General features: G+C 70.2%; 48 protein-coding genes and 2 pseudogenes. 24 read left to right on the forward strand and 26 right to left on the reverse strand.

Annotation, left to right across the window (positions count from 1 at the left end):
• The 4 genes and pseudogenes from D466_RS24065 to D466_RS0114975 all read right to left on the reverse strand — a co-directional run.
• Positions 1–161 (reverse strand): annotated as a pseudogene (locus D466_RS24065) (IS5/IS1182 family transposase); the annotation flags it as partial.
• A 181-nt stretch (positions 162–342) separates the two neighbouring features.
• A complete protein-coding gene (locus D466_RS0114960; protein WP_018914519.1) occupies positions 343–1,275 on the reverse strand; it encodes a hypothetical protein in 933 nt (310 codons plus the stop codon).
• Positions 1,276–1,661: 386 nt separating this feature from the next.
• A complete protein-coding gene (locus D466_RS24070) occupies positions 1,662–2,144 on the reverse strand; it encodes a hypothetical protein (protein ID WP_156004346.1) in 483 nt (160 codons plus the stop codon).
• 117 nt (positions 2,145–2,261) lie between these two features.
• Complete coding sequence (locus tag D466_RS0114975) at positions 2,262–2,795, reverse strand: tyrosine-type recombinase/integrase (RefSeq protein WP_196803495.1); 534 nt, start codon at positions 2,793–2,795, stop codon at positions 2,262–2,264.
• 414 nt (positions 2,796–3,209) lie between these two features.
• Between D466_RS0114975 and D466_RS23445 the strand changes: the two are divergent.
• A pseudogene (locus tag D466_RS23445) lies at positions 3,210–3,341 on the forward strand (cyclic pyranopterin monophosphate synthase MoaC); the annotation flags it as partial.
• Between the two features lie 28 nt (positions 3,342–3,369).
• Here D466_RS23445 and D466_RS0114985 read toward each other — a convergent pair.
• From D466_RS0114985 to D466_RS24845, 10 genes are all read right to left on the reverse strand, one after another.
• Positions 3,370–3,750 (reverse strand): type II toxin-antitoxin system VapC family toxin, encoded by a 381-nt coding sequence (locus D466_RS0114985; protein ID WP_018914524.1) that lies wholly within the window; start codon positions 3,748–3,750, stop codon positions 3,370–3,372.
• Positions 3,747–3,947 (reverse strand): type II toxin-antitoxin system VapB family antitoxin, encoded by a 201-nt coding sequence (locus tag D466_RS0114990; protein WP_018914525.1) that lies wholly within the window; start codon positions 3,945–3,947, stop codon positions 3,747–3,749. The genes D466_RS0114985 and D466_RS0114990 overlap by 4 nt, the downstream gene beginning before the upstream one ends.
• Before the next feature lie 133 nt (positions 3,948–4,080).
• Positions 4,081–4,401: a S8 family serine peptidase gene (locus D466_RS0114995; RefSeq protein WP_018914526.1), complete on the reverse strand. Its 321-nt coding sequence runs from the start codon at positions 4,399–4,401 to the stop codon at positions 4,081–4,083.
• Positions 4,402–4,615: 214 nt separating this feature from the next.
• Positions 4,616–5,017 (reverse strand): hypothetical protein, encoded by a 402-nt coding sequence (locus D466_RS0115000; RefSeq protein ID WP_018914527.1) that lies wholly within the window; start codon positions 5,015–5,017, stop codon positions 4,616–4,618.
• Positions 5,002–5,664: a hypothetical protein gene (locus D466_RS21940; protein WP_196803496.1), complete on the reverse strand. Its 663-nt coding sequence runs from the start codon at positions 5,662–5,664 to the stop codon at positions 5,002–5,004. The genes D466_RS0115000 and D466_RS21940 overlap by 16 nt, the downstream gene beginning before the upstream one ends.
• A gap of 90 nt (positions 5,665–5,754) precedes the next feature.
• Positions 5,755–6,138 (reverse strand): PAAR domain-containing protein, encoded by a 384-nt coding sequence (locus D466_RS23450; protein ID WP_081629976.1) that lies wholly within the window; start codon positions 6,136–6,138, stop codon positions 5,755–5,757.
• Between the two features lie 234 nt (positions 6,139–6,372).
• Complete coding sequence (locus tag D466_RS0115015; protein ID WP_018914530.1) at positions 6,373–6,756, reverse strand: hypothetical protein; 384 nt, start codon at positions 6,754–6,756, stop codon at positions 6,373–6,375.
• Entirely contained in the window at positions 6,741–7,556 is an 816-nt protein-coding gene (locus D466_RS0115020) for a hypothetical protein (protein ID WP_018914531.1), read from the reverse strand. Before D466_RS0115020 ends, D466_RS0115015 begins: the two co-directional genes overlap by 16 nt.
• Entirely contained in the window at positions 7,553–8,191 is a 639-nt protein-coding gene (locus D466_RS24840; RefSeq protein ID WP_018914532.1) for a PAAR domain-containing protein, read from the reverse strand. Before D466_RS24840 ends, D466_RS0115020 begins: the two co-directional genes overlap by 4 nt.
• Positions 8,192–8,367: 176 nt before the next feature.
• Positions 8,368–8,565: a DUF2191 domain-containing protein gene (locus D466_RS24845; RefSeq protein WP_081629977.1), complete on the reverse strand. Its 198-nt coding sequence runs from the start codon at positions 8,563–8,565 to the stop codon at positions 8,368–8,370.
• A gap of 173 nt (positions 8,566–8,738) precedes the next feature.
• Here D466_RS24845 and tldD point away from each other — a divergent pair, with 173 nt between their 5' ends.
• The 4 genes from tldD to D466_RS0115045 all read left to right on the forward strand — a co-directional run bounded on the left by tldD (position 8,739) and on the right by D466_RS0115045 (position 13,216).
• Positions 8,739–10,202: a metalloprotease TldD gene (gene tldD / locus D466_RS0115030; RefSeq protein ID WP_018914533.1), complete on the forward strand. Its 1,464-nt coding sequence runs from the start codon at positions 8,739–8,741 to the stop codon at positions 10,200–10,202.
• Between the two features lie 51 nt (positions 10,203–10,253).
• Positions 10,254–10,799, forward strand: coding sequence for a cytochrome b (locus D466_RS0115035; protein WP_018914534.1), 546 nt, complete (start codon positions 10,254–10,256; stop codon positions 10,797–10,799).
• A 261-nt stretch (positions 10,800–11,060) separates the two neighbouring features.
• A complete protein-coding gene (locus tag D466_RS0115040) occupies positions 11,061–12,236 on the forward strand; it encodes a 3-deoxy-7-phosphoheptulonate synthase (protein ID WP_018914535.1) in 1,176 nt (391 codons plus the stop codon).
• An 89-nt stretch (positions 12,237–12,325) separates the two neighbouring features.
• Positions 12,326–13,216, forward strand: a complete 891-nt coding sequence (locus D466_RS0115045) for a phosphoribosylaminoimidazolesuccinocarboxamide synthase (RefSeq protein WP_026285327.1) — start codon at positions 12,326–12,328, stop codon at positions 13,214–13,216.
• A 67-nt stretch (positions 13,217–13,283) separates the two neighbouring features.
• Here the strand turns inward: D466_RS0115045 and trxA are convergent, their stop codons facing one another.
• Positions 13,284–14,168, reverse strand: coding sequence for a thioredoxin (gene trxA, locus D466_RS0115050; protein WP_018914537.1), 885 nt, complete (start codon positions 14,166–14,168; stop codon positions 13,284–13,286).
• A 155-nt stretch (positions 14,169–14,323) separates the two neighbouring features.
• On the opposite strand from trxA, the gene purE reads away from it, so the two are divergent.
• From purE to D466_RS0115100, 10 genes are all read left to right on the forward strand, one after another.
• Positions 14,324–14,818, forward strand: coding sequence for a 5-(carboxyamino)imidazole ribonucleotide mutase (gene purE / locus D466_RS0115055; protein ID WP_026285328.1), 495 nt, complete (start codon positions 14,324–14,326; stop codon positions 14,816–14,818).
• The gene (locus tag D466_RS0115060) at positions 14,815–15,990 is read left to right on the forward strand and encodes a 5-(carboxyamino)imidazole ribonucleotide synthase (protein ID WP_018914539.1); all 1,176 of its coding nucleotides are present in this window, start codon (positions 14,815–14,817) and stop codon (positions 15,988–15,990) included. Before purE ends, D466_RS0115060 begins: the two co-directional genes overlap by 4 nt.
• 46 nt (positions 15,991–16,036) lie before the next feature.
• Positions 16,037–17,059: an L-threonylcarbamoyladenylate synthase gene (locus D466_RS0115065; RefSeq protein ID WP_018914540.1), complete on the forward strand. Its 1,023-nt coding sequence runs from the start codon at positions 16,037–16,039 to the stop codon at positions 17,057–17,059.
• Positions 17,060–17,216: 157 nt separating this feature from the next.
• On the forward strand, positions 17,217–18,284 hold the full coding sequence (gene recA, locus D466_RS0115070) for a recombinase RecA (RefSeq protein WP_018914541.1): 1,068 nt from the start codon (positions 17,217–17,219) through the stop codon (positions 18,282–18,284).
• On the forward strand, positions 18,284–18,811 hold the full coding sequence (locus D466_RS21950; protein WP_018914542.1) for a regulatory protein RecX: 528 nt from the start codon (positions 18,284–18,286) through the stop codon (positions 18,809–18,811). Before recA ends, D466_RS21950 begins: the two co-directional genes overlap by 1 nt.
• 233 nt (positions 18,812–19,044) lie before the next feature.
• Entirely contained in the window at positions 19,045–20,205 is a 1,161-nt protein-coding gene (gene sucC / locus D466_RS0115080; RefSeq protein ID WP_018914543.1) for an ADP-forming succinate--CoA ligase subunit beta, read from the forward strand.
• 21 nt (positions 20,206–20,226) lie between these two features.
• Positions 20,227–21,123: a succinate--CoA ligase subunit alpha gene (sucD, locus tag D466_RS0115085; protein WP_018914544.1), complete on the forward strand. Its 897-nt coding sequence runs from the start codon at positions 20,227–20,229 to the stop codon at positions 21,121–21,123.
• A 139-nt stretch (positions 21,124–21,262) separates the two neighbouring features.
• The gene (locus D466_RS21955) at positions 21,263–22,036 is read left to right on the forward strand and encodes a YjbE family putative metal transport protein (RefSeq protein WP_018914545.1); all 774 of its coding nucleotides are present in this window, start codon (positions 21,263–21,265) and stop codon (positions 22,034–22,036) included.
• 7 nt (positions 22,037–22,043) lie between these two features.
• Positions 22,044–22,841, forward strand: a complete 798-nt coding sequence (locus D466_RS0115095; RefSeq protein WP_018914546.1) for a PP2C family serine/threonine-protein phosphatase — start codon at positions 22,044–22,046, stop codon at positions 22,839–22,841.
• Between the two features lie 56 nt (positions 22,842–22,897).
• Positions 22,898–23,593 carry an FHA domain-containing protein gene (locus D466_RS0115100; RefSeq protein ID WP_018914547.1) on the forward strand — a complete coding sequence of 232 codons (696 nt, stop codon included), beginning with the start codon at positions 22,898–22,900 and terminating at the stop codon, positions 23,591–23,593.
• Positions 23,594–23,651: 58 nt separating this feature from the next.
• On the opposite strand, the gene pyk is transcribed toward D466_RS0115100, so the two are convergent.
• The 9 genes from pyk to D466_RS21960 form a co-directional block, all read right to left on the reverse strand.
• Complete coding sequence (pyk, locus tag D466_RS0115105) at positions 23,652–25,082, reverse strand: pyruvate kinase (RefSeq protein ID WP_018914548.1); 1,431 nt, start codon at positions 25,080–25,082, stop codon at positions 23,652–23,654.
• Positions 25,083–25,224: 142 nt separating this feature from the next.
• Positions 25,225–27,072 (reverse strand): PglL family O-oligosaccharyltransferase, encoded by a 1,848-nt coding sequence (locus tag D466_RS0115110; protein WP_018914549.1) that lies wholly within the window; start codon positions 27,070–27,072, stop codon positions 25,225–25,227.
• Complete coding sequence (locus D466_RS0115115; RefSeq protein WP_018914550.1) at positions 27,069–28,667, reverse strand: M48 family metalloprotease; 1,599 nt, start codon at positions 28,665–28,667, stop codon at positions 27,069–27,071. Before D466_RS0115115 ends, D466_RS0115110 begins: the two co-directional genes overlap by 4 nt.
• A gap of 18 nt (positions 28,668–28,685) precedes the next feature.
• Complete coding sequence (ptsP, locus tag D466_RS0115120) at positions 28,686–30,443, reverse strand: phosphoenolpyruvate--protein phosphotransferase (protein ID WP_018914551.1); 1,758 nt, start codon at positions 30,441–30,443, stop codon at positions 28,686–28,688.
• A 62-nt stretch (positions 30,444–30,505) separates the two neighbouring features.
• Positions 30,506–31,711 (reverse strand): HAMP domain-containing sensor histidine kinase, encoded by a 1,206-nt coding sequence (locus D466_RS0115125; RefSeq protein WP_018914552.1) that lies wholly within the window; start codon positions 31,709–31,711, stop codon positions 30,506–30,508.
• A 43-nt stretch (positions 31,712–31,754) separates the two neighbouring features.
• Entirely contained in the window at positions 31,755–32,510 is a 756-nt protein-coding gene (locus D466_RS0115130; RefSeq protein WP_018914553.1) for a response regulator, read from the reverse strand.
• A 130-nt stretch (positions 32,511–32,640) separates the two neighbouring features.
• Entirely contained in the window at positions 32,641–32,910 is a 270-nt protein-coding gene (locus D466_RS0115135; RefSeq protein WP_018914554.1) for an HPr family phosphocarrier protein, read from the reverse strand.
• The gene (locus tag D466_RS0115140) at positions 32,889–33,374 is read right to left on the reverse strand and encodes a PTS sugar transporter subunit IIA (protein ID WP_018914555.1); all 486 of its coding nucleotides are present in this window, start codon (positions 33,372–33,374) and stop codon (positions 32,889–32,891) included. The genes D466_RS0115135 and D466_RS0115140 overlap by 22 nt, the downstream gene beginning before the upstream one ends.
• Positions 33,375–33,468: 94 nt before the next feature.
• Positions 33,469–34,077: a hypothetical protein gene (locus D466_RS21960; protein ID WP_018914556.1), complete on the reverse strand. Its 609-nt coding sequence runs from the start codon at positions 34,075–34,077 to the stop codon at positions 33,469–33,471.
• A gap of 55 nt (positions 34,078–34,132) precedes the next feature.
• Between D466_RS21960 and D466_RS21965 the strand changes: the two genes are divergently transcribed.
• The 6 genes from D466_RS21965 (at position 34,133) to D466_RS0115175 (ending at position 41,314) form a co-directional block, all read left to right on the forward strand.
• Positions 34,133–34,720, forward strand: a complete 588-nt coding sequence (locus tag D466_RS21965) for a thioredoxin fold domain-containing protein (protein WP_018914557.1) — start codon at positions 34,133–34,135, stop codon at positions 34,718–34,720.
• A gap of 145 nt (positions 34,721–34,865) precedes the next feature.
• On the forward strand, positions 34,866–36,242 hold the full coding sequence (locus tag D466_RS0115155) for a TolC family protein (protein WP_018914558.1): 1,377 nt from the start codon (positions 34,866–34,868) through the stop codon (positions 36,240–36,242).
• A gap of 36 nt (positions 36,243–36,278) precedes the next feature.
• Complete coding sequence (locus tag D466_RS0115160; protein WP_018914559.1) at positions 36,279–37,376, forward strand: efflux RND transporter periplasmic adaptor subunit; 1,098 nt, start codon at positions 36,279–36,281, stop codon at positions 37,374–37,376.
• A complete protein-coding gene (locus tag D466_RS0115165) occupies positions 37,369–40,674 on the forward strand; it encodes an efflux RND transporter permease subunit (RefSeq protein ID WP_026285332.1) in 3,306 nt (1,101 codons plus the stop codon). Before D466_RS0115160 ends, D466_RS0115165 begins: the two co-directional genes overlap by 8 nt.
• Before the next feature lie 16 nt (positions 40,675–40,690).
• A complete protein-coding gene (locus tag D466_RS0115170; protein ID WP_018914561.1) occupies positions 40,691–40,912 on the forward strand; it encodes a DUF2892 domain-containing protein in 222 nt (73 codons plus the stop codon).
• A 111-nt stretch (positions 40,913–41,023) separates the two neighbouring features.
• Positions 41,024–41,314: a metal-sensing transcriptional repressor gene (locus D466_RS0115175; protein ID WP_018914562.1), complete on the forward strand. Its 291-nt coding sequence runs from the start codon at positions 41,024–41,026 to the stop codon at positions 41,312–41,314.
• Between the two features lie 23 nt (positions 41,315–41,337).
• Here the strand turns inward: D466_RS0115175 and mnmA are convergent, their stop codons facing one another.
• Both mnmA and D466_RS0115185 read right to left on the reverse strand, forming a co-directional pair.
• A complete protein-coding gene (gene mnmA / locus D466_RS0115180; protein ID WP_038166441.1) occupies positions 41,338–42,420 on the reverse strand; it encodes a tRNA 2-thiouridine(34) synthase MnmA in 1,083 nt (360 codons plus the stop codon).
• Between the two features lie 9 nt (positions 42,421–42,429).
• Positions 42,430–42,909, reverse strand: coding sequence for an NUDIX hydrolase (locus D466_RS0115185; protein ID WP_018914564.1), 480 nt, complete (start codon positions 42,907–42,909; stop codon positions 42,430–42,432).
• Positions 42,910–42,999: 90 nt separating this feature from the next.
• Here D466_RS0115185 and D466_RS0115190 point away from each other — a divergent pair, with 90 nt between their 5' ends.
• Genes D466_RS0115190 through D466_RS0115200 form a run of 3 tightly spaced genes read left to right on the forward strand, consistent with a single transcriptional unit; the run spans position 43,000 to position 45,934 of the window.
• Positions 43,000–44,121 carry a Re/Si-specific NAD(P)(+) transhydrogenase subunit alpha gene (locus D466_RS0115190; RefSeq protein ID WP_018914565.1) on the forward strand — a complete coding sequence of 374 codons (1,122 nt, stop codon included), beginning with the start codon at positions 43,000–43,002 and terminating at the stop codon, positions 44,119–44,121.
• A 26-nt stretch (positions 44,122–44,147) separates the two neighbouring features.
• Positions 44,148–44,462 (forward strand): NAD(P) transhydrogenase subunit alpha, encoded by a 315-nt coding sequence (locus D466_RS0115195; RefSeq protein ID WP_018914566.1) that lies wholly within the window; start codon positions 44,148–44,150, stop codon positions 44,460–44,462.
• 32 nt (positions 44,463–44,494) lie between these two features.
• Positions 44,495–45,934: an NAD(P)(+) transhydrogenase (Re/Si-specific) subunit beta gene (locus D466_RS0115200; protein ID WP_018914567.1), complete on the forward strand. Its 1,440-nt coding sequence runs from the start codon at positions 44,495–44,497 to the stop codon at positions 45,932–45,934.
• The last annotated feature ends 6 nt before the right edge of the window (positions 45,935–45,940 follow it).

Raw genomic sequence — 45,940 nt, forward strand, 5'->3', positions numbered from 1 at the left:
CCTTTGCCCTTGGGATAGTGCGGCTCGATCACCTCGCACAACTGCGCCCACGGCACGATCTCGTCCATCGTCTGCAGGAACACGTCGCGCTTCGTCGGCTTACGGTATTGCTCAAATCCGGCGGCTTGATCGGCGGCCATGGCAAGGGTCTGTTGCTTCATCTACCTTCAACGCACGAGCCCCCTCGGCGGTGGACCTTCTTCAGCGTTGCCCTAAGTCCTTGAGCCGTCAAGATCCGGCCCTGCCGCCCTGATAACTCACTACTGACAACATTCAACACAACCAGATGAAAGACTCCATGCAGAAGTCCTTCACCTGATCCTCACCACGCCGGCAACGACGTCAAGCAGCCAAGCTCCCAAGCTTGCCACCAGCACGCATCCTCTTCGTCAGCTCCCGGAGCGCCGAGTAGGCCCTGGCGTTCAACTCCGTGTCTGCCAACGTGGCCGCCGAATGCAGCCGCGTGCCTCGGTTCCTCCGTCGCCGGAGCTTGGCTTCACCTATCTGGTCCACATGCTCCACCGCGACCCGCACGAGCGGCGTCAAGATGGGCTTCAACTTTCTGTAGCTGAAGTATGAGGACAGCTCGGTGAAGTTGAACTCCCTCCAGTCCGAGACCAACGCTTCCGGGACACCCTTGCCCGTGAACGTGATCTCCGTCCGTGCCCGGTGTTCCTTCCTGGGCAGCGAGACGGGCAGGCCCTCTCGAATCGTCGTCTCCTTCACGTATAGATGCTGCATCACGTCGGCACCCTTGTCGCCGACATAGACGTTGTATCCCTCATCCAGGTGATGTCGGCGCAGCCGGTGCGAGCGAAGGCTCAGCGTGTCCAGCTTGCCGCGAGACATGCGTCGGTTCTCCGACGCCATGAACGTGGAGAACTTGTAGAACCCGTAGGCCATCTCCACCAGATCATCCCGGCTGTTGAACCGGCTGTAGGCATCCAGGGCGATCTCGATCGCATGCACGGTCACCGGCTCCGCAAGCGGATGGTCATGCGTGAAGCCCGCCAGAGCCTCTTCCACGTCCTGCCAGCTCTCGGGCTCCTGCAGCCTTACCAGGAACTCGGTGGCGGCCCCACCGGGCCCAGGGTTCACCGGCTTGACATGGGGAACGCCGACGCGCTTCCGGGCCGTGTCGAAGTTGCTCGGGCTGGCGGTCACGACGTGCAGCTCGACCCAGTCAACAACCGCACGGAATTTCAGTGCGGCATAGGCATCGCTGCGGTGCGCAGGGGAACGCTTCGGCTTCGTGGAGATCAGCTTCAAGGTCATGGGCGCGGGCTCCTTTCGTGGGGTGGGTCAATCGTGCGAAACCCACCACGGTAGCGAGCGTTCTTAGGCAGTGCAAATAGTCACTGCACACTGAGCTTTCGAGGCCCGCCGACCTTCCGTCACCGGTGACTGAGATCCCGAAGAATTCGATGCCTGAGCCCGCAATTGCGGCTCAGCGTAGGGTGGGTGCAAGCAGCTCACGATAGCCCGTCAGAAGCGCTCCTAGCGGCTCAGGCACTGCTTCATCAGGCACGCCGGCGACTTGAGGTTCGCTGGCGTTGGCGGCTGGGCTATGCGCGTGGCGTGCAGGGCCGCGCAATGAGGCCGGCCTGCTCTGATCACCGCCAGATCACCCCTTCGCAAATCCCGTGGCCAGATGCATGGCTTTAGCGGCCGGGCTGTGCCAGCCTTGCAGCCATGGCGGCGCGATGATCCTCGTGGAGGTGGTCGCGCTGACGGTCATCCGCGCGCAGACCTTCATTCAGTTCATCCCGCACCGCGAACGCGCGTTGCTGCAAACTGTGATTCGCGGAAATGAGATCAGTCAAGGCTTCAAGGCTCCGCGAGGCAAGATTGCCCTCACCTGGGAGGCATCGTTGCAGCGCCTGTATTTCGGCCTCAAGCTCCTTGACCCTTGCTTCCCATACCTGCATCGGGCCACTGCGACCCCAGCCGATTGCGGCCCATACGGCTTGGCGCGAATCTCGCGCTCGCTCAAGCAGACCGGGCAGCGCTAACACCGCAGCCCGCAGCGTCTCGTCGGCGAGTCGCAGCCGCAGGATAGAGTCGTGCTTCTTGAGCGCGACCGTGGCCTTGTAGGTCATCCCCGTATAGATCGCACTTGCTATGGCCGCCAGCGCGGAGATCAAGCTGATCGAGTCTGACGTTCTCCAAGCCATGCCTTCCCCTGTTGATGATCTCTACGATCTGACCAACTGCGGCCGAGACCACGTCAGCGGTTAGCCTGCGCCGACAGGTCTCCCCTGTCAAGCCGCGCCCCGCATCAACTCGACTAGTCGCTCCTGCACCACCGTCAGCGGCTCGCGCACGTCCTCTGCGCTCAACGCCACGTAATGCCTGTGCAGAACGTCAGCCCGTGCCGGCGTGTGGTTGAGGATGCGCCTCAGCACGGCGTCGCTGATCGCCAGCTTTTGCCCGACCGTCGCCAGCATCTTGCGCAGGTCATGCAGCATGAAGCGGGGCGCACCGACCACCATCGCGGCGCGTGCGAGGTGCTCGGCACTGACCCTGGCGAACAGTTCCTGCTCCGGTTCCAGCCCGTCGCAGCGCCGTTCCAGGATCTCGCGCATCAACGGCGTTACGGGCAAGGTGTGCGCCTTACCGTTCTTGGTCATAGGAACGACGAGGACGCCCGTGGCGAGGTCCACGTGCTGGCGCTGTAGTTCCCTGCACTCTGTGCGACGCAAGCCCGTGTAGAGCGCCAGGAGCAGGAAGTCGCGCTGCTTCTCGTTCAACTTTTCGATGGAACCCCGCCACGCTGGCAGGTCGGCTTCCTGCAAGACCCTGGCGCGAGGTTTCGCACGATCGGGAAGCAAGCCAGCCGCCGCCAACCGTGTGAAAGGGGATTCCAGGCTCAGTCCGTGCACGGCGTTCACATACCGAACCAGCGCTCCCACGGCGCCCCGGCAGAACTCGACCACAGCCGCCCCGCAGCTCTGGGAAAGTCTCCTGCAATTACCCCGAATGTCCCCCGAATTCAGAGCTGTGACGGGGACATTCAGGAAGGGGCCGAAGTGCGTCCGCCACATCGAGTCTTAGCGCTTGATGCTCGACGTTGTCGAAGCAGCCGCGAGGTATGCTGTTGTCGGGCATCGCGAAGCTCGTCGCGTTGTCCCAGTTTTGTCCCACTTGGAGGGCCAAAAGCACCCGGAAACGGGCTTTCGGGCTTCGGCTGGATCCTGTGAAATCAAGGACTTAACGTCGGCCTGCTCACCGTCTACGACATGTGCAAGGCCGCCGACCGCGGCATGACCATCACCGACGTGCGCCTGCTGGAAAAGCATGGCGGCAAGTCGGGGGACTGGGTGGCGGGCGACGCGGCGTAGCGGCTTTACCCGATGTCGAGCCCGAGGCTCACCGGCCCGCGGTGTGATGCAGTGCGCCGAATCCTCGTGCCAGCCTCGCGAGGCGGGTGTCCAGGGTCCAGAGCAGGGCCCCGGGCGTGATCAGCGTCGAAGCGAGGAGCGTCATGTCGACAAGGCCGCAGCCCTGGCCGTAGAGGCGTTCGCGTTCCACGAAGGCCCCGACCTCATCCAGGCCGGCAACCCGCGCGGGCCGTAGTGAGGCCAGGGCGGCCAGTGTTCGTGCGCGGTCCGGAGGCGTCCCGCAGCTCAGTTCGCCGAGCACCATCGGATGGACGAGCACTCTGTCGGAATCCAGCAATGCGGCCAGCGTCGCGTTGCCGCGCCGGAAGTGTTCCACCCACACCGAGGTGTCGACGAGCACGTCGCTCATGCGTGCGTTTCCCGGCGGCGAGGGATCTCTTGCATCGACGGCTCCGAGCCTCCGAGGGCGGCAAGGCGCTTCGCCGCCTGGACCCGGATAAAGGTCTGGATCGCCTCGCGAAACAGCTCGGCCTTGCTCATGGACGGGTCGGCAGCTTCAAGCGCGCGTTGGTAGAGCGCATCGTCAATCGTCACGGTGGTGCGCATGCTGTTCGCTCCTTGAGGCATCGTGTTTGATGCAAGTATGCATCATCGGAAGCATCAGTGCGGGTTGGCCCCTGCGCGGGCAGGGCTGCTCGGCGCCAACGACGGGGAACGTTGGCTTCGGGGGCGCGTCGCCTCAGGGCCCGTTCACGGCGGCCAGTGCGTCGAGCACGCCGGGTGGGCAGCGGGCGCCGGCTTCCGTGCAATAGTGGCTTTTCAGCGGGAAGGCCGCGTCCACCAGGCGCTGGCGGCCCATGGCGGGAGTCCATGTGGGATGGTGGCCGAGCACGTACGCTGCCGCGGCGCTGACCAGTACCGTGGCCCCGCTGGTGCCTTGCGTGGCTGCGCCGTAGTAGATGTCGCCGCCGAGCAGCCTGCCGCTTTTCGAGCCCCCCTCCAGGTCTTGCGGATTCTCGACCGTGGCGCCCTGGGCAAGGATGATGGGCAGAGCCGCCATGCGCCGCGGCTCGGTGTCGGCCGCGTCGAAGGGGTCGTCCAGCCCGAAAATGCCCCCGGGCGCCGCGAGGGTCGCGACAGGCCATCGGTTCCTGCAGTGCGGCGAGGCCCTCGTTGAGGTCCACGCCGAGGAAGCCCGACCCCTGCGCGCCGACCAGGGCTCCGTCGAAGCCGGGCGCCCGCGTGTACTGCGCTCCCGCAGCGAATGACAGGAGTCAGCCGTCGGGCGAATGTTCCGCATAGGGGGCTGCCATCTTTTTGCCCAGTTCAGCTTCGATCCGTGCCCAGATTCCACGGAAGTGGATGCGGCAGAAGGCCATCGAGCACCGCATCCTCCACCGCGCCAGCAGGCATCGCCTGCCGCGAGCCTGCATGGCGCGGATGTTCTCGACCAGACGCTGACGATCGAACCCAGCCCATATGGGAGGGATCACCGTCAACAGGTTCTGGCCGCAGTAGGGAGCTACTTCGGTGAAGAAGATCTCCTTCAATTCGGCAACCGGCACTCCGACGATTCGTCGTGCGATGAATTCGTAATGCACTTCGTTGTCGATGAAGGCGTCGGACAGCGCCTCCCATACATCCTCACGGCGCTCGTCGCTCAGCGCAGTTCCCATCGCCGGAATTCCTCCAGTTCGTCGTCGGCCGTCCCCACCCAGGATTCAGCGACAAGGCTGCCGGCCACACTACCCATCAGCACGATGGCGACCGCGCACACGACCGCGCCCGGGCCGCAAAGCGGAGCCGCGAGAACCGCGCCAGCGACGCTACCGCCTACCATTCCGCCGCCGATGAGGACTCCTTGCCGGATCGCCTCCGCGCGCTTGTCGTCCGCCACGGCTACCGCATGTACTGCCAGGATGGCGGTAACGACCAAACCGACCTTTCCGAGAACCCCCAGGCGTCTCGTGGCGGCGCTCACTTTGGAGCGGTCGCGTGACGCCGACTCGATGACGCTGTAGAAAACCTTGCTCTTCTCCCCCTCGGACAGCCCGTCGAACGGGCGCTGGAAGTGCTCGACGGCATAGTTGTCCAGCAGCGCCCTCAGCGACGGCCCATCCTTTTTCATCGACTCCGCATACGCCCGCCCCTGCGCCGAGGAAGCCACCCGCGTCTCTTCCATGATCTGGTTGCGCATGCGCTGGCACAATCTCGCGCCTTCGACGACGCTGACCCGTCCGGCACCGACCTCGCCCAGCAGGTAGTCGACTTGCGTTGCGCTGCGGGCCGCGACGCCGTGCAGGCGCAGGCGGTTGCCCGTCATGCAGGCCGCGTAGGCGTACGACCCGTCGTCGAACAAGACCCGGCATGAAACATCCTCGCAGCTCGCGGTCTCGTCGAGCTGGAAGCCGAGTCATGGCCTGTCGCGCACCGGATCGGAGGCGGAGCAGCCGTCCGTGCCGTGCGGCGCCGTATGCGCCGCCGCTCCAGGCGACATGCCGACGTCGAAACCGTCCAGGGTCTGACCGCTGCCTTGCTGGCTGGCCACCAGTTCGGGCGGCCGCGGGCAGCGGCATGCACAAAGGTCGCCTTCGAGCGCGGTGTTGCGGCCGCAGAAGGTTTCGTGGTGACGTGGCCCTGCGCAGGTGATCACCCCGGTGGATTTGCAGGCACGGCATTCGACCGTGTCGCCCTCAAGCGCTGCAGGCCGGCCCAGGATGGTGACGTTGGAGCTCGCGCTGACCACGACACCGCCCGCGGTCGTCGTGTCGCCGAGGCAGATGTGGTGTCGTCTCACGGGGGCGCGCGTGTGCCGGGGCCGCAAAGCGCACAGGCTATGCCTTTGCGGCGCTCGCCGCTCGCGGCCAAGGCCATTCCCCGATTTCCCGATGTGTTCGTCATGCCATGTGCACGGCCACCGACCGCGGCATGACCATCACCGGCGTGCACCTGCTGGAAAAGCATGGCGGCAAGTCGGGGGACTGGGTGGCAGGGGACGCAACTCCTTGATCTGCACGCGCGGAACGAGGGGTCAGGAGCCTGTGTGCTGGGCCTTTCTGGCCCATTCGAATTCAATTCTTTCCCAGACGCGCCGGAAACGCCGACGGAAAAGCGCAACCGTGATTCGATGCCTGATTCGCGCCCATCGAGATCTGCGATTGTTCTGCAGCATGTCACGGATGCATTTCGCCAGGCTCTCCTTGTCGAATCCTGCCCAGATCGGGGGAATCGTGGCCAGCAAGTTCGGGCCACACTGGGGCGCCACCTCGTTGAAGAAGATCTCCTGTAGCTCAGCTTTCGGGATTCCCGCGATCCGGCGTGCAATGAATTCGTAATGCACTTCGTTGTCGATGAAGGCGTCGGACAGCGCTTCCCAGACGTCCTCCCGTTGCTGCTCGGTCAGCGTAGATTCCATCGCGCGAATTCCTCCAACTCCTCCTCGGCTGTTCGTTCCACCAACTCTGCAGCCAGACCGCCGAGGGTGCTACCCAGCAACACGATCGCGACGGCACAGACCACCGCCCCCGGGCCGCAGATGGGGGTGACGAGCAGGGCTCCTGCAACTCCACCCCCGACCATGCCGCCGCCTATCACGGCACCCTGCCGAATAATCTCCCGGGGCTTGTCATCCGCGATCACGACAGCATGCAACGCCACGATTGCGGTGACGATCAGCCCGACTTTGCCCAGGATGCGGAGCCGGCGGGTTTCCGTCGAAAATTCGAGATTGTCGCGTCCAGAGGACGCGACAATCGAGTAGAAGACCTGGCTCTTCTGGGACTCGGATAGGGAGGAAAAGGGGCGCTTGAAAAGCTCGCTCGCATATTTGTCCAGCAGCGATTCCAATGCCGTTCCGGTCGGCTTTACCTTTTGTGCGTAGGCCCGTCCTTGTGCCGAGGATGCCACGCGCGTCTCTTCCATGACCTGATTGCGCATGCGCTGGCAGAATCTCGCGCCCTCCACGACGCTGACCCTCCCGGCGTCGACCTCGGCCTGGACCTCGCGCGAGATGCGCTGGATGTTGCTCTTGTAGAGTTGGCGCAGCCTGGCGTCCCGGATTGCGTCTGTTGCGAAGCGACTGCCGGCGGCCTCGAATTCATCGCGAGCCAGTTGCAGCGGACTGGGCAGACCGTGCTCCTGGTTGACGGGGAACGGGCCAGTCAGTGGGGGTAGCTGATGGTCGGGCTCGCCGATCGCCGAGGTCGGGGCTCTCACGTGGCGATCCTTTCGAGCAGGAAGGCGATCAGGGATGCCTCGGCACGGACCTCGCCCAGCAGGTAGTCGACTTGCGTCGCGCTGCGGGCCGCGACGCCGTGCAGGCGCAGGCGGTTGCCCGTCATGCAGGCCGCGTAGGCGTGCGACCCGTCGTCGAACAGGACCCGGCATGACACACCCTCGCAGCTCGCGGTCTCGTCGAGTTGGAAGCCAAGCCATGGCCTGTCGTGCACTGGATCGGAGGCGGTGCTGCCGTCGGTGCCGTGTGGCGCCGTAAGCGCCGCCGTATGCGTGGCTGCCCCAGGTGGCATGCCGACGCCGGAACCGCCCACGGTCTGATAGCTGCCCTGCTGGCTGGCCACCAGTTCGGGCGGCTTGCGGCAACGGCAGGCACAAAGGTCGCCTTCGAGCGCGGTGTTGCGGCCGCCGAAGGTTTCGTGGTGACGAGGCCCTGCGCAGGTGATCACCCCGGTGGATTTGCAGGCGCGGCAGTCGACGGTGTCCCCCTCGAGCGCCGCGGGCCGGCCCAGGATGGTGACCGTGGAGCTCGCGCTGACCACGACACCGCCCGCGGTCGTCGCGTCGCCGAGGCAGATGTGGTGTCGTCTCATCAGGTTGAAGGGCGGCAGATCCAAAAAAGTGGACAGGCTATGCCTTTCAGGCGCCGGCCGCCCGCGGTCATGGCAATGCCCCGATTGGCACCTTTTCACGCTAGGGCATTTGCAAGGCCGCCGACCGCGGCATGAGCCTCACCGACGTTCAACTGTCGGAAAGGCATGGCGGCAAGTCGGGGGCTGGGGGGGCGCAGGCCTCACCGGCCTGATCCTTGCTCGGGCATTTCACGGCGCCGCGGGATGTCCCGCATGCCCGGCTGTGCGCCGCCGAGTGCGGCGAGGCGCCTCGCGGTCCGGACCCGGACGAAGGTCCGAACAGCTTGTCGGAACAGATCGGCTGGTTTCATCGATGGATCGGCGACTTCGGGCGCGCGCTTCAGGGCCGGGGTGCCCAAGGCTAGGGCTTCGACCCGCCGGCTGCTGGAGGTTGCGCCAATGCCCCGACGCGGCGTGTGCGGTTGAGGCATAGGGGGCATGGGCGGCAGGGCGCGCGGCAGACTCCACACCCGCGTGCGCAGGGGGGCGTCGTGGTCCGGCGCCCGTTGCCCCCGGCTCCTACAATGGAGCCATGAATACCGCCACCGAACCCGCCCTGCTGCGCCTGCAAGAGGCGCGGCGCCTGTTGCTCGAGCCCTACGGCATCGACGAGTCCACGCTGCAGCGCGCGCTGTCCAGTGCCTTCGAGCACCGGCTGGACGACGCCGACATCTACCTGCAGTACACGCGCTCGGAGGGCTGGAGCCTGGAGGAAGGCCTGGTCAAGAGCGGGAGTTTCGGCATCGAGCAGGGTTTCGGCATCCGTGCCATCGAGGGCGACAAGACCGCCTTCGCCTATTCGGACGACATCTCCGAGTCGCGCCTGATGCAGGCGGCGGGCACCGTGCGCGCCATCGCGCGCCAGGGCCGCGGCCGCGTGCGCGTGGGCGAGACGCTGCGCCACGGCGGCGGACACCAGCTGTACGAGCCCTTCGATCCCTTGCAGGCGCTGGATTCCTCGGCCAAGGTGGCGCTGCTGGCGCGGGCCGACGAAATGGCGCGCGCCGCCGATTCGCGGGTGGTGCAGGTGATGGCCAGCCTGGCCGGCGAATACGACGTGGTGCTGGTCATGCGCGCCAACGGCCTGCTGGCCGCCGACGTGCGCCCGCTGGTGCGCCTGAACGTGAGCGTGATCGCCGAGCAGGGCGGGCGCCGCGAGACCGGATCCTCCGGCGGCGGCGGGCGCTGGGCGCTGGATCGCTTCGACGAGGCCACGCTGCGACACCATGTGGACGAGGCGGTGCGCCAGGCGGTGCTGAACCTGGAGTCGCGCCCGGCCCCGGCCGGCGAGATGAGCGTGGTGCTGGGCTCGGGCTGGCCCGGCATCCTGCTGCACGAGGCCATCGGCCACGGCCTGGAGGGCGACTTCAACCGCAAGGGCTCCAGCGCCTTCGCCGGGCGCATCGGCCAGCAGGTGGCGGCGCGCGGCGTGACCGTGCTCGACGACGGCACGCTGGCCGGGCGCCGGGGTTCGCTGAACATCGACGACGAGGGGCACCCTACCGAGCGCACGGTGCTGATCGACGACGGCGTGCTGGTCGACTACATGCAGGATTCGCTGAACGCGCGCCTGATGAAGCGCAAGCCCACCGGCAACGCCCGGCGCGAAAGCTACGCGCATGTGCCGATGCCCCGCATGACCAACACCTACATGCTGGCCGGCGACCGCGATCCGCAGGAAATCGTCGCCAGCCTGGACCGCGGCCTGTACGCGGTGAACTTCGGCGGCGGGCAGGTGGACATCACCAGCGGCAAGTTCGTGTTCTCCGCCAGCGAGGCCTGGTGGGTGGAAAAGGGCAAGCTGCTCTACCCCGTCAGGGGCGCCACGCTGATCGGCAACGGCCCCGACGTGCTCACCCGCGTGAGCATGATCGGCCGGGACATGCAGCTCGACCCGGGCGTCGGCACCTGCGGCAAGGAAGGCCAGAGCGTTCCGGTGGGCGTGGGGCAGCCCACGCTGCGCATCGACCGCGTCACGGTGGGCGGCACCGCCTGAACTTGAGGCAGGCTAAGTCTGCGCTAAGGCTGTGGTGGCAAACTGTGGCTCATGAACCAAACCGCCCAACCCACCGTCTATAACCCGGTCGCCCGAGCGCTGCACTGGTCGATCTTCTTGTTGATCGCGGCCGAGTTCGGGCTCGCCTGGCTGATGCCCGACGTGCGCCGGGACACCCAGCCGGTGGGCCTGATCGCCTGGCACATCGGCGTGGGCACCAGCATCCTGGGGCTGATGGTGCTGCGCCTGCTGTGGCGTGCCGGCACCGGCGCTCCGGAGCTGCTGCCGGGGCCCACATGGCAGCAGCACCTGGCCAAGCTGGTGCACCTGGTCCTGTATGCGGGTTTTCTGCTGCTGCCGGTGCTGGGCTGGATCAACGCCTCGTCGCGCGGCTGGACTGTGCACCTGGCGGGCCTGGTGGGCCTGCCGGCACTGGCGCCCACGGGCGCCGGCTGGGCGCACGAGATGGGCGACGTGCACCAGCTGGTGGCCTACGTGCTGCTGGGCGCCATCGGCCTGCACGTGGCGGGCGCGCTGTTCCACGCGGTGATCGAGCGCGACGACACGCTGCGCCGCATGTGGCCGCGGCGTTCCTGAACCGGGCGCCGGGCCGCCCCGACGGCCCCGATCCTGGCGGTGCCGTGGCGCCGTGGTTATACTGGGCGCTCAGACCTTCCCCGTCATGCATACCACCGGCTTCTGGTTTTACGGCTTTTTTGGGTTCTCGCACCGCGCCGGCGGAGGGAGAGGGAAGAGTTTGAGCTGAACCCCACGAATTCCTCAAGAAACCGCCGGCCAAGCCCGGCGGTTTTTTTTCGCCGGGCCCGCGCCGCAATCCCCCAGCAGGAGCCCCAGGAGATGTCCGTGCTCGATCCCTCCAGTCCCGAACCCGTTGCCCAGCCCGCAGCGCCGGCAGCGGCGTCCGTGCCCCCCGCCGCGGAGCGCACCTCGGCCACCGACGACGAGCGCGTCGAGGACGTGCGCCCGCTACCCACTCCCGAGCAGCTGATCAAGCGCCTGCCCATCGCCGGCAGCGCGATGGAAACCCTGATCGGCGACACCCGCCGCGCCGTGCACCGTATCGTGCAGGGGCAGGACGACCGCCTGCTGCTGGTCATCGGGCCTTGCTCCATCCACGATCCCCGTGCGGCCCTCGAGTACGCGCAGCGCCTGGCCGAGCAGCGCCGGCGCCACGCCGGCGAGCTCGAGGTGGTGATGCGGGTGTACTTCGAGAAGCCTCGCACCACGGTGGGCTGGAAGGGCCTGATCAACGACCCCTACCTGGACCAGAGCTACCGCATCGAGGACGGCCTGCGCATGGCGCGCGAGCTGCTGATCGACATCAACCGCCTGGGCGTGCCCGCCGGCAGCGAGTTCCTGGACGTGATCTCGCCGCAGTACATCGGCGACCTGATCTCCTGGGGCGCCATCGGCGCGCGCACCACGGAGAGCCAGGTGCACCGCGAACTGGCCTCGGGCCTGTCGGCGCCGATCGGCTTCAAGAACGGCACCGACGGCAACCTGCGCATCGCCATCGACGCCATCCTGGCCTCGCGCCGGCCGCATTCCTTCCTGTCGGTGCACAAGAGCGGGCAGGTCTCCATCGTGCAGACCCGCGGCAACCAGGACACCCACGTGATCCTGCGCGGCGGCCGCAAGCCCAACTACGACGCGCACAGCGTTCGCGCGGCCTGCGAACAGTTGCACGCGGCGGCGCTGGAGTGCCGGCTGATGATCGACTGCTCGCATGCCAACAGCGAGAAGAAGCACGAGCGCCAGCTCGACGTGGCGCGCGACATCGGCGCGCAGCTGCGCGCGGGGGAGCGCTGCATCTTCGGGGTGATGGCCGAGAGCCACCTGGTGGACGGCGCGCAGAAATTCAACCCCGGGCAACACGACCCGGCCGCGCTGCGCTACGGGCAGAGCATCACCGACGCCTGCCTGGGCTGGGAGGATTCGCTGCGCCTGATGGACGAGTTGGCCGAGGCCGTGCTCGCCCGAAGGGCCCGTCCCCAGGCCGGGTCCGCCAGCTGAGCTCGGGTGGGGCGCAGGGCTGCCTACAATGTCGTGATGAAGCCCCTGGCGCGGATGGTCCGTGCGCGGGGCCACGCCGACGCACGCGCATGACTGACACTGAGCTGTTGAACACCACCATCCAATCCCTGCCGCTGGTCGGACGCGGCAAGGTGCGCGACAACTACGCCGTCGGCGACGACCTGATGCTGATGGTCGCCACCGACCGCATCTCGGCCTTCGACGTGATCATGGACCAGGGCATCCCCGGCAAGGGACGCACCCTGACCGAGATCTCCTGCTTCTGGTTCGGCCTGCTGGAGGACGTGATTCCCAATCACCTCACCAGCATCGACCCCGAGTCGGTGGTGGCGCCCGACGAGCGCGACCAGGTGCGCGGCCGCGCGCTGGTGGTGCGGCGCCTGCGCCCGCTGCCCATCGAGGCGGTGGTGCGCGGCTACCTGGCCGGCTCGGGCTGGAAGGACTACCAGGACGGCGGCAAGGTCTGCGACATCGAACTGCCCAAGGGCATGCAGCAGGCGGCGCGCCTGCCGCACCCGATTTTCACGCCGGCCATCAAGGCCGAGCTGGGACAGCACGACGAGAACATCGATTTCGGCCAGATGGTGCGCATGGTCGGCGTGGAGGTCGCGGCGCAGATCCGCGACGTCAGCCTGGAGATCTACGCCCGCGCGGCCGAGCATGCGCAGTCGCGGGGCATCATCCTGGCCGACACCAAGTTCGAGTTCGGGCTGGACGCGCAGGACCGGCTGGTGTGGATGGACGAGGCGCTGACCCCCGATTCCTCGCGCTTCTGGCCGGCCGACCAGTGGCGCGAGGGCATCTCGCCGCCGAGCTTCGACAAGCAGTACCTGCGCGACTGGCTGGAGCAGGTGCCTGGCTGGAACAAGCGCGCCCCGGCGCCCACGCTGCCGCCGGAAGTGATCGAGGCCACCGCGGCGCGCTACCGCGAGGCGCTGCAGCGCCTGGCCGCGAAGTAGGCGCCGGCACGGGCCGCGCCTCGGGCAGAGGCGGGCCTCGCCGCGCCGGACCGGGCCGCTCGAGGCTTCAGCTGAGCACGATCATGCTCAGGCGGCGGCGGTAGCTTTCCACCGTGGGGTCCACCACCGGCGGCTGGCCGTCGGCCGTCTTCTGCGGCGGCGGCGCCATCAGTTCGAGCACCGCCACGTAGGCCTTGCGCGCGGCCTGGTCGCCCCAGGCCTTGTCGCGCATGAGGATTTCCAGCAGTTCGTCCATCGCCGCGGTCCACTGGCGCTGTGCCATCGCGCGTTGCGCCAGCGCGAAGCGGGCCGCGAAGTCGCGCCGGTCGGCGGCGATGCGCGCGCGCAGCGCCTCGTCCGCGGGCGCCTGCGCGGCCGCGTCGATGGCGTCCATCCATTCCTTGAGCGCGCTGGCCAGGGAATCGATCGCCAGCCTGCCCGCCAGGGGCTCGAAGGCGCGGCGGGCGTCGTCCAGGCGCCCGCCCTGCAGCAGCAGTTTCACATACTGGCCGCGCAGCGCGTCGTCCGCCGGGTTGGTGGCCAGCGCCTGCTGCATCTGCTCCAGCGCCGCGTCCGCGTCCAGCGGGGGTTCCTGCTCCTCGGGCAGGTCCTCGGGCTGCTCCGCCGCCGGCGGCACGTGGCGGTCGAGGAACTGGCGGATCTGCCCCTCGGGCAGGGCGCCGACGAAGCCGTCCACCGGCTGCCCGTCCTTGAGCAGCACCACCATCGGGATGCTGCGCACGCCGAAGGCGGCGGCCAGGTCCTGTTCGTCCTCGGTGTTGATCTTCACCAGCTTGAAGCGGCCCTCGTAGGCGGTCTCCAGCTTCTCCAGGATCGGCCCCAGGGTGCGGCAGGGGCCGCACCACGGGGCCCACAGGTCGACCAGCACCGGCAGGCTGCGCGAGGCCTCGACCACCTCGGTCTCGAAATTGGCTAGGTTGGCGTCGATCATGGCGATAGGTTCTCCAAAACCCGGATATGGGGGCGGGCGGCGGCGTTTTCCAGTCCGGGGGGTGCGCAAGCGGCGAGCCAGGCCCCGGATGCCCGAACGCGTGAAGCATACCGGCGCCGGTAAAATGGTGGGCTTTTCACGGTGGGGGACCTGGGATGGGAACGAATACGGCCTTGGTCGGCGTGGTGATGGGCTCGAGTTCCGACTGGGACGTCATGCAGCACGCGGCGCAGATGCTGCAGCGCCTGCAGATCCCCTTCGAGGCGCGCGTGGTGTCGGCGCACCGCATGCCCGACGCGATGTTCGAGTACGCGGCCAGCGCGCGCGCGCGCGGCGTGGCGGCGATCATCGCCGGCGCCGGCGGTGCCGCGCACCTGCCGGGCATGCTGGCGGCCAAGACCACCGTGCCGGTGCTGGGCGTGCCGGTGCCCAGCCGGCACCTGCAGGGGCAGGATTCGCTGCTGTCCATCGTGCAGATGCCCAAGGGCATCCCGGTGGCCACCTTCGCCATCGGCGAGGCCGGCGCGGCCAATGCCGCGCTGTTCGCCGCGGCCATGCTGGCCGCCTCCGACCTGCAGTTGCTGCAGCGCCTGGAGGCCTTCCGCGCCGAGCAGACGGCGCAGGCCAGCGCCATGCGGGTGGGGCTGTGACGCCCTCCGGGCGGGAGTTCATCGCCCCGGGCGCGGTGCTCGGGGTGCTGGGAGGCGGCCAGCTCGGGCGCATGTTCGCGCAATCGGCGCAGGCCGCCGGCTACGAGGTGGTGGTGCTGGAGCCGCAGGCCGGAGCGCCCGCGGCGCAACTGACCACGCGCCACGTGGCCAGCGCCTACGACGACGTGGACGGCCTGCACCAGATGGCGCGCACGGCGCGCGCCGTGACCATCGAGTTCGAGAACGTCCCGGCGGCGGCACTGCAATGGCTGGAGCGCCACGTGCGCCTGGCCCCGCATGCGCCGGCGGTGGCCGTGTGCCAGGACCGGGCGCAGGAAAAGGCCCTGTTCGAGCACCTGGGCGTGCCCTGCGCGCCCCACGCGGTGGTGCACGACGCCGCGAGCTGCGCGCAGGCCGCCACGCGTGAGCTGTTCCCGGGCATCCTGAAGACCGCGCGCATGGGCTACGACGGCAAGGGCCAGGTCACCGTGCACGAGGCCTCCGGCCTGGAGGCCGCGTGGCGCGCGCTGGGCGGCGTGGCCTGCGTGCTGGAGCGCCGGCTGGACCTGGACTTCGAATTGTCGGTGGTGCTGGCGCGCGGGGCCGACGGCCACATGGTGCATTTCGAGCCGCAGCGCAACGTGCATCGCGACGGCATCCTGTTCAGCAGCACCGTCGCGCCCGGGGTGATCCCCGAGGAGCTGGCCGGGCAAGCCGTGCAGGCCGCACGCGGCGTGGCCGAGGGCCTGGACTACGTCGGCGTGCTGTGCGTGGAATTCTTCGTCACCCGCGACGGCCGGCTGGTGGCCAACGAGATGGCGCCGCGGCCGCACAACTCCGGGCATCACACCCTCGATTCCTGCGACGCCTCGCAGTTCGAGCTGCAATGGCGCTGCCTGGTCGGCGCGCCGCTGCCGCAGCCGCGCCGGCACAGCGCCGCGCTGATGCTCAACCTGCTGGGCGAACTGTGGTTCGATGAGCAGGGCGCCCAGCGCGAGCCCGACTGGGCCGGGGTGCTGGCGCTGCCCGGCGCGCACCTGCACCTGTACGGCAAGCACGAGCCGCGCGCCGGGCGCAAGATGGGCCACCTGAGCTTCACCGCGGCCTCGCTCGCCGAGGTCGAGGCGGCCGCGCGCGCCGCGTGCGCGCGGCTCGGGCTGCCGTCCCTGTGAGTCGTGCGCGAGGCGGCCCCGTGAGCGTGGCGAGGAGGATCGTCCCATGAGCAGCCGCGAGACCGCGCAGCCGGACCCGCGCGAGATCCGCGAGGCGGTACGCCTGCTGGAGGCCGGCCGGCTGGTCGGGCTGCCCACGGAGACCGTCTACGGCCTGGCCGCCGACGCCGCCAACGACGCCGCGGTGCGCGCGATCTATGCCGCCAAGGGGCGCCCGGCGGACCACCCGGTGATCGTGCACCTGCACCGCCGGGCCGACCCCCTGCGCTGGGCGGCGAGCCTGCCGCCGGCGGCGCGCGCGCTGATCGAGGCCTTCTGGCCGGGGCCGCTGACCCTGGTGCTGCCGCGCCGGGAAGGCGTGGCGGCGGTGTGCGCGGCGGGGCAGTCCACCATCGCGCTGCGCTGCCCGGACCACGCGGTGGCGCAGGCGGTGCTCGAGCAGTTGCACGGTGGCCAGGGCGGGCTGGCGGCGCCGTCGGCCAACCGTTTCGGGCGCATCAGCCCGACCCGCGCCGAGCATGTGCGCGCCGAACTGGGCGAGGCGGTGGCCATGGTGCTCGACGGGGGCGAATGCGCGATCGGTATCGAGAGCACCATCGTCGACTGCAGCGCCGACAGCCCGCGCATCCTGCGCCCCGGAGGCCTCTCGGCGGCGGATCTGGCAAGGGTGCTGGGCGCGGACCCGCAACTGCTGCAGCCCTCGGCGCGGCCCGCCGACGCCCCCAGGGTGCCCGGCGCGCTGGCCGCGCACTATGCGCCGCGCACCGCGCTGCGCCTGCGCGAAGCCGCGGACATCGACGCCGAGTGGCCGGCCCGGGCGGCCGCCGTCGGGGTGCTGGCGCCGCGCGGCGCGCCGGCCGGCATGCCGCCGCGGGCGCATGCGCACTGGCTGGGCCTGCCGGACGAGCCGCGGGGCTATGCCCATGGGGTCTACGCGGCGCTGCGCGCGCTGGACGCGATGGGCCTGGAGCAGATCTGGGTGCAGCGCCTGCCGGCGCAGCCCGAATGGGACGCCGTGCGCGACCGCCTGCGCCGCGCCGCCCACGGCGCCGGCCCGGGCATGGACTGAGGAGAGCGCCCGGGGCGCGCGCCTGGGCTACAGTGTCCGCGCAGCGGGCACGATGGGCGCAGCGGGCACGGCGGAGCCGCCGCCCTTTTCAAGCTGTATTTTCATACAGTCCTGTGCTACAGTGCCCCGCACCAACAAGACGCGGGCAGGGACCACGATGGCAATCGAACAAGGCAAGACCACGGTGAATGCGGAAAAGGCCAAGGCGCTCGCGGCTGCGCTGGCGCAGATCGAAAAGCAGTTCGGCAAGGGCTCGATCATGCGCCTGGGCGAGGGCGAGGTGGCCGAGGACCTGCAGGTCGTGTCCACCGGCTCGCTGGGCCTGGACATCGCGCTTGGCGTGGGCGGCCTGCCGCGCGGGCGCGTGGTGGAGATCTACGGTCCGGAATCCTCCGGCAAGACCACGCTGACCTTGCAGGTCATCGCGCAGATGCAGAAACTCGGCGGCGTGTGCGCCTTCATCGACGCCGAGCACGCGCTGGATTCGCAGTACGCGCAAAAGCTCGGCGTGGACCTGCAGGACTTGCTGATCTCCCAGCCGGACACCGGCGAGCAGGCACTGGAAATCGCCGATGCGCTGGTGCGCTCGGGTTCGGTGGACCTGATCGTCATCGACTCCGTGGCCGCGCTGACCCCGAAGGCCGAGATCGAGGGCGAGATGGGTGATTCGCTGCCGGGCCTGCAGGCGCGCCTGATGAGCCAGGCGCTGCGCAAGCTCACCGGCACCATCAAGCGCACCAACTGCCTGGTCATTTTCATCAACCAGATCCGCATGAAGATCGGGGTCATGTTCGGCAACCCGGAAACCACCACCGGGGGCAACGCGCTGAAGTTCTACGCCTCGGTGCGCCTGGACATCCGCCGCATCGGCTCGATCAAGAAGGGCGAGGAGGTCATCGGCTCCGAGACCAAGGTGAAGGTGGTGAAGAACAAGGTGGCGCCGCCCTTCAAGCAGGCCGAGTTCGACATCCTGTACGGCGAGGGCATTTCGCGCGAGGGCGAGATCATCGACCTCGGAGTGGCCGCGAAGATCGTCGACAAATCCGGCGCTTGGTACGCCTACAAGGGCGAGAAGATCGGCCAGGGCAAGGACAACGCCCGCGAGTTCCTCAAGGAGAACCCCGAGCTGGCGCTGGAGATCGAGAACCTCGTGCGCACCGAGCTCGGCGTGCGCGCCATGCCCACCGACGGCGTCGCCGCCAAGGCCGAGGCGGCCGAGGGCTGATGGACCCGGACGGCCGCCGGCCGCCCACCCGGGAAGAACTGCGCGCCAGCGCGCTGCGCATGCTGGCGCTGCGCGAGCACGCCCGCGCCGAACTCGAACGCAAGCTGGCGCGCCCCCGCGGCACGCGCGCCGAGCCGCCGCCGGCGCTGCTGGCCCAGGTGCTCGACGAACTGCAGGCGCAGGGCCTGCTCGACGAGGCACGCTTCGCCCAGGCCCTGGCGCGGCGCGTGGCGCGCCGCCACGGCAGCCTGCGCGTGCTGGGCGAGTTGCGCCGCCACGGGCTGGACGAATCCCTGATCGAGCGCGCGGCCGGCGAGGCGCTGGGCGAGCTCGAGCCGGAGGCCGAGCGGGCGTTGCGCCTGTTGCTGCGCCACCATCCGCTGCCGGCGGCCGACGCCGCGCAACGCGCGCGCCAGATGCGTTTCCTGCAAGCGCGCGGCTTCGGCGGTGACGCGATCCGGGCGGCGTTGCGCAAGCGCGGCACCCAGGTCCCGGATTCGGACCCAGGCGGCGACACCGGCGACTGAGGCCCCCGCGGCCCGCCGCGCGGCCTTGGCGGGCTGCTAGACTTGCCTTTTGCGCTGCATCAATTTCCCGTGTCGACCACGTGCTGTTGCGCAGCCCGCGCCTGCCGCGCGCCCAGCGGGCGAGCGGCGGGGGGCTGCGCAACGGCACCACCGCCGCGGCGCCGCCAGGGCCGCACGGGGTCGGGCCGCGAGCCATGGCCCGAGCCAGCGTTTTTCCCATTGGAGAACAGCGAATGAAAATCCACGAGTACCAGGGCAAGCAGATCCTGCGTGAGTTCGGCGTGCCGGTGCCGCGCGGCATCCCGGCCTTCACGGTCGACGAGGCGGTGCACGCCGCCGAGCAACTGGGCGGCCCCGTGTGGGTCGTCAAGGCGCAGATCCACGCTGGCGGCCGCGGCAAGGGCGGCGGGGTCAAGCTGGCGCGCTCGATCGACGAGGTGCGCCAGATCTCCGGGCAGATGCTGGGCATGCAACTGATCACGCACCAGACCGGCCCCGAGGGCCAGACCGTGCGCCGCCTGCTCATCGAGGACGGCGCCGACATCCGCAAGGAGTACTACGCGGGCCTGGTGATCGACCGCGCCGCGCAGAAGGTCGCGCTGATGGCCTCCAGCGAAGGTGGGATGGACGTCGAGGAAGTGGCGGCCAAGACCCCGGAGAAGATCCACAAGGTGTGGGTGGAGCCCGGCCAGGGCCTGCAGGACGCCGACGCGCTGGCGCTGTGCGAGAAGATCGGCCTGCCCGAGGGCAGCCGCAAGCAGGGCGCGCAGGCGCTGCAGAACCTGTACCGCGCGTTCTGGGACAAGGATGCCTCGCTGGCCGAGATCAACCCGCTGGTGGTGCAGGGCGACGGCTCGGTGATCGCGCTGGACGCCAAGTTCAACTTCGACGACAACGCGCTGTTCCGCCACGACGAGCTCACCGCCATGCGCGACCTCGACGAGGAGGATCCCGCCGAGATCGAGGCCTCCAAGTACGGCCTGTCCTATATCCAGCTCGACGGCAACATCGCCTGCCTGGTCAACGGCGCCGGCCTGGCGATGGCCACGATGGACACCATCAAGCTGTTCGGCGGCGAGCCGGCGAACTTCCTGGACGTGGGGGGCGGTGCCACCGCGGAAAAGGTCACGGCGGCGTTCAAGATCATGTTGAACAACCCGCAGGTGAAGGCGATCCTGGTCAACATCTTCGGGGGGATCATGCGTTGCGACGTGATCGCCGAGGGCCTGATCGCGGCAAGCCGCGCGGTGGCGCTGAAGGTGCCGCTGGTGGTGCGCATGAAGGGCACCAACGAGGATCTGGGCAAGCGCATGCTGGCCGATTCGGGGCTGCCCATCCTCAGCGCCGAGACGCTGGCCGAGGCCGCGCAGAAGGTCGTCTCCGCCGCCGCCTGAACCCTTGCCGAGGAACATCCCATGTCCATCCTGATTGACAAGAACACCAAGGTCATCACCCAAGGCATCACCGGCAAGACCGGCCAGTTCCACACCCGCATGTGCCGGGACTACGCCAACGGCAAGGCCTGTTTCGTCGCCGGCGTGAATCCGAAGAAGGCCGGCGAGGACTTCGAGGGCATTCCCATCCACGCCACGGTGGCCGACGCGAAGGCGGCCACCGGCGCCACCGTGTCGGTGATCTACGTGCCGCCGGCGGGCGCCGCCGCGGCGATCTGGGAAGCCGTCGAGGCCGACCTCGACCTGGCCATTTGCATCACCGAGGGCATTCCGGTGCGCGACATGATGGAAGTGCGTGCGCGCATGCGGGCCAAGGAAGCCGCGGGGGGCAAGCGCACCTTGCTGCTGGGGCCGAACTGCCCCGGCCTGATCACCCCCGACGAGATCAAGATCGGCATCATGCCCGGGCACATCCACCGCAAGGGCCGCATCGGCGTGGTCTCGCGCTCGGGCACGCTGACCTACGAGGCGGTGGCACAGGTCACCGAACTCGGCCTGGGGCAGAGCAGCGCCGTGGGCATCGGCGGCGACCCGATCAACGGCCTCAAGCACATCGAGGTGCTCAAGCTGTTCAACGACGATCCCGACACCGACGGCGTGATCATGATCGGCGAGATCGGCGGTCCCGACGAGGCCGAGGCCGCGCGCTGGGCCAAGGACCACATGAAAAAGCCCATCGTCGGTTTCATCGCCGGCGTCACCGCGCCCGCGGGCAAGCGCATGGGCCATGCCGGCGCGCTGATTTCCGGCGGCGCCGACACGGCGGATGCCAAGCTGGAAGTCATGGAGGCCTGTGGCTTCACCGTCACGCGCAATCCCTCCGAAATGGGCCGGCTGATGCGCAAGGCGCTGGGCTAGACATTTTTTTCCCTTCCTGCCCGTGGCGTTCCTGCGGAACGCCACGGGCAGCGTGGTTTTCCGACATCGCAAGGCGCCGGGCGCAAGCCCGGCGCCTTGTTTTTGCGCGGCCCGCGCCGCGGCTGCGGCTATGCTTCGGATGGTGCGCAGCGTGGCCGCCCCAAGGCCGCGCGGCGACGCCGGAGCTCACATCTTGACCCTGGAATCCTTTGCATCGGCGGCGTTCTGGACCGCCAGCGCGCAGATCGTGCTGATCGACCTGCTGCTGGGCGGCGACAACGCCGTGATCATCGCCATGGCCAGCCGCCGCCTGGCCGCTCACCAGCGCCGGCGCGCCATCATGCTGGGCACCGTCGGCGCCGTGGGCATGCGCATCGTGCTCACGTTGTTCGCGGTGAGCCTGCTGGAGTTGCCCGGGCTGAAGCTGGCCGGCGGCCTGCTGCTGGGGTGGATCGGCATGCGCCTGATGCTGCCCGACGCGCACGACGCGAAGGTGAACGAAGCGGACGAACTCTGGAGCGCCGTGCGCATCGTCATCGTCGCCGACCTGATCATGAGCCTGGACAACGTGGTGGCCGTCGCGGCTGCGGCGCGCAACTCCGCCGCCGGGCACGAGTGGATCCTGGTCATCTTCGGCCTGGTCCTGAGCGTGCCGATCATCGTCTGGGGCAGCTCGCTGGTCATCGGGCTCATCACCCGTTTTCCGATGGTGATCGTGCTCGGCGCCATGATGCTGGGCTGGATCGCCGGTGGCCTGTGCGCCACCGATGCGCTGGTGCACGGCTGGCTGATCGCGCGGCCCTGGGGGGGCTCGGCGCACCTGCTGGCCAGCGCCTTCGGGCTGCTGCTGGTGTGGCTGGGCGGCAGCTGGATGCGTCGCCGCCGCATGCCCCCGAATCTGCGCGGATTCTGAGGTGCGCATGCAAGAACGAACCGACAAGGCGCCGGTGTTGCTGCTGGACATGGCCAGCTGCACCGACCGCGGACGCGCCCGCGAGCACAACGAGGACGCGCTGGCCTGCGACGCGCTGGCCGGCGTGGCCGTGCTGGCCGACGGCATGGGCGGCTACGCCGCCGGCGAGGTGGCCAGCGGGGCCGCGGCGGCGCAGATCGCCTCCGATCTGGCGCGCCTGAAGATCGAGTATCCCAGCGTCAGCCCGGCCGACCTCATGCAGGCCATGCACGACTCGATCCGCCGGGTCAACGACCAGATCTACCGCGCCGCGCGCAAGGACCCGCGCTACACCGGAATGGGCACCACCCTGGTCGCCGCCGCCTTCACCGGCCAGGTGGCGGTGATCGCGCATGCAGGCGATTCGCGCGCCTACCTGTTGCGCGACGGACGCCTGCGGCGCATGACCAAGGACCACTCCCTGTTGCAGGAACGCATCGATCTGGGCCTGCTGCAGGCCGACGATCCGTCGGGGGATTCGATGCGCAACCTGATCACCCGTGCGCTCGGCGTGGACCCCTCCCTGGAGCCCGAGATCGGCGTGCACGGCCTGCGCGACGGCGATCTGGTGCTCTTGTGCTCCGACGGGCTGAACGACATGATCGACGATGCGAGCATCGAGCAGACCCTGCGCGAGCACGGGGACGTGCCCGGCCAGGCGGCCCGCCTGCTGGTGGAGCACGCCAACGCCGCCGGGGGACGCGATAATATCTCCGTCATCCTGATCGGACTGCGACTCGGCGAGGCCCCGCGCGGCACGCGCTGATGCCGGTCCCGCCGCCGCCGGCCCGTCCGGCCATCCCATCCACGAGGTAGTCCGCCATGGCCAAGCTGGTCATTTTTCTCGATGACAAGGTGCTCAAGGAAGTGGCCTTGAACAAGGACCGCATCACCCTGGGGCGGCGCCCGCACAACGACGTGGTGATCGACAACCTGGCGGTCAGCGGCGAGCACGCGGTGCTGCTGCGCGAGGGCGACGGCTACGTGGTGCAGGACCTGGGCAGCACCAACGGCTCCTACATCAACGGCAAGCCGGTCAAGCGCGCGCCTTTCCGCGAGGGCGACAGCCTGGACATCGGCAAGTACACACTGCGCCTGCTGTCCGACGCGCGCGCCTCGGCCTTCGCCGGCTCGCGCTTCGCGCCTTCGGGCTACACGCCCTCGGGCTTCACGACCACCGGTTCGCGCGCCGGCGCCGCCACGGCGGCCGCGGACTCCACCGCGCGCGCCACGCAATACCAGGAACCGGGCGGCTCCGCGCTGAAGCTGCGAGTGGTCAACGGCTCCTCGGCCGGTGCCGAACTGGCGCTGGAGAGGTCGCGCACCACCTTCGGCCAGCGCGGCGTGATGGTGGTGGCGATCCAGCGCAACCCGCGCGGCTACGAGCTTTCGCAGATCGAGGGCGAGGAGCGGGTGCGCGTGAACGGCACCGCGCTGGGCGTGGTGCCGGTGGTGCTGAGCGCCGGCGACGTGATCGAGATGGCCGGCGGCACCCGCGTGCAGCTGCTGGGCGCCTGAGGCGCCAGCGGGCGGCGCGTGCCGGGCCCTCCCGGCAGGCGCGCCCCGGCCGGCGGCCTCAGCCGCCCACGCGCATCACCTTGAGCATGTTCGTGCCGCCCGGCGCGCCGATCGGCTCGCCGCAGGTGATGGCGTAGCTGTCGCCGTGGCTGAGCGCGCCGATCTCGCACAGGCGTTGCTCGGCCTGTCGCAGTGCCTCGTCGCGCTCGCTGGAGAACACCATGTGCAGCGCGCGCACGTTGCGGTACAGCGCCATGCGCCGCACCGAGGCCTGGCGCGGCGACAGCGCGATGATCGGCATGCGCACGCGGTGCCGGCTCATCCACAGCGCGGTGGAGCCCGATTCGGTCAGCGCGGCGATGGCGTGGCACCCCAGGTGGTGCGCGGTGAACAGCGCCGCCATGGCGATGGACTGGTCGATGCGGGTGAAGGTCTGGCCGATGAAATCGGCCTCCAGCTTGAGCTCCTCGAAGCTCTCGGCCTCCACGCAGATGCTGGCCATGGCCTCGACCGTCTCGACCGGATAGCGCCCGGCGGCGGATTCGGCCGACAGCATCACCGCGTCGCTGCCGTCGAGCACCGCGTTGGCCACGTCGGACACCTCGGCACGCGTGGGCACGGCGTTGGAGATCATGGACTCCATCATCTGCGTGGCGGTGATGACCAGGCGGTCGAGTTCGCGCGCGCGCCGGATCATTCGCTTCTGCAGCGCCGGCACCGCGGCGTTGCCCACTTCCACGGCCAGGTCGCCGCGGGCGACCATGATGCCGTCGGAGGCCAGCAGGATCTCGTCCAGGTGGGGAATCGCCTCGGCGCGCTCGATCTTGGCGATCAGGCCGGGGCGGTGGCCGTAGGCCTCGCCGGCCACGTTGGTCAGCTGGCGGGCCATCTCCATGTCGGTGGCGCTCTTCGGGAAGGACACCGCCACGTAGTCGGCCTGGAAGGCCATGGCGGTGCGGATGTCGTCCATGTCCTTGGCCGTCAGCGCCGGCGCCGTCAGGCCTCCGCCCTGCTTGTTGATGCCCTTGTTGTTCGACAGCTCGCCGCCCACCACCACGCTGGTGAGGATGCGCGTGCCCTGCACCGCGTCCACCACAAGCACGATCAGGCCGTCGTTGAGCAGCAGGCGGTCGCCGGGGCGCACGTCGCGCGGCAGGTCCTTGTAGTCCAGGCCCACGCATTCCTCGTTGCCCAGTTCGCAGGTGGCGTCGAGGGTGAAGCGCTGGCCGGCCTGCAATTGCACCTTGCCGTTCTCGAAGCGCCCGACGCGGATCTTCGGGCCCTGCAGGTCGGCCATGATCGCCACCTCGCGGCCGCAGCGCGCCGCGGTCTCGCGCACCAGCGCCGCGCGGTCGATGTGGTCCTGCGCCTTGCCGTGGGAGAAGTTCAGGCGCACGACGTCGACCCCGGCGCGCAGCATGCGCTCGAGGATCTCCGGGGAGGAACTGGCGGGTCCGATGGTGGCGACGATCTTGGTGGCTCGGGACATGGCAGGAGGCGGGGTGGAAAGGGGCGGTCGCGCCGCGGCGGATCGCACACGGGCGCGGCCAAGTGTAGGCGTTCGCGGCGTCTCCGCGATGACTCGGTCGTCGCGCTCGCCGAGGGCTTGACGCCGCGCAGCCCGCGCGGGGCTATTTGCGGGGGACCTCGACGCGCCGCAGCACCGGTGCATGGTGCAGCAGCGCGAGGACCCGCGCCACCCCGGGGTTGCCCGCAAGCCCGGCAGCCTCGGCCAGCGGGCCGAAGGCCCTCGCCGTCTGCGGCGCGTACAGCCAGAAGGCGTGTGCGGTGTAGCGGGCCAGGTCCAGGGCTTCCTGTTCACGCCCCAGGCGCAGCAGCACGATCATGCGCCGCGACAGCAGCTGCGGGTCGCCCCAGACATGCGAGGAGCGCTCCAGCAAGGCCAGTTCGTCGAGCAGCCGCGCCTGGTCGTCGCCCGGGGCGGGCAGGACCGCGGCGGCCTCGGGGAACTGCGCCAGCGGCAGGAAGAACCAGTCCTCGCGCATCGCCAGCCGACGCAGCACGACGCCACCGGCGTCGTCGGCGGCGTAGATCATCGAGGTGCGCACGTAATCGATCTGCGCCTTCGCCGTCAGCGCCAGCGCGGCCGCCGCGGCCAGCAGTGCCGGCGCGCGCGCCAAGGGCCGCGCCGGCGCGGCTCCGGCGCGCGCGCCGGCCGCCGGCGGCTGCGCCGCGCCCTCGGCCCAGCCGAGCACAAAGGCGAAATCCAGCAGGAAATAGGCGTACCACAGCGGGTACTCGACCAGGCTGTGCAATCCCAGGAAGGCACAGCCCAGCAGCGGAGCGAGCACCGCGCGCCGCGCATCCGCGCCGCTCGCGCCACGGCGCCAGGCTCCCGACACCCGCCACAGCCAGGCCAGGCCCAGCGCCAGCGGGGGCAGCGTGCCGGCCACGCCGGTCTCGGCCAGCAGTTGCAGCAGCAGGTCGTGCGCGTTGTCGATGTTTTCCAGCGGCAGCGGATGCAGGTGCCCGGCTACCGAGGTCTGCTCCAGGCCCCAGCCGATCTGGCCCCAGCCCCAGCCGCGCAGCGGGTGCATGCGCCACACCTCCCAGGCGTCGCGCCAGATGATGGAGCGCGCGTTCACCGGCTGGTCGATCTGGCGCGACAGCGCGCTCAGGTAGCTGACCCACCCGAGCTCGTTGGCCAGGTGCAGCGCCGCCCACCAGGCCAGATACAGCAGCGGCGCGGCCAGCAGGGCGCCCATGCGCGCGTCCCGCCACGGCCGGGGCCAGGCCAGAAGAACCAGCAAGGCCAGCACCAGCACGTGCACGGTGCCGGTGCGCGAGCCGCTGACCACCAGCGCCCAGGCGAGCGCGGCGCTGGCCAGCCAGGCCAGCAGGGCGCGTCCGCGCGGCGCCAGCACGGCGAGCCCCACGTAGCCCAGCGCCACCGCGGTGGCGTAGTGGTTGGGCTGGCGCAGGTTGCCGTACACGCGTCCGTTGCCCGGGTAGCTGATGAGGTCGAACACCCAGGCCGCGTGCCCGGCCAGCCAGCGGCTTCCCGAGGGCGACTGCCACATGGCGAACTGCGCCAGGCCCAGCACCACCTGCAGCAGGGCCTGCAGCAACAGGGCCCACGCGGCCACCTCGATCCAGCGCGGTTTCGCGGCCAGGCCGCGCGCGAGCGCCGCCACCAGTGCCGCGCCCAGCAGCAGAACCACTGCCAGCCAGCCCTGGCCGGGATAGGCGAGCAGTCCGGAAATCGCCTGCAATCCGATCACCGCGGCCAGCGCCGCGAACATCAGCGTGGCCCAGCCCACGCGCAGGCGCACGCGCAGCCAGGCCGCCCCCAGCGCCAGCAGGCTCCAGGCCCAGGCGGCGACGAACATCGAACCCGTTTTCGCGCTCGGCCCCGGGTCCCAGGGCCAGATCAGGCCCAGGCCCAGCGCCGCCAGCAGCAGCGCGGCGGCCCAGGCGGGAAACTCGTCGGCGAGGGCCGGGGCGGATGGCGGCTTCATTTGGGCAGGAGTTTGTCCAGGGCCTTGTCCTGTTCCAGGCGCTGCTGCAGCGCCCGCAACCGGGCATCGATGATGGACGACTCGAAATAGTCGGCGCCCGGCGTGCGCTGCGCGATGTGCAGTTGCAGCAGCGCCGCTTCCAGGTTGCCGTCGAGCGCGTAGGCCTCCGCGGTGGCCCGGTGCTGCGCCGCGTTCTGCCCGCAGGCAGCGTAGGCCTGGGCCAGCCAGGTCCACATCTGCTCGTCGCGCGGGTGCAACACCGTCTGTTCGCGCAGGAAGTCACGTGCCTGGGTGCGGGTGGACGGGCTGGCCAGCAGCGCGCGCGCCTGCAGGTGCAGCACCGCGCGCGAACCCGGGGCCACCTTGCGCAGGCCCTGCGCGAGCGCCAGTGCGTCGGCTTCGCGGTGGCGCGCCAGCAGCAGCTCGCCTTCCAGCAGGTCCAGCGGCACGCGTTGCGCGGCGTCGAAACCGGCGGCCAGTTGCCGCGCGTGGTCCAGCGAGGCCTCGGCCTGCCCCGTATCTCCGGCGCCCAGCCAGGCCATGGCGGCGCAGTAGGCCCAGGCCGCATGCTGCGCGGGCCAGCGCTCGGGGCGCCCCGGCTGGGGCTGCTGCATGCTGCGCGCCAGCCGGCGCAGGTCCTCCGCGCGGGTGGGCCCGAGGGCGCGCGCGCGGGCGTTCATCAGCCAGAAGCTCAGCGTGGTGTCCGGCGGCAGCGGCTGGTTGCCGCCGCGCGCCTCGGCGTCGCCGATGCGCTCGCTGGTCAGCGGGTGGTCCTGCAGGAAGGCGTAGACGTCGGAATCGTCCAGGCGCGACAGGCTTTGCAGGCGCTCGAGCATGCTGGCCATGGCCTGCGGCGGGTAGCCGCTGGCGCGCAGCACGCTGGTTCCCACGCGGTCGGCGTCACGCTCGTTGTTGCGCGAGAAACGCAGCTCGCGGTCCAGCGCCGCGGCCTGGCCGCCCATCATCAGGCCCTCGGCCGCCTGCCCAGAGCCGCCGATGGCCGCCAGCACGCCCAGCACCAGCGAGCCGATGGACAGGAGCCCGTCGGCACCGGCGCGCGCCAGGCGCTGTTCGACGTGGCGCTGGGTGATGTGCGACATCTCGTGCGCGAACACCGCGGCCACCTGGGCGCGCGCTTGCGCGTCGACCACCAGCCCGGTGTGCACCCCGATGTGCCCGCCGGGCAGCGCAAAGGCGTTGAAGGTGGGGTCGCGCAGCAGAAACACCTCGAAGTGGCGCGGCGCCTCGGGTTCGGCGCTGGCCAGCGCGGCCTTGCGCAGGCTGTCGACGATGTCCTGCAGGTACTCGCGCAGCAGCACGTCGCGCAGGTAGGCGGGATCGCGGCGCAGCTCGCCCATGATGCGTTCGCCCAGGCGCTGTTCGACGGCGGGGCTGAGCAGGCCCTGGCCGGCGTCGCCCAGGGCTGGCAGCTGGCTGATGGGCTCGCCGGCGAGTTCCGCGCGTGCCGCCGGCGGCACCAGCCCCAGCCCGGCGCAGCCCAGGCAGCGCAGCACCGCGCGGCGCGAGGGCGCGTGCCGCGCGCAGGACGGCGAGGCCGTCGTGCCGTCGGGGCCAGGGCGATGGGGCAGTGGCATGCGCTTCGGGGTCGCGGATCAGCCTGCCAGCGCGGCCAACGCGCGCGCCTGGCCCTCGGGTTCGAGCTCGGCCAGCACGGCCTGCGCCAGCGGCGCCAGGCGCGAGCAGTCGGCGCGCAGCACCTCCTGCTTGACCCGCAGGATCTGCGCCGGGTGCATGGAGAAGCTGCGCAGGCCCAGGCCCAGCAGCAGGCGCGTGAGCTGCGGGTCGCCGGCCATCTCCCCGCACACGCTGACGTGCACCGGCCGTCCCTTCCAGCCGTGCGCGGCGTGGGACAGCGAAATGGTCTGCGCCAGCAGTTGCAGCACCGCCGGGTGCAGCGGGTCGTAGAGTTCGGCCACGCTCTCGTCGGCGCGGTCGATGGCCAGCGTGTATTGCACCAGGTCGTTGGTGCCCACGGAAATGAAGTCGAAGTAGCGCAGGAACAGCGGCAGCATGAGCACCGCGCCGGGAACCTCGATCATTACCCCCAACTCGACCGGGCCGGCCTCGACGCCGGCGGCGCGCAGCTCCGCCCGCGCCAGCTCCAGCTGCTCCAGGGTCTGGCGCAGCTCCCGCGCGTGCGCCAGCATGGGCACCAGGATGCGCAGCGGCCCGAAGGCGGCGGCACGCAGCAGCGCGCGCAGCTGCACGCGGAACATCGCCGGGTCGGACAGGCTGTAGCGGATCGCGCGCAGGCCCAGCGCCGGGTTCAGGTGGGTGAATTCCCCGTCGCGGTAGTCCAGGTCGGCGTCCAGGGGCTTGTCGGCGCCGATGTCGATGGTGCGGATGGTCACGGGCTTGCCGCCCATGGACTGCAGGACACGCCGATAGGCCTCGAACTGCTCGTCCTCGCCGGGCAGGTCGCGGCTCCGGTTCATGAACAGGAACTCGGTGCGGAACAGCCCGATGCCGCCGGCGCCGGCCACCAGCGCGGTGTCGCAGTCGTCGGGCAGCTCGATGTTGGCCAGCAGCTCGATGGTCTGGCCGTCCAGCGTGCGCGCCGGGGTGTTGCGCAGGCGCAGCAGGCGCTGGCGCGACAGTTCCGACTCCTGCTTGCGCACGCGGTAATCGTCGACGATGGCCGGGGAGGGGTCGACGATGAGCAGGCCGTTGTCGCCGTCGATGATCACCCAGTCGTCCTGGCGGATCAGCCGGCTGGCCTCGCGCGCGCCCACCACCGCCGGGATGTCCAGGCTGCGCGCGACGATGGCGGTGTGCGAGGTCTTGCCCCCGATGTCGGTGACGAAGCCGCGGAACACCCCCTGCTTGAACTGCATCATGTCGGCCGGCGCGATGTCGTGGGCCACCAGCACCAGGTCGTCGCCGCCGTGCACGCCTCCGGTCAGCCCTTGCGTGCCCTGCAGCGCGCGCAGCAGGCGCTCGACTACCTGTTCGACGTCGGCCTTGCGCTCGCGCAGGTAGCTGTCGTCCATGTCGTCGAAACTGCGGGCGATGACGTCCAGTTGCGCGGTCAGCGCCCATTCGGCGTTGTAGCGCCGGCGCCGGATCCAGCCCGCGGTCTCGCGCCCGATCTGCGGGTCGTCGAGCAGCATCATGTGCACGTCCATGAACGCGGCCAGCTCGGGCGGCGCGTCGGGCGGCAGCTCGGCCTGCAGGGTCTGCAGTTCCGCGCGCACGGCGCTGCGCGCCGCGCGCAGGCGGTTCACCTCGGCTTCCTCCTGGCCGGGGTCGACGAAGTAGTGCGCCACGTCCAGCCGGGCCGAGGAAATGAGCACGGCGCGTCCTACGGCGACGCCGCGCGATACGGGGATACCGAACATCTGCAGGGCCATGCGCGCAATGGTACGTGGCCTCGCGGCGGATGGGCGACGCTGCTCGCGGCGCCCTGCCCGGGCTATTGCGGGAAGTCCCCCGCGGCCGGCGCCTCGCCCAGTTCGGCCAGGTCCAGCACGAAGCAGGCGCCGCCGCCGGGGTTGGCCTCGTAGTGGGCGTCGCCCCCGTGCAGGCGAGCGATGCGGCGCACCAGCGCCAGGCCCAGGCCGCTGCCCTCGGTGCTGGCGCCGAGCCGGATGAAGGGCTCGAAAATGCGTTCGGCCTGCGCCAGCGGCACGCCGGGGCCCTGGTCGCGCACGAGGATGCGCGCGCCGCGGCGGCTGCGCTGCACTTCCAGCTGCGCGCCGTCCACGCCGGCGTGCTTGCGCGCGTTGCTGAGCAGGTTGCGGATGGCGTGGCGCACCAGGCGCTCGTCGGCGCGCATGCGCACCCAGTCCCCGTGCGCCTCGATGTCCTCGCGCGAGGCCTCCTCGGCGGCCACCGCCAGCACGTCGACCTCCTCGAGTTGCAGCGCATGCGTGGTGTCCGAGTCGAGCCGGCTGAACAACAGGATGGAGCCGATCAGGCGGTCGAGTTCGGCGAGGTCGCGCCGGGCCTCGGCCAGCGCACCGGCGCGCTGAGCCGCCGCCGCGCCCCCCGGTGCCTGGCGCTCCAGCGCCTCCAGGGTCATGCGCAGGCGTGTCAGCGGGGTGCGCAGTTCGTGCGAGGTGTAGGCGAGCAGGGACTTGTGGCTGCGCACCAGCGCTTCGATGCGTTCGGCGGCCTGGTTGAAGGCCACGGCCAGCGCGGCCACCTCGTCGCCGCCCTCGACGGCCACGCGCGCGCCCAGGTCGAGGTTGCCCAGCGCCTGCACGCCGCGCTGCAGGCGCTGCAGGCGCCGGGTCAGGCGGTGCATCAGCGGCAGGGTCACCGCGCCCACGACGACGGCGCTGAGCAGCGTGGTGCTCAAGGGCGACAGCAGCAGGTGGCGCCACGGCGAGGGCTTGAGCCCGTACAGATGGAAAAAGGCCTGCAGCAGCTGCTTGCGCAGCTCGGCCTGCTGGGGGTCGGAGAAGAACACCATGTGCAGCACCAGCGCCGACACCAGCGATTGCGCCAGCAGCGCACCGACCAGCGCCAGCGCGATGCGCGCGCCCAGGCGCGACGGCGCGCCGGCGTCGGCATCCGCGGGCGAGCGCGCGCGTTGCGCGCCCGGCGCCGCCGACGGGTCCGATGCGGGCGATGGCCGGGCTTCGTCACCCTGGGCCGGAAGCGTCGGCGCGCTCAAGTCCGGGCCCTCCTCGCCGCGCTCGCGTCCCCGCGCGCGGCGTTCATTCCTGGCTCCGCGCGAACACGTAGCCCGCACCGCGCAGCGTGAGGATGCGCCGCGGATGCCGGGGGTCGTCCTCCAGCACCGCGCGGATGCGGCTGACGTGCACGTCGATGGATCGGTCGTAGACCTCCTGCGCGCCGCTGCTCTTGACCGCGTCCAGCAGAAAGTCGCGCGACAGCACGCGCCCCGGGTGCCGGGCCAGGGCCAGCAGCAGGTCGAACTGGTAGCCGGTGAGCTGGCGCAGTTCGCCGTCGATGCGGGCGTGGCGGGCCTGCGGGTCGATCTCCAGCCGTCCGAAGCGCAGCACGTGGGTGCTGCCCGGCTGGCCCTGGCGCCTGCGCACGATGGCGCGCAGGCGCGCCAGCAGTTCGCGCGGCTCGAAGGGCTTGGCCAGGTAGTCGTCGGCGCCGAGCTCCAGGCCGATCACGCGGTCGAGCGGATCGCCGCGCGCGCTCAGCACCAGCACCGGCAGGTCGTCGCCGCCGCCGCGCAGGCGCCGGCACAGGTCCAGGCCGTCGCCGTCGGGCAGCATCAGGTCGAGGACCACGGCGTCGAAACCCGGGCCGTGGCGCGCGGACTCCAGTTCCTGCTGCGCCAGCGCCAGCGTGGGCGCGCGCCGCACGGTCCAGCCGGCCTCGGACAGGTAGTCCTCGACCATGCGGCCCAGCCGGACGTCGTCCTCGATCAGCAGCACGCGCTGGCGCAGGCCTGCCGCGGGGGAGGTGGCGGTGGCGGAGGTGGCGATTTCGGACATGGGATGGGGCCGGACAGGGGCGGGCACGACGGCCCGCTTCGCATGATGCGACGCGCGCATTGCCGCTGTGTTCGCGCGTATGTCGAAGTATTGCGCATGGCGGCCCCGCGCGCGCGCCCTGCGGGGCCGGCTATTCGCCTTCGCCGAACTTGTCGCGCACCAGTTCGTCGAGCGCCGCCAGGGCCTTCTCGGCGTCGGCTCCTTCGGCCTCCAGCACCAGGCGCGTGCCCTGGCCGGCGGCCAGCATCATGACCCCCATGATGCTCTTCGCATTGACTCGCCGCGTGCCCTTGCTGAGCCAGACCTCGCTGTCGAATTCGGAGGCCAGCTTGGTCAGCTTGGCCGACGCGCGGGCGTGCAGTCCGAGCTTGTTGCCGATCAGGATGTCGAGTCGGGGCATGGGCACGGCGCCGCGGCGGCGGCACAGGGTTCGCGGGGCGCCGGCTGCGCACAGGGCGCGGCGTCGGCCTCGACTTCGGCGATGGCGTGGCGGCCGCCCTCGATCGCGCGCTCGACCAGCCGGTCCAGCCCTTCGCGGCGATAGCACAGGCAGCGCAGCAGCATCGGCAGGTTCACGCCGCCCACCAGGCGCAGCCGCGCGTCGCCGGCGACGTCGAACACGAGGCGCCGCGCGGTATTGCAGGGCGTGGCGCCCGCGGTGTCGGCCAGCACCAGCACCTCGCCGCCGTCGGCCGCCAGGCGCGCGATGGCCCGTTGCGCCTGGCCCAGCAGGGCCAGGGTGTCGGCGTCGGGCTGCACGTCCAGCGCCTCCAGGCCCGCGGGAGTCGAGCCGTAGACGTGCTCCGCGCAGGCGCGCAGGGCGCTGGCCAGCGGAGCGTGGGCGATGATCAGGATCCCAGGCACGGGAGGGGGTATGGAGCCGGTTGGACCTTCGATGGTAGCTGCATTGCAGCAAAACCGCTTCGGGAACTCCCTGAAGCCCTTCGGGGGCCGGCGCTCAACGGGCGGCGGCCGGGGCGGCGCCCAGTTGCACGGAGCCGGCGAAGCTGTGCGCCGCATCCTCGCGGTAGTCGGCGTCCTTGGCCAACACGACGGCCTGGAACACCTGCGCGCCCTGGGCGAACAGCAGCACGTGTTCGCGCAGCGCGCCGCCGCCGGGAGCCTGGCCGGCAAGGTCGAGCTCGACGGAGTCGGCGAGGCCGGGCGCCGCGTGGCGCACCTGGGCCGCTTGCTGGCGCAGCACGCGGCCGCGGATGTTCGAGACTGCGTCGCGCCGGAGTTCGGCCAGCGCCGGCGCCACCAGCGCGGCGTCGCCCAGGTCGGCATGGGCCAGCGCGAAGGTCATGTGGGCGGCCTCGCAGCCGGTCATGCTCATGTCCAGGCGCTTGCCGGCCAGCACCACGGGCTGGGTGACATGTTGCGGCTTGCAGGGGTATTGCAGCAGGATGTCCACGCCCGGGGGACCCGCCTGGCGCCAGTCCAGCGCCGGCGAGCAGGCCCACAGCGAGCCCGCCAGCGCCGTGCCGGCCGCGATGCGCGCGGCGCGCGCGACCCGGCGCGGGATTGATCGTACGCAAGGCCTCGGCGAGGATTCGGGATTTAGCATCGTCGCATTATCCCAGCGTCCCGGATCCCGGAGTTCCCGGCAGTCCGCCACGGCCATGTCCGCCTCCGAGTCATCCGTCGCCCCCTCCCGTGCCGCGCAGCCGCGCCGCGATTTCGCGCAGCGCCTGCTCGCCGGCGCCCTGGCCGCGGCGTTGCCCGCCGCGGCCCGCGCCGCCGGGCCCGCCGCGAGTTCCTCCGGTGCCGCGGGGGCCGCCGGTGCCGGTGGAGACGCTGCGGCCGATACGCCGCTGCCGGCGGCGCGCGAACTGCGCGCCGAGGCCCGGGCAGCGGTCTCCCGCGGGCAGCCCCTGGTGCTGATGTTCAGCCTGCCGGGCTGCACCTACTGCGAACAGCTGCGCCGCAGCACCTATCGCTGGCTGCTGCGCGACGGCGTTCCCGTGGAACAGCTCGACATGGTGGCCGACTACAAGCTGGGCGGCTTCGACGGCCGCCCCACCGACGGCGCGGCGCTGGCCGCGCGTTACGGCGTGCACCTGGCCCCCACGGTGTTGTTCCTCGGCGCCGACGGGCGCGAGATCGGTGAACGCCTGGTGGGGGCCGGGGTGCCGGATTTCTACGGCGCCTTCGTCGACCGCTCGCTGGCGCAGGCGCGCAAGCACCTGCAGGGGGCGTCCGCCAGCTGAGCGGCGGCGGATCTGCACGCGCGGGATTTCCCTTATATACTCATACTGGTAGGTGTATCCGGCGGGCGCATGTTCCGCGCCACGCGAACCGGAGCACGTCACAGGCACACGGGGGCGGGAAATGCGGGTTCACGGGCTTCGAAACTTGGCGATCGCCGCGCTGGCGCTGGCGCTCGCCCCGGCGGCATGGAGCCAGCCGCGCACGCTGGATTTCGGGCAGGCCGTGGACATGGCCCTGCACCAGAATCCGGATCTGCGCGCCGTGCAGGCCCAGGTGGAGCAGGCGAGGGCGGGTGTGGCGCAGGCCCGCGGCGCGCGTCTGCCGCGCCTGAGCGCCGGCCTGGGCGCCACGCGCACCGACGACGCCTTGAACGCCTTCGGCCTGAAGCTGGCCCAGCGCGGCGCGACCTTCAACGATTTCGGCGCGGGCCAGTTCAACCCGGCCCTCCCCGGGGTGCTCGGCGTGGCGCCGGCCAACCTGAACCACCCGGCGCCGGTGAACGACTTCAGCTCCCGCCTGGAGGCGCAGCTGCCTCTGTACACCGGGGGCAAGCTGGAGGGCTACCTGCGCCAGGCGCACGCGATGCTGCTGGCCGCGCAGGCCGGCGACCGCGCCGCGCGACAGGAGATCACCGACCACGTGCTGCAGGCCTACGACGGCGTGTGGACCGCGCGTGCCTACCGGCAGGTGGCGGCCAAGGCGCTGCAGGCCGCGCAGAGCCAGGTGAACATGGTCGAGAACCTGCATCGCCAGGGCGTGGTGCTCAAGAGCGACCTGCTGGCGGCGCGCGTGAACCTGGAAAACGCACGCATCCAGCAACAGCAGGCGGACGACCTGGAAGCGCAGGCCATGGACGGACTGCACGTCGTGCTGGGCCTGCCTCTGGACCAGCCCATCGAACCGGGCCCGCCGGTGCGCGTGCGCATGCCCGAGGGCACGCCCGCGTCGTGGATCGCCAGCGCGCAGGCGGAGAACCCGCGCATGCTCGCGCTCGATGAACAGGTCGCGGCGGCCGGCGGCAAGGTGGAGGTCGCGCGCTCCGACCTGTACCCGCAGGTCGGTGCCATGGCGCGCCTAGAGACGCATGACCCGGATCCGGGCTTTTCCGCGCACAGCTACACCGTGGGCGTGCAACTGAGCTGGAACCTGTTCGACGGCGGCGTCACCCGCCGGGCCGTCGACGAGGCCGCGGCGGCGCGCGAAGCCCTGCAGCTCAAGCTGCAGTCCGCGCGCGAACAGCTGGGCATGCAGATCCTGGACGCGTCGCGCAAGGCCAGCCTGGCTTCCAGCCAGATCGCCGGCCGCGAACTGGCGGTGAGCCAGGCCGAGGAGGCCGAGCGCATCGTCGAGCAGCGCTATGCCAACGGCGTGGGCACGCTGCTGGAGTTGCAGGGCGCCCAGGCCATGCTCGACAAGGCGCGCGCCGACCTGGTGCTGGCGCGCAGCCAGGAAACGACCCAGCGCGCGGCGCTGCTGCTGGCCCTGGGCCGGCTCGACGCCGCCTCGGTGCAGGCCCGCTGACCCCCTTATCGCATGCATTCTTCCGTCGAGACTGCCATGACTCATCCTTCCTTGCCGGCCGCGCTGAAGCCGCTGGCGATCGCGCCTGTGCTCGCGCTGGCCGTGGTGCTGGCCGCGGGGTGCTCCCGCCACGAACCGGCCCCGCGCGAAGCGGCGCCGCGCGTGGTCGATGCGCGCACCCTGACCCTGGCCGCCCGGGACGCCGCCACGCGCACCCTGCTCAGCGGCGTGGTCGCGTCCAGCCAGCAAGTGCAGGTGGCCTCGCGCCTGATGGGCTACATCCGCTCGGTCGACGTGCACGAGGGTCAGCGCGTGAAGGCCGGGCAGACCCTGCTGCAGATCGACCCCACCGACATCGAGGGGCAGGTCGCGCAGGCGCGCGCCGGCCTGGCGCAGGCGCAGGCCAACCTGGCCGACGCGCAGACGGACTACCAGCGCTTCGGCAAGCTCTATCGCGCCGACGCGGTGACGCGCCAGCAATGGGACGGTATCCAGTTGCGCTACAAGGTGGCGCAGCAGCAGGTCGCCGCCGCGCGCGCCGGTTTCGACACCGCCTCGTCGCAGATGCGCTATGCCCGCGTGAGCTCGCCCATCGACGGCGTGGTGGTGCAGAAGATGGCCAACGCCGGCGACCTGGCCACGCCGGGACGCCCGCTGCTGGTGGTCGAGGGCGAGGGCCGTCTGCAGGTGCGGGTGCAGGCGCCGGCCGAGGTGTTCGAGCGCCTGCGCATCGGCGAGCAGGTCCCGGTGCTCGCGGGCACGCGCGAATGGCCCGGCACCGTGGCCGAGGCGGTGCCGGTGGCCGACCCGCTGAGCCACACCCACGCGGTGAAGATCGACCTGCCGGCGCAGGCGGGGCTGGCCAGCGGCAGTTTCGTGCGCGTGGCCTTCGCGCTGGGCAGCGCGCCGCAGTTGCGCCTGCCCGTATCCGCGCTGGTCGAGCGCGCCGGCATGCAGGGTGTGTTCGTGGTCGACGCGCAGGGCATCGCGCACTTCCGGCTGGTGCGCACCGGCGAGGCGGCCGGCGGACTGGTCGACGTGCAGGCGGGCCTGCAGCCCGGCGAGACCGTGGTGACCAGCGATCTGGACCAGATGCTCAACGGCGTGAAGGTCGGTGGAGGCCATCGTGGCTGAACCTGTCGGCATGAACAGCGCGGGCCGGCTGGCGCGCGCCTTCATCAGCTCCAAGATCACCGCGCTGGTGATGCTGGCGCTGACCCTGGCGGGCGTGCTGGCGCTGCTGGTCACGCCGCGTGAGTACAACCCGCAGATCGTCGTTCCGGCGGTCAACATCATCGTGGCCAAGCCCGGTGCCGGGCCGCGCGAGATCCACGACCTGGTGGTCAAGCCCCTGGAGGCCATCATGGCCTCGATGTCGGGGGTGGATCACACCTACGGCTACGCGACCAACGATTTCGGCGTCGTCACCGTGCAGTTCAAGGTCGGCGAGGACCAGCAGAAAAGCCTGGTCAAGATGTACAACCAGCTGATGAGCAACCTCGACCGCATCCCCCCCGGGGCGATGCAGCCGGTGGTCAAGCCCATCGACGTCGACGACGTGCCCATCCTGACCGTGACCCTGAGTTCGCAAACCCTGGGCCAGAGCCAGCTGCGCGAGGTGGGCACGAAGATCCTGGCCCACCTGCGCGGCACCCCCGGGGTGTCCTTCAGCCAGGTGGCCGGCGGCGCGCCGCGCGCGGTCAACGTGTGGATCTCTCCGCCCAGGCTGGCGGCCTCGGGGCTTTCGCTGCAGCAGGTCGACCAGGTGCTGCGCGGCAGCAACGCCGCCGCGCCGCTGGGCACGGTGGTCGACGCCAATCGCGTCGTGCCGGTGCGCATCGACAGCTTCCTGGGCGGCGCGCGCGAGGTCGGCGACATCCTGATCGGCGCGCCCGACGGCAAGCCCGTGTACCTGAAGGACGTGGCGCGGGTGGAGGACGGCCCCGAGGAGACCGACTCGCTGTCGCACTTCGCCTGGGGGCCGGCGGCCGAGGGCCGCCCGCAGGGACAGGAGATGAACGCGGTGACCCTGGTCATCGCGAAAAAGGCCGGGACCAACGCGGTGGTGGTGGTCGACGCGGTGCTGCGCAAGCTCAAGACCCTGGAGTCGTGGGCGCTCCCGCAGGGCGTGCAGGTGACCGTCACCCGCAACGACGGCGCGAAGGCCGACGAGGCCGTCAACACCCTGGTGGAACACCTCGGGGTGGCCATCGTCAGCGTGTCGGTGCTGCTGTGGCTGTTCCTGGGCTGGCGCGAGGCGGCCATCGTCACGCTGACCGTGCCGCTGACCCTGTTCGCGGTGCTGACCGTGGACCTGATCGTCGGCGAGACCATCAACCGCATCACCCTGTTCGCGCTGATCCTCTCGCTGGGCCTGCTGGTCGACGGGGCGATCGTGGTGATCGAGAACATCCACCGGCATCTGCACCACGGGCCGCCGGGCGACTTCGTGCGCACCGTGGTGCACGCTACCAACGAGATCGGCAATCCGACCAACATGGCCACGCTGGCGGTGATCCTGGCCTTCGTCCCCATGGCTTTCGTCACCGGCATGATGGGCCCGTTCATGCGCCCGATCCCGGTCAACGTGCCAGTGGCGATGATCGCCTCGCTGCTGCTGGCCTACACCGTGGTGCCGTGGGCGGCGCGCGCCTGGCTGTCGAAAAAGGCTGCGCGCGTGCAGCTGCAGCGCAGCGAGCCCCTGGAGGAAAGGCCCGGGGAAAGCGGCGCGCACCAGCCCGACCGCCTGCATCGTTCCTACCTACGGGTGTTCGAGCCGCTGCTGCGCAGCCGCAGGCGCCGCAACCTGATGCTGCTGGCCGTGCTGGTGCTGCTGCTGGCGGCGATGCTGATGCCGGCCTGGCAATTCATCCGCCCCTCGGGCATGAACGGTCCGCTGTCGCCGCTGGGGGTGGAGCTCAAGATGCTGCCCAACGACAACACCAACAGCTTCCTGGTGGAAGTCGACACCCCGGCGGGCTCCTCGCTGGAGCGCACCGACGAGGTCGCGCGCGCGGTCGGCGACGTGCTGGCGCGCAACCCCGACGTGGTCGACTACCAGACCTTCGTGGGCATGGCCGCGCCGATCGACTTCGCCGCGCTGGTGCGCGGGGACGACCTCAAGCGTGGCGACAATTTCGCCCAGATCCGCGTCAACCTGCTTCCCAAGGACCGGCGCGCGATGGCCTCGCACGCCATCGTGCAGCAGTTGCACGAGCAGCTGGCGCCGCTGCGCGCGCGTTTCGCCTCCACCGTCATCAAGCTGTACGAGACCCCGCCGGGGCCGCCGGTGCGCTCGCAGGTCATGGCCGAGCTGTACGGCCCGTCCTACGCGCAGCTGCGCGAGGTGGCCGGCCAGGTGCTGGGCGATTTCGACCGCAGCTACGGCATGATGAACCAGGACGATTCGGTGACCGCCACCACCGACGAGTACCGCATCGTCATCGACCGCAGCAAGGCCGCGCAGTCGGGCATCGTGCCCGGGCAGGTGATCGGGCTTCTGCACGACTACCTGTCCGGCATGGGGGTCGGCGCGGTGCACCAGGCCGGCGCCGACGAGCCGGTGAGCATCGTCGTGCGCGTCTCGCGCGCCGAGCGCCAGTCGCCGCGGCAGCTGCTGGACATGCCCATCCGCGGCGCCGGCGGACGCATCGTGCCGCTGGGGGCGATCGCCCGCGTGGAGCGCACCGACCTGGCCAAGCCCATCTACACCCGCGACCAGCACCCGGTGGTCTACGTGGGCGGCGAGATGGCGCGCTCGAGCCCCGTGTACGCCACCCTCAGCCTGAACAGCCGCCTCGACGGCAAGCGCCTGGCCGACGGCACCGCGCTGCGTACCGGTAACCTCGGCTTCACCGACACGCCGCCGTCCGACCTCAAGGGCTACCAGCTGCTGTGGGGCGGCGAGATGCGCCTGACCCTGGACGTGTTCCGCGACCTCGGCTCGGCCTTCCTCGTCGCCCTGGTGTTCATCTATCTGCTGCTGGTGGCCTACTACAAGTCCTTCATGCTGCCGGTGATCGTCATGGGGGCCATCCCCCTGACGCTGATCGGGGTCTTCCCCGGCCACTGGCTGACCCAGCAGGCCTTCACCGCGACCTCGATGATCGGGGTCATCGCGCTGGCCGGCATCGTGGTGCGCAACTCCCTGCTGCTGATCGACTTCATCCTCGACTACCGCGCGCGCGGCTACAGCCTGGAGGAATCGGTGGCTCAGGCCGGCGCGGTGCGCCTGCGCCCGATCCTGCTGACGGCGCTGGCCATCATCTTCGGCTCGGCCATCATGATCACCGACCCGGTGTTCGGCGGCCTGGCGGTGTCGCTGATCTTCGGCACCCTGCTGTCGACCCTGCTGACCCTGATCGTGATCCCGCTGATCTACTACATCTGGCAGGTCCGATTCGTCGTTCCGCGCGCCGCGCGCGCAAGCTGACATCCCGGAGAACTCCATGACCACCGAACGCTACATCCGCATCCTCGCCGGCAGCTTCATCCTCGTGTCGCTGCTGCTCGGCGCCCCCGCCAGCCCGCTGTACGTGTCCAGCTGGTTCCTGTGGTTCACCGCCTTCGTCGGGGCCAACCTGCTGCAGTTCGGATTCACCAACTTCTGCCCCATGGCGCTGATCCTGCGCCGCCTGGGGGTTTCCGACGCCGCGCCCTGCGCGCGCTGAAGCGGCGGGGCGGCCATGGCGGGAAAGGCACATAGCCGCCGCAGTGGGTATCATCGGCGCAGCGCCGGCGACGTACCGGACGCGAAATCCCCCCATTGCGGAGACTCCTCGATGTCCGTTTTGACCAATGCCGCGTCGCGCACCGACATCCTGAATCGGCTCAAACGCGCCGAGGGCCAGTTGCGCGGCGTGCAGCGCATGATCGACGAGGGCGAGCCCTGCCTGAAAGTTGCCCAGCAGCTCTCCGCGGTGCGCAAGGCGCTCGACAGCACCTTCGTGCGCATGACCGTCTGTTTCATCGAGCAGGAACTCGACGCCCGCCTGGAAGGCAGCAATGCCGAGAAGTCGAGCCTGGACGCGATGATGGAAGAGATGGAGACCCTGCTCGCCCGCATGAATTGATCGATTGACCCGCCTGCGGCGGGTCAAGCGATCAACGCGCCGCCGAGGCAGATTTCGCCGTCGTAGAGCACGGCGGACTGGCCGGGGGTGACGGCCCACTGGGGGTGCTCGAAGGCCAGGCTCAGCGTGTGCGTGTCGGCTTGCAGCACGGTGCAGGGGGCGTCGCTCTGGCGGTAGCGGGTCTTGGCGCCCAGGCGCGAGCCCGCGGCCGGGGGCTGCCCGGACACCCAGGAGGCTTCCTGCGCCAGCAGGCGCGAGCTCAGCAGCCAGGGATGGTCGTGCCCCTGCACCACGTACAGGGTGTTGGTGGCCATGTCCTTGCGCGCGACGAACCAGGGCTCGCCGGTCCCGTCGCGGCTGCCGCCCAGGCCGATACCCTTGCGCTGGCCCAGGGTGTAGAAGGCCAGTCCCACGTGCTCGCCGACCTGCTCGCCCTCGGGGGTGCGCATGGCGCCGGGGCGCGTGGGCAGGTAGCGGTTGAGAAACTCGCGGAAGGGGCGTTCGCCGATGAAACAGATGCCGGTGGAGTCCTTCTTGCGTGCATTGGGCAGCCCGATGGATCCGGCGATGCGCCGCACCTCGGTCTTGGGCAGCTCGCCCACCGGGAACAGGGTGCGGCACAGCTGGTCCTGGTTCAGGCGGTGCAGAAAGTAGCTCTGGTCCTTCGAGGCGTCGAGCCCGCGAAGCAGCTGCACGCCGCCGTCGGTTGCGCGTACCCGCGCGTAATGCCCGGTGGCGATGCGCTCGGCCCCCAGGCTCACCGCGTGGTCCAGGAAGGCCTTGAACTTGATCTCGGCGTTGCACAGCACGTCCGGATTGGGCGTGCGTCCGGCCTGGTATTCGCGCAGGAATTCCGCGAACACCCGTTCCTTGTATTCGGCGGAAAAATTCACCGCCTCGATGTCGATGCCGATCAGGTCGGCCACGCTGACCGCGTCCAGCCAGTCCTGCCGCGTGGAACAGTACTCGCCGTCGTCGTCGTCCTCCCAGTTCTTCATGAACAGGCCCACGACCTCGTAGCCCTGCTGCTTGAGCAGCCAGGCCGACACGGAGGAGTCGACACCGCCGGACATGCCGACGACGACGCGGGGACGAGGGGAAGCCATCGGCGAATTCTAGGGCTTGCCTTGCTGCACCGCCGCATCGCCGTGCAGCATGTCCAGCGGCCAGCGCCGCCCCCCCGCGTGGTCCAGCGCGCATTGCAGCACCGAAGGGCTGCGGTGGCGCTCGCGACTGGCCCGCAGTTCCTCCAGGCTCATCCACAGGGTGCGCACGATGCCGTGGTCCAGCGCGCGCGAGGGATCGTGCGCGCCCAGCTCGCCGGTGAAGGCGAAGCGCACGTAGTGCACCGGCGCTCCCCGGCGCGTGCCGTGGCTCTGGTAGACCCCGAGCAGCGCGGTGGGGCGGAAGGCGTGCGCGGTTTCCTCCAGGGTTTCGCGCGTAACCGCGTGCAACAGATCCTCGCCGGCTTCGAGGTGACCGGCCGGGTTGTTCAGGCGCAGGCCCTGCGGCGTGTGCTCCTCGACCAGCAGGAAGCGTCCGTCGCGTTCGATGACGGCGGCGACGGTGACGTGTGGGAGATTCGAATCGGACATGGTGGATTTTCCGGGTCTCGGAAAGCGCATTTTCGTGGAGCCGCCGGCTTTCGACCATAATCAGTGGTTTCGAATCACGAGGGGATCTCCATGCGCATAGGAGTCGCTGCCGAAATCGTGGCGGGCGAGGCGCGGGTTGCCGCCACCGCGGAAACCGTCAAGAAACTGGTCGGGCAGCAGCACGAGGTGCTGGTGCAGAAGGGGGCGGGGCTGCGCGCCGGGGTGCTGGACGCGGACTACGAGGCGGCCGGCGCGAAGCTGGTGGACGCCGAGGCGGCGCTGGGCGCCGAGCTGGTGCTGAAGGTGCGCCGCCCGCAGGCCGAGGAGCTCGGGCGCATGCGCGCGGGCGCGGCCGTGGTGGGCATGCTCGAGCCCTTCGACGAGGAGGGGCTGCGGGCGATGGCGGCGGCGGGGCTGAGCGCCTTCGCGCTGGAGGCGGCGCCGCGCACGACGCGCGCGCAGAGCCTGGACGTGCTGTCCAGCCAGGCCAACATCGCCGGCTACAAGGCGGTGCTGGTGGCCGCCGACCTGTACCCGCGCTTCATGCCCATGCTGATGACGGCGGCCGGCACGGTCAAGGCGGCGCGCCTGGTGGTGCTGGGGGCGGGCGTGGCCGGGCTGCAGGCCATTGCCACGGCCAAGCGCCTGGGCGCGGTGGTGGAGGCTTCCGACGTGCGCCCGGCGGCGCGCGAGCAGGTGGAGTCGCTGGGGGCGAAGTTCATCGACGTGCCCTTCGAGACCGACGAGGAGCGCGAGATCGCGCAGGGCGTGGGCGGCTACGCGCGGCCGATGCCGCAGTCGTGGCTGGCGCGCCAGGCCGCGCAGGTGGCCGCGCGGGTGCGCCAGGCCGACATCGTGATCAGCACGGCGCTGATCCCGGGGCGGCGCGCGCCCACGCTGGTCAGCGAGGAGATGGTGCGCTCCATGCGTGCCGGCTCGGTGCTGGTGGACATGGCGGCCGCGCAGGGGGGCAACTGCCCGCTGAGCGAGGCCGACCGTGTGGTGCTCAAGCACGGCGTGACCATCGTCGGGCACACCAACCTGCCCTCGATGATGGCCGCCGACGCCTCCAGCCTGTACGCGCGCAACGTGCTGGACTTCCTCAAGCTGGTGCTGGACAAGGACAAGGGGCTGGTGGTGAACCTGGAAGACGACATCGTCAACGCCTGCCTGGTCACCCAGGGCGGCGAGGTCCGCAGGAAGAACTCCTGAGACTCGACGCGAACCGGAGAACGAACATGCATGAGATTTCCCCGCTGGTGATCAACCTGATCATTTTCGTCCTGTCGATTTACGTGGGTTATCACGTGGTATGGACGGTGACGCCGGCGCTGCACACGCCGCTGATGTCGGTGACCAATGCCATCTCGGCCATCATCATCGTGGGGGCCATGCTGGCGGCGGCGCTGACCGTCACGCCGGTGGGGCGCGTCATGGGCATGCTGGCGGTGGCGATGGCCTCGGTCAACGTGTTCGGGGGTTTCCTGGTGACCCGGCGCATGCTGGCGATGTTCAAGAAGAAGGAACGTGCGACGCCCGGCTCGGGCGCCTGAAGCACGACCCCGCATAGTTCCAAGGATTTGTCATGACCCTCAGCATGAATCTGGTCACCCTGTTGTATCTCGTGGCCTCGGTGTTCTTCATTCAGGCTCTCAAGGGCCTTTCGCATCCGAAGAGCAGCCGGCGCGGCAATCTGTTCGGCATGCTCGGCATGGCGCTGGCCGTGCTGACCACGGTGGCGCTGATCGTGAAGATCGGTGGCGAGGCCGGCGCTTCGGGCCTGGTGTACGTGCTGCTCGCGCTGGTGGTGGGCGCGGCCATCGGCTCGGTGATGGCGCAGCGCGTGCAGATGACCAAGATGCCCGAGCTGGTGGCCTTCATGCACAGCATGATCGGCCTGTCGGCGGTGTGCATCGCGATCGCCGAGGTGGCCGAGCCGCATGCCTTCGGCATCGTGCCGTCCGCGGGCATGGCGCTGCCGCACGGCAACCGGGTGGAACTGTTCATCGGGGCCATCGTGGGGGCCATCACCTTCAGCGGCTCGGTGATCGCCTTCGGCAAGCTGTCGGGCAAGTACAAGTTCCGGCTGTTCCAGGGCGCGCCGGTGCGCTTTGCCGGCCAGCATGCGCTGAACCTGGTGCTGGCGCTGGCCACGCTGGGGCTGGGGCTGGCCTTCTGGTACGGCGCGCAGTGGACGCCGTTCCTGCTGATGCTGGCGCTGGCCTTCGTGCTGGGGGTGCTGATCATCATCCCCATCGGCGGGGCCGACATGCCGGTGGTGGTGTCCATGCTCAACAGCTACTCGGGCTGGGCGGCCGCGGGTATCGGCTTCTCGCTGGAAAACAGCATGCTGATCATCGCCGGCAGCCTGGTGGGCTCGAGCGGGGCGATCCTGTCGTACATCATGTGCAAGGCGATGAACCGCTCGTTCTTCAACGTGATCCTGGGCGGCTTCGGAGGCGAGGCGGCGCCCGCCGCGGCGGGCGCGGCCGAGCAGCGCAGCGTGCGCTCGGGCAGCCCGGACGACGCGGCCTTCCTGCTGACCAACGCCGAGAGCGTGATCATCGTGCCGGGCTACGGGCTGGCGGTGGCGCGCGCGCAGCATGCGCTCAAGGAACTGGCGCAAAAGCTGGGCGAGCACGGGGTGAGCGTGAAATACGCCATCCACCCGGTGGCCGGGCGCATGCCGGGGCATATGAACGTGCTGCTGGCCGAGGCCGAGGTGCCCTACGACCAGGTGTTCGAGATGGAGGACATCAACCCCGAGTTCGCGCAGGCCGACGTGGCCGTGGTGCTGGGGGCCAACGACGTGGTGAATCCGGCCGCGCGCACCGACCCCAAATCCCCCATCGCCGGCATGCCCATCCTGGACGCCTTCAAGGCCAAGACGGTCATCGTGAACAAACGCTCCATGGCCACCGGCTATGCCGGGCTGGATAATGATTTGTTCTACCTGGACAAAACCATGATGGTGTTCGGGGATGCCAAGAAGGTCATCGAGGACATCGCCAAGGCCATCGAATAACGGGAC

It is taken from the genome of Thiomonas sp. FB-6 (genome assembly GCF_000377645.1).
Lineage (GTDB): Bacteria > Pseudomonadota > Gammaproteobacteria > Burkholderiales > Burkholderiaceae_C > Thiomonas_A.

Excerpts from the sequence above, each read along its gene's own strand:
- D466_RS0114960 (WP_018914519.1), bottom strand. The coding sequence starts at position 1,275 with ATGACCTTGAAGCTGATCTCCACGAAGCCGAAGCGTTCCCCTGCGCAC.
- D466_RS0114985 (WP_018914524.1), bottom strand. The coding sequence starts at position 3,750 with ATGAGCGACGTGCTCGTCGACACCTCGGTGTGGGTGGAACACTTCCGG.
- D466_RS0114990 (WP_018914525.1), bottom strand. The coding sequence starts at position 3,947 with ATGCGCACCACCGTGACGATTGACGATGCGCTCTACCAACGCGCGCTT.
- D466_RS0114995 (WP_018914526.1), bottom strand. The coding sequence starts at position 4,401 with ATGGCGGCTCTGCCCATCATCCTTGCCCAGGGCGCCACGGTCGAGAAT.
- D466_RS0115000 (WP_018914527.1), bottom strand. The coding sequence starts at position 5,017 with ATGGGAACTGCGCTGAGCGACGAGCGCCGTGAGGATGTATGGGAGGCG.
- D466_RS21940 (WP_196803496.1), bottom strand. The coding sequence starts at position 5,664 with ATGACGGGCAACCGCCTGCGCCTGCACGGCGTCGCGGCCCGCAGCGCA.
- D466_RS0115015 (WP_018914530.1), bottom strand. The coding sequence starts at position 6,756 with ATGGAATCTACGCTGACCGAGCAGCAACGGGAGGACGTCTGGGAAGCG.
- tldD (WP_018914533.1), top strand. The coding sequence starts at position 8,739 with ATGAATACCGCCACCGAACCCGCCCTGCTGCGCCTGCAAGAGGCGCGG.
- D466_RS0115035 (WP_018914534.1), top strand. The coding sequence starts at position 10,254 with ATGAACCAAACCGCCCAACCCACCGTCTATAACCCGGTCGCCCGAGCG.
- D466_RS0115040 (WP_018914535.1), top strand. The coding sequence starts at position 11,061 with ATGTCCGTGCTCGATCCCTCCAGTCCCGAACCCGTTGCCCAGCCCGCA.
- D466_RS0115045 (WP_026285327.1), top strand. The coding sequence starts at position 12,326 with ATGACTGACACTGAGCTGTTGAACACCACCATCCAATCCCTGCCGCTG.
- trxA (WP_018914537.1), bottom strand. The coding sequence starts at position 14,168 with ATGATCGACGCCAACCTAGCCAATTTCGAGACCGAGGTGGTCGAGGCC.
- purE (WP_026285328.1), top strand. The coding sequence starts at position 14,324 with ATGGGAACGAATACGGCCTTGGTCGGCGTGGTGATGGGCTCGAGTTCC.
- D466_RS0115065 (WP_018914540.1), top strand. The coding sequence starts at position 16,037 with ATGAGCAGCCGCGAGACCGCGCAGCCGGACCCGCGCGAGATCCGCGAG.
- recA (WP_018914541.1), top strand. The coding sequence starts at position 17,217 with ATGGCAATCGAACAAGGCAAGACCACGGTGAATGCGGAAAAGGCCAAG.
- D466_RS21950 (WP_018914542.1), top strand. The coding sequence starts at position 18,284 with ATGGACCCGGACGGCCGCCGGCCGCCCACCCGGGAAGAACTGCGCGCC.
- sucC (WP_018914543.1), top strand. The coding sequence starts at position 19,045 with ATGAAAATCCACGAGTACCAGGGCAAGCAGATCCTGCGTGAGTTCGGC.
- sucD (WP_018914544.1), top strand. The coding sequence starts at position 20,227 with ATGTCCATCCTGATTGACAAGAACACCAAGGTCATCACCCAAGGCATC.
- D466_RS21955 (WP_018914545.1), top strand. The coding sequence starts at position 21,263 with ATGGTGCGCAGCGTGGCCGCCCCAAGGCCGCGCGGCGACGCCGGAGCT.
- D466_RS0115095 (WP_018914546.1), top strand. The coding sequence starts at position 22,044 with ATGCAAGAACGAACCGACAAGGCGCCGGTGTTGCTGCTGGACATGGCC.
- D466_RS0115100 (WP_018914547.1), top strand. The coding sequence starts at position 22,898 with ATGGCCAAGCTGGTCATTTTTCTCGATGACAAGGTGCTCAAGGAAGTG.
- pyk (WP_018914548.1), bottom strand. The coding sequence starts at position 25,082 with ATGTCCCGAGCCACCAAGATCGTCGCCACCATCGGACCCGCCAGTTCC.
- D466_RS0115110 (WP_018914549.1), bottom strand. The coding sequence starts at position 27,072 with ATGAAGCCGCCATCCGCCCCGGCCCTCGCCGACGAGTTTCCCGCCTGG.
- D466_RS0115115 (WP_018914550.1), bottom strand. The coding sequence starts at position 28,667 with ATGCCACTGCCCCATCGCCCTGGCCCCGACGGCACGACGGCCTCGCCG.
- ptsP (WP_018914551.1), bottom strand. The coding sequence starts at position 30,443 with ATGGCCCTGCAGATGTTCGGTATCCCCGTATCGCGCGGCGTCGCCGTA.
- D466_RS0115130 (WP_018914553.1), bottom strand. The coding sequence starts at position 32,510 with ATGTCCGAAATCGCCACCTCCGCCACCGCCACCTCCCCCGCGGCAGGC.
- D466_RS0115135 (WP_018914554.1), bottom strand. The coding sequence starts at position 32,910 with ATGCCCCGACTCGACATCCTGATCGGCAACAAGCTCGGACTGCACGCC.
- D466_RS21960 (WP_018914556.1), bottom strand. The coding sequence starts at position 34,077 with ATGCTAAATCCCGAATCCTCGCCGAGGCCTTGCGTACGATCAATCCCG.
- D466_RS21965 (WP_018914557.1), top strand. The coding sequence starts at position 34,133 with ATGTCCGCCTCCGAGTCATCCGTCGCCCCCTCCCGTGCCGCGCAGCCG.
- D466_RS0115160 (WP_018914559.1), top strand. The coding sequence starts at position 36,279 with ATGACTCATCCTTCCTTGCCGGCCGCGCTGAAGCCGCTGGCGATCGCG.
- D466_RS0115170 (WP_018914561.1), top strand. The coding sequence starts at position 40,691 with ATGACCACCGAACGCTACATCCGCATCCTCGCCGGCAGCTTCATCCTC.
- D466_RS0115175 (WP_018914562.1), top strand. The coding sequence starts at position 41,024 with ATGTCCGTTTTGACCAATGCCGCGTCGCGCACCGACATCCTGAATCGG.
- mnmA (WP_038166441.1), bottom strand. The coding sequence starts at position 42,420 with ATGGCTTCCCCTCGTCCCCGCGTCGTCGTCGGCATGTCCGGCGGTGTC.
- D466_RS0115185 (WP_018914564.1), bottom strand. The coding sequence starts at position 42,909 with ATGTCCGATTCGAATCTCCCACACGTCACCGTCGCCGCCGTCATCGAA.
- D466_RS0115190 (WP_018914565.1), top strand. The coding sequence starts at position 43,000 with ATGCGCATAGGAGTCGCTGCCGAAATCGTGGCGGGCGAGGCGCGGGTT.
- D466_RS0115195 (WP_018914566.1), top strand. The coding sequence starts at position 44,148 with ATGCATGAGATTTCCCCGCTGGTGATCAACCTGATCATTTTCGTCCTG.
- D466_RS0115200 (WP_018914567.1), top strand. The coding sequence starts at position 44,495 with ATGACCCTCAGCATGAATCTGGTCACCCTGTTGTATCTCGTGGCCTCG.